This window comes from Streptomyces sp. NPDC051452 (assembly GCF_044454765.1).
Taxonomy (GTDB): Bacteria; Actinomycetota; Actinomycetes; order Streptomycetales; family Streptomycetaceae; genus Streptomyces.
On sequence record NZ_JBITEB010000002.1, the window covers coordinates 451232 to 506642 of the forward strand.

Sequence of the window (55411 nt, forward strand, 5' to 3'; positions counted from 1 at the left end):
GCCCCGGTGACCCGCCGGCCCGAGTCTGTCGTCGCCTGCCCCGCCCGGGACATGTCCCGGGCGGTACGGGCCGTGGGCCTCGGCTCCACACGCGATGCCACCGGTCCGGACTAGGGCACGTCGTCGGGTTCCAGCCTGCTGAAGCGGTCCCTCAGCTCGCGTTTGAGAATCTTGCCGCTGGCGTTGCGCGGCAGCTCGTCCACGAACAGGACCCGCTTCGGCGCCTTGAAGGGCGCGATTTTCTCCTTCACATGGGCGATCAGCTGTGCCGGTGTCACCTCTCCGCGCGGGACGACGACCGCCGTGACCGCCTCGATCCACCGTTCGTCCGGCAGGCCGATCACGGCGGCCTCCGCGACGGCCTCGTGGGTGTAGAGGGCGTCCTCGACCTGGCGCGAGGCGACCAGCACGCCCCCGGAGTTGATGACGTCCTTCACCCGGTCGACGATCGTGAAGTAGCCGTCGGCGTCGCGCACCGCGAGGTCGCCGGAGTGGAACCAGCCGTCCCGGAAGGCCTCCGCGGTCTCCTCGGGCTTGTCCCAGTAGCCCTCGCACAGCTGCGGTGATCGGTAGACGATCTCGCCGGGCGTGCCGTCGGGGACGTCCTCGCCGGTGTCGTCGACGACCCGGGCGTCCACGAAGAGCACGGTCCGACCGCAGGACTGGAGTCTGCCCTCGTGTTCGCCGGGGCCGAGCACGGTGGCGAGCGGACCGATCTCGCTCTGCCCGAAGCAGTTGAAGAGGGCGAGTCGCGGCAGGCGCTCGCGCAGCCGCTCCAGCACGGGGACGGGCATGACGGAGGCTCCGTAGTACGCCTTGCGCAGGCCGCCGAGGTCGCGGGTGGCGAAGTCGGGCCGGTTGGTGAGGCCGATCCACACCGTGGGCGGCGCGAACAGACTGTCCACGCGGCCCGCCTCGACGAGGTCGAGGAGCCGGTCGCCGTCCGGCGCGTCCAGGATGACGTTGGTGGCGCCGACGGCGAGATGGGGCAGCAGGAACACGTGCAGCTGCGCGGAGTGGTAGAGCGGCAGCGCGTGCGCGGGGCGGTCGCCGGCGCTCAGATCGAGGGCGGTGATGGCGCTCAGGTACGCGTGCACCAGGGCCCGATGGGTCATCATGGCGCCCTTGGGCAGCGCGGTCGTGCCGGAGGTGTACAGCAGCTGCACCAGGTCCTCGGTGCGCGGCTCGGGGCCGTCGTACGGCGGTGTGTCGGGGAGCCGGGCGAGCAGTGAGTCCTCGGTGTCCCGCAGCGGCAGGATCCGCACCCCGTGCGGGAGCCGGCCGGCGAGTCCCGGGTCCGCGAGCACCAACGTGCTGCCCGACTGGCCGACGAGGTAGGCGAGGTCGTCCCCGGTGAGGTTGTGGTTGACCGGCACATGGATTAGGCCCGCGCGGGCGCAGGCGAGGAAGCCGATCAGATAGGCGTCGGAGTTGTGGCCGTAGGCGCCGACCCGGTCGCCGGGCAGGAGGCCGCGCGCGAGCAGGAGCGCGGCCGCGCGGGAGACGGCGTCGTCGAGTTCGCGGTACGTCCAGCTGCGCTCGCCGTACTCCACCGCGACCCGTTCCGGGGTGCGCCGGGCGCTGCGTCGCAGGACCCCGTCGACCGTGCTGCCGTTTCCCTGCGTCATGACAGCCGATCCTGGGGGCCGCCGCACGTGCCGGTCAAGCGTCCGGGACCGGTGTCACACCTGCCGGTCGCGCCCTTCCCAGTAGGGGGCGCGCAACCGCCTCTTGTAGAGCTTGCCGTTGGGATCGCGGGGCATCTCGGCGATGAAGTCGACGCTCCCGGGCCGTTTGTAGCTCGCGAGCCGTTCGGCGCAGTGGTCGAGGAGGGCGGCCGCGAGGTTTGGACCGGGTGCGTGCCCGGGGGCCGGTTCGACGACGGCCTTGACCTGCTCGCCCCAGTCGTCGTGCGGGATGCCGAAGGCGGCGGCGTCGGCGACGGCCGGGTGGGAGAGGAGCACGGACTCGATCTCGGCCGGGTAGATGTTGACCCCGCCGGAGATGATCATGTCGATCTTGCGGTCGCGGAGGAAGAGGTAGCCGTCCTCGTCGAGGTAGCCGAGGTCTCCGACGGTGAAGAAGTCGCCTATGCGGTTGGTGCGGGTCTTGGTCTCGTCCTTGTGGTACGAGAAGCCGCCGGTGCTCATCTTCAGATAGACGGTGCCCAGCCGGCCGGGCGGGAGCCGCTCGCCGTCGTCGTCGAAGACCGCGAGTTCGCTGATGGGCCAGGCCTTGCCGACCGTGCCGGGCTTCTTCAGCCAGTCCTCGGCGGTGGCGAAGGCGCCGCCGCCCTCGCTGGCCGCGTAGTACTCCTCCACACAGCTCCCCCACCAGTCGATCATGGCCCGCTTCACATGGTCGGGGCAGGGCGCGGCGCCGTGGATGGCGTGCCGCATGGACGAGACGTCGTAGCGCGCCCTCACCTCGGCCGGCAGGGCCAGCAGGCGGTGGAACTGGGTGGGAACCATATGGGTGTGCGTGCATCGGTGTGTGTCGATGACACGAAGCATCTCCTCCGGTGTCCACTTGTCCATGAGCACCAGGCGGTGACCGATGTGCAGGGACGCGCCCGCGAACTGCAGGACGGCCGTGTGGTAGAGCGGTGAGCAGACCAGATGGACGTCGTCGCCGAACGGCCTGATGCCGAAGATGGCGAGGAAGCCACCGAGGTAGGCCTCCTCGGGGGCCTTGCCGGTCAGCGGCCGGCGGATGCCGCGCGGGCGTCCGGTCGTACCGGAGGTGTAGTTCATGACCCAGCCGAGTTCGCGGTCGGCGGGCGCCGACTCCGGTTGCCCGGCGAGGAGTCGGGCGTAGGGCCGGAACCCCTCGACCGGTCCGACCGCGTAGCGGTGCGTGGCCGGGAGGCCCGCCTCGTCGGCCGCGGCGCGGGCGGCGCGGCCGAAGCGTTCGTGCGCGATCAGCACCTTGGCGCCGGAGTCGGCGACGATCCAGGCTATCTCCGGGCCGACGAGGTGGTGGTTGACCGGGACGAGGTAGAGGCCCGCCTGGCCGGCGGCGAGGTAGGCCGTGAGGAACTCGACGCCGTTGGGCAGGACGACCGCGAACGCGTCGCCGCGCCGCAGCCCGGCGGCGCGCAGCCCGTGCACGAGCTGGTTGGCCGCGGCGTGCAGACGGCCGGCGGTCCACTGCTCGCCGTCGGAAGCGATCAGGACGGTGCGGTTCGGGTCATGGGCGGCCTGCGCCCAGAATCCGGCGGGGGGTGTGCTCACGACTGGCCACTCCTTCCGGCGATGCGGTTGACGCGGTCCACGGCCCGTTCGAAGCCGCGGGTGAGGTCGTCGAAGACGGCCTGGACGCTGCGTTGGGCGGTCAGCCGGCCGACGATCTGGCCGACGGGCGTGCCGAGCAGCGGCTCCACCTCGTACTTCTGGATGCGGGAGACGGCCTCGGCGACCAGCAGGCCCTGCAGGGGCATGGGCAGGGTGCCGGGCCCGGCCGGGTCGTCCCAGGCGTCGGTCCACTCGGTGCGGAGCTGGCGCGCGGGCTTGCCGGTCAGGGCGCGGGAGCGCACGGTGTCCCCGGAGCCGGCGGCGAGCAGTTTGCGGGTGAGGGCGGGCGCGTGCAGATCGGCTTCCGTGGTGGTCAGCCATATGGAGCCCAGCCACACACCCTGGGCGCCGAGGCTGAGGGCGGCCGCCACCTGACGGCCGCTGCCGATACCGCCCGCCGCCAGTACGGGCAGTGGGTCGACGGTGTCCACCACCTCGGGAGTGAGCACCATGGTGGCGATCTCACCGGTGTGGCCGCCGGCCTCGTACCCCTGGGCGACGACGATGTCGAGGCCCGCCTCCTGGTGTTTTCGGGCGTGCCGGGCGCTGCCGGCGAGCGCGGCCACCAGTACGCCCCGGTCGTGGGCGCGGGCGACGACGTCGGCGGGCGGGGAGCCCAGGGCGTTGGCCAGCAGCCGGATCGGGTAGTCGAAGGCGACGTCGAGCTGGGTGCGGGCGACCTGTTCCATCCAGCCGGTGATGCGCCACCCGGACGCCTCGCCCTCGGCCAGCTCCGGAACTCCGTACCGGGCGAGGGTGTCGCGGACGAACCGGCGGTGCCCCTCGGGGATCATCGCCTCGACGTCCGCCTCGCCGACGCCCTCGACCTTCTTGGCGGGCATCACCACGTCCAGCCCGTAGGGCCGGCCCGCGGTGTGGGCGTCGAGCCAGTCGAGGTCGCGCTTGAGGTCGTCGGGCGCGGTGTAGCGGACCGCGCCGAGCACGCCGAAACCGCCGGCCCGGCTGATGGCCGCGGTGACGGCGGGGAACGGTGTGAAGCCGAAGACGGCGTGCTCGATTCCCAGGCGCTTGCTCAGCTCCGTCTGCATGGGCGCAGGATGCCGCAGTCCTCCGTACGACGGAAGAGTTTTTCTGACGCTCTGTCAGATTTACCGACGGACATCTCGCGCCCCGTTGACACGCCCCCACCGTGACAGGAAAGTTTCACCGTGCGGGGCGAGCCCCGAAAGATTCTTTCAGGCGGGAGGCCGCGCGATGACGGACAATCACACAGGCGGACAGGCATACGGGCTGACGCGCCGTCGGCTGGTGGCGGGCTCCCTGGCGTCGGGCGGAGCGCTGGCCCTCGCCGCGCTGCCCGCGGGTCCGGCGGCCGCGGCATCCGGCCCGGCGCGGCCCACTCTGCGCCGCGGCACAGCCGAACAGGCCGGGCTGCTCCCCGCGCATCTGCGGCGGCTCGTCACGGACGCCGAGGCCTTCCTCGGCCCGTCGCCGGCCCACCCCTGGTACGCGGGCGCGGTCCTGCTCGCGGGACGCGGCGGCACCGTGGCCCTGCACGAGCCGATCGGGATGGCGGTGCGCTACTCCGGCTACGACGAGAAGAGCGACACCGGCGTCGAGCTGCCGACCGAGCGGCAGCTGCCGATGACCCGGGACACCGTCTTCGACCTGGCCTCCGTCTCCAAACTGTTCACCTCGCTGCTCGCGGTGCAGCAGATCGAGCGGGGCGCGCTGCGGCTGGAGGGGAAGGTCGCCGCGTACGTCCCGGAGTTCGGCGCCGCCGGCAAACAGGATGTCACGATCCGTCAACTGCTCACCCACACGTCGGGTTTCCGTCCCTGGATCCCGCTGTACACCGCCTCGACGCACGAGGCGAAACTCCGGCTCGTCTACGACGAGGCACCGCTCAACCCGCCGGGCACCGTCTACCTCTACTCGGACCTGAACCTGATCTCGCTCCAACTCGTACTGGAACGGGTCACCGGCCGCACCCTGGACGTGCTGCTGCACGACGACGTCACCGGTCCGCTGGGACTGCGGCGCACCCGCTACAACCCGCCCGCCTCCTGGAAGCCGGCGATCGCGGCCACCGAGGACGCACGCCGGCCCTGGTCGGGGCTGGACCGCGGGATGGTGTGGGGCGAGGTGCACGACGAGAACGCGTTCACCCTCGGGGGCGTGGCCGGGCACGCCGGGGTGTTCTCCTGCGCGTGGGACCTCGCGGTCCTCGGCCGCACCCTGCTCAACGGCGGCTCCTACGGCCGCGACCGGATTCTGCGGCGGGAGTCGGTGGACCTGATGTTCACCGACTTCAACACCGCCTTCCCCGGCGACGCCCACGGCCTCGGCTTCGAGCTCTACCAGCACTGGTACATGGGTGCGATGGCCACCCCGCGCACGGCCGGGCACACCGGCTTCACCGGCACCTCGCTCGTCCTCGACCCCACGACCGACTCCTTCCTCGTCGTCCTCGGCAACTCCGTGCATCCGGTGCGCACCTGGCGTACCGGCTCCGCGCCGCGGGTCGCCGCCGGGAACAACCTGGCCCGCGCGGTGCCGGTGCGCCCCGCGCGGGGCCGTACGGCCTGGTTCTCGGGCCTGGCGAGCGCCACGTCCGCCACGCTCGCGCTCCCGGCCCTGGACACCTCCGCCGGTGCGGCGAGTCTGCGCTGCGCCCTGTGGTGGGACACCGAGCCCGGGCCGGACGTCCTGGTCCTGGAGTCCGCCACGGACGGCGGTACGGTCTGGCAGCCGGTCCCGTTCACCACCTCACGGCCCGGCGAGGACCCCCAGGACCACCCGTCGGGCACGCTCACGGGCTGGTCGGGCCGCGTCTGGCACCGGGTGACCGCGCACCTCCCCACCCACCACCGGCTGTCCCTGCGCTGGCGGTACACCACCGACGGGCGGTACGTCGGCCGGGGCGTGTACGTCGACGACCTGCGGGTGCGGGCGGCCGGGGAGGTGCTGTTCGACGGCACACGCCCAGGGGACGCCGCACGCGTCACCGCGGCGGGATGGGAGCGGTCGGGCGACTAGGAGGGCGGATGCGGGACGCACCTCAGGAGGCGGCTGTGGATCCGTGCGGTGCGGGGCGCGCCTGCGGGCCGAGTCTCGCCATGGCGCGCAGGATGTGCCGGGGTGGGAGCTGCCAGCGCACCCGTGCGGGGACGCGGCGCAGCAGGGACCCGGTGGTGCGCAGTCTGCGGGTGACCACGGCGGGGGGCGGAGCGGGTCTGCCGTACAACTCGTGGGCGTACGGGGGCAGGGCGGCGTACGCCAGGTGCGCCACGCGTCGCCACAGCAGCTCGCGCGCGGGTGTGAGGAGGGGGTGTACGGGCGGGCGGAGCAGGAAGTCGTCCACTTCGAGGGCGTCGGGCCCCGCGGTCAGTCCGGGCCGCACCCGCTCGAAGTACGCGGCCAGTTCCGCCCGGTCGGCTGGTACCGTCCCGGGTTCGAGTCCCACCAGGCGGGCGCTGACGCGGTGTTCGGCGACGTAGCGGTCGGCCTGGGCGTCGGTCAGCGGGAAGCCGGAGCGGCGCAGCACGTGCAGATACGAGTCGATCTCCGCGCAGTGCACCCACAGCAGCAGCTCCGGCTCGCCTATGCCGTACCGCTCGCCGGTGTCGGGGTCGGTCGCCGTCAGCATGCCGTGGATCTTCCGTACCCGGGCCCCGGCCCGTTCGGCCGCCTCGGTGGTGCCGTAGGTCGTGGTCCCGACGAAGTCGGCGGTGCGCAGCAGCCGGCCCCACGCGTCGCGGCGGAAGTCGGAGTTCTGCAGGACGCCGCGGACCGCGCGCGGATGCAGCGCCTGGAGATAGAGCGCGCGGATCCCGGCGATCCACATCATGGGGTCGCCGTGCATCTGCCAGGTCACGGAGGCGGGCGTGAACAGCCCGGGGTCGCCCCTGTCGGAAGGTGTGACCACAGCCATCGGTTGTCACCTCTTGTCGTCGCCCACCCGCGCTTCGTGCGTCCCGACTCCAGATCGTAATCATCGGCGGTCATATGTCCATGGGCGCCTCACCACGGCAGCGGCCCACAAGCACTGTCGGCCGGTCCGTCAGAGCCGGCGGGTGAGCACTGCGCGCAGCCCGTACGCGGCGGCACCGGCCGCCATCACGGCGACGCCGGTCAGGACGGAGGTGAGGGGCAGGGCGAAGGCCAGCGCCAGACAGCCGGCCATACCGGTGATCGGAACGACGCGGGCCGGGCGGCCTTCGGCGGTGGTCAGGGTCCAGGCGGAGGCGTTGGCGATGGCGTAGTAGGCCAGCACGCCGAAGGAGGAGAAGCCGATCGCGTCGCGCACGTCCGCGACGGTGACCAGGACGGCGACGACCGCGCCGACGGCGAGTTCGGCACGGTGGGGCACCTGGAAGCGGGGGTGGATTGCGGCCAGCGCGTGTGGCAGATGCCGGTCGCGGGCCATCGCCAGCGTGGTGCGGGAGACCCCCAGGATCAGGGCCAGCAGCGAGCCGAGCGCCGCGACGGCCGCGCCCACCCGTACCACGGGGGCCAGTCCCGGCACGCCGGCGGCACGGACCGCCTCGACCAGGGGGGCGCCTGCGTGGGCGAGCCTGTCCGGCCCGAGTACCAGCAGGACACCGGCGGCGACCGCCGCGTAGACGGCCAGGGTGATGCCGAGTGCGACGGGGATCGCGCGGGGGATGACCCTCCCCGGGTCACGGACCTCCTCGCCGAGGGTGGCGATGCGCGCGTAGCCGGCGAACGCGAAGAACAGCAGGCCCGCCGACCGGAGCACTCCGCCGGGTGAGGCGTCCGCGCCGATGTCCAGGCGAGCCGCCGCCGTGACGTGCGACGTGAGGCAGGCGGTGACGACCGCGGCGAGGACCGCCAGGACCAGGGCGACGATCGCGCGGGTGAGCACCGCGGACGTGCGCACCCCGGCGTAGTCCACCGCGGTCAGCGCGACCACCGCCGCCACGGCGATCGCGTGTTCCCGCCCGGGCCACACATAGGAGCCCACGGTGAGGGCCATCGCCGCGCACGAGGCCGTCTTGCCGGCCACGAAGCCCCAGCCGGCCAGCCAGCCCCAGAACTCGCCAAGCCGTTCACGGCCGTACACATAGGTCCCACCGGACTTCGGGTACCGGGCGGCCAGGCGTGCGGAGGAGGTCGCGTTGCAGTAGGCGACCACCGCCGCGAGCGCCAGCCCGAGGAGGAGGCCGGACCCGGCCGCGGCGGCGGCCGGGGCGAGAGCGGCGAAGACACCCGCCCCGATCATCGAGCCGAGCCCGATGGCCACGGCGTCGGACATCCCCAGGCGCCGCTTCAGGCTCTCGCCGCCCCGCCCCGCCGCCGTCGTGTCCATGCTTCCACTCCCCGCGCCGACCGCCCTTGGCCGGCAAGAGCCGTATCCCGATCCCGGCGCACGGTATCCGACCGGGGTGAACGGCACGGGCGGCCAGACGGGGGCGGCCTCGGCCCTCACAGGGCCGCCGAGTCCAGCGCGGACTGGAGCGACCGCCGGTAGCCGTCGCTGGTGTACGTGGCGCCCGACACCATGTCGATGTCCGCGCTCTGCGCGGCCAGTGCCTCGCGCCGCAGTTGAGGCAGGGCGTAGCTGTTGATCTCCTGGTCGCGCGGGTTGCCCTGGGGGTAGTCCACGGCGTTGACATCGGTGAACTTGCCGCCCTGGAGCGTCACCCGTACCCGTACGGGCCCCCAGCGGGTCTGCACGGTGTCGCCGGTGACCGTCCCGGAGCGGGTCGGCGCGGGCGCGGTCGAGCCGCTCGACACCGTCGATGACGTGGCGCTCGTCGGCTCCGGCGCGGGGGTGGTGTGCGGCTTCAGCGACAGCAGCAGCACCATGGTGGAGACCGTGGCCGCGCCGGCCAGCACGATCCGACGCAGCGGGCGGTTCTTCCTCAAGGGATGCATGGTGCGGCCTCACAGCTCGAACGACTCGTGGTGGATACGGCGGTCCGGGACCCCGGCCGCCCGCAGTGCCTCGTACACGTCCCGCGCGAATCCGTGCGGGCCGCAGACGTAGACGTCGTGGCCCGGCAGGCCCGGGAACGTCGTGCGCAGCCACTCCGCCGTGAGGTGCGGACGCTCCCCGCCCGGACCGTTCAGCGCGTACAGCACCCGCGCGCCGCGCCGGCGGGCGATCTCCTCCAGTTCGCCGCCCAGCGCCAGATCCTCGGCGCAGTGCGCTCGATAGAGGAGGGCGACCTCGCCGGGCAGTGTCTCGAACAGTGTCCGCAGCGGCGTGACACCGGATCCGGCCGCGATGAGCAGGGAACGGTGGCTGGTGGCCCGGTCGGCGGTCAGCGAGCCGTACGGGCCCTCCGCCCACACGCGGGTGCCGGGCCTGAGCAGGGCGACGGCCGCGCTGTGGTCGCCGATCGCCTTGACGGTGATCCGCAGCAGGTCCGGGCGCGGTGGCGCGGACAGGGAGTACGGCGTCGACGCCCAGCGCATGCCGTCGCAGAGGAACCGCCAGCGGAAGAACTGCCCGGGCCGCGCCCCGAGCTCGTCCAGGCGCCGTCCGCGCACCACGACCGAGTACACGCCCCGAGCCTCTTCGTGCACCGAATCCACGCGCAGCCGGTGGCGCCGGTTGAGCCGGACCGGGACGAGGACGCGGAACCACAGCACGAGGGAGGCGACGCCCAGGTACAGGGCGTACCAGAAGGCGGTGGCGACCGGCTTGCCGTTGAACTCCTCGCCGAGGGTCACCTGGTGGAAGAAGGCGAGGAAGACGGCCGCGTAGGTCAGCAGGTGGACGTAGTACCAGAACTCGTGGCTGGTGCGGCGGCGCGCGGCCCGGACCGAGGTGACGCCGACCGCGAGGAGGATCACCGTGCCGGCGGTCGCCTTGAGCATGTCGGGGTAGTTCAGGACGACGTTGATGGTCTCGCGCCAAAGGGAGGCCCGGTCCTGGGCGGCGTACCCGGCGAGGATCAGTGCGACGTGCGCGACGAGCAGGCAGATCGTGTAGCGGCCGGCCATGGCGTGCCAGCGGGCCACCCGGTCGGAGCCGATCCGTCTCTCCAGCGGCGGCACCCGTGCCATCAGGCCGACCAGGACCGCGCAGGCGTAGCCGCACAGCAACCCGGCGATCCGTCCGGCGCCGGTCAGCCTGCCGGCCGTGCCGACCACGGACGCGGTGTCGGCCCACCACAGCGCGAGCACGGCCACCGCGCCGCCCCACAGCACGGCCGGCACCAGGCCGGCGAGGGAGCGCCGCGCGATCACGGGTGCGGGCGGGGCCGCCCGCCGGACCTTCACGGTGGTCATCGATCGCCGTCCCTTCGTACGTCGTGCCCGGTCGCCACGACTTGCCTGGCCACTGTGGGGGCCGAAGCTCTGAAAGACCTTTGAGTAAGAGCCGGGCGGGCCCACTCAAAGGAAACTCAGAGGAACGGGGTGCGCCGGGCGCGCCGCGGACGAGCGATGCTGGTATACGCCATGAACAGCACCCGCCCCGGTCATCCGGTCCTCACCCGCCCCGACGGCACTCCGCCGCGTGTCCTCGTCGTCGACGACGACCCCGATCTGGCCGAGGTGCTCACCGGAGTCCTCGGCTACGAGGGCTGGGAGGTGCGGGCGGCCGGCGACGGTGCCGCCGCGCTCACGGTGGCGCGGGAGCTGCTGCCCGACGCCGTCGTCCTGGACGTCATGCTCCCGGACACCGACGGCTTCGCGGTGCTGCGCCGCCTGCACCAGATCAAGCCCGACGTGTGCGTGCTCTTCCTGACGGCCCGGGACGCGGTCGAGGACCGGATCGCCGGAATCACCGCGGGCGGCGACGACTACGTCACCAAGCCCTTCAGCCTCGAGGAGGTGGTGGCCCGGCTGCGCGGTCTGCTGCGCCGCGCGGGCATGGCACGCACACAGGACGAGGGTCCGCGGCTGATCGTGGGCGACCTGGTGATGGACGAGGACGCCCACGAGGTGACCCGAGGCGGCGCGCTGATCGAGCTCTCGCCGACCGAGTTCGAACTGCTGCGCTTCCTCATGCGCAACCCGCGCCGCGTCCTCAGCAAGGCGCAGATCCTCGACCGCGTGTGGTCGTACGACTTCGGCGGCCGGGCCCATGTGGTCGAGCTCTACATCTCCTACTTGCGCAAGAAGGTCGACGCGGGCCGCGAACCCATGATCCACACGGTGCGGGGCGCCGGTTACGTACTGAAGCCGGTGTCCCGGTGACGCGCCGATCCGGCGCGCGTCGCCCGCGCCCGCTGCCCCGGCCTCGCACCCTGCGCGCCCGCCTCACGGTCGGCCTGGTGGTGCTGCTGGCGGTGAGCTGCGCGGCCGTCGGCCTCGCCGCGGTCGTCGAGCTGAACGGCTTCCTCACCCGGCGCCTGGACGAACAGCTCGTCCAGGTCGGCACCCGGTTCCCGCAGAGCCTGGAGCACAACGGCAAGCTGCCGAGCGATCACGACGGTGACGAGTACGGCGACACCCGCCGACAGGCGACCGGCACCTTCGGGGCCCGTCTGGTGGACGGCAGGGTCACCAACAAGGGGCTCATCCGGTCGGGCGACCCGGCGGCGGACCTGCGCATCGGCCTGACCGCGCGGGACGCTGCCCGGCTGGCCCGGGTGCCGACCGACGGCAGGCCCCGCACCGTCGACCTGTCCGCGCTGAACGACTACCGGGTCGTCGCCTCCCCCGGCCGCGACGGGGACGTCCTGATCGTCGGTCTGCCGCTGGAACCGGTCCAGGCCACGGTGCACCGGCTGGAGGTGGTGTCCGGCGTCGTCTTCGGTTTCGCCCTCCTGGTGACCGGCGTCGCCGGCGCCTTCTGGGTGCGCTGGTCGCTGCGGCCGCTCGGCCGGGTCACGGCCACCGCCACGCGTGTCAGCGACCTTCCGCTCGCCAGCGGGCAGGTGACGTTGCCGGCGCGCGCACCGGACACCGACCCGGGCAGTGAGGTCGGGCGTCTCGCCGCGGCCTTCGACCGCATGCTCGGCCATGTCGAGGACGCGCTGACCAAGCGGCACGCCAGTCAGGAGCGGCTGCGCCGCTTCGCCGCCGACGCCAGCCACGAGCTGCGTACGCCGGTCGCCTCGGTCCGCGGTCACGCCGAGCTGGCGCTCCTGCACCCGGCAGCGGTGCCGCCCGAGATCACCCGGGCCCTGCGGCGCATCTCGGCGGAGTCCGCCCGCATGGGCGAGATGGTCGACGACCTGCTCCTGCTCGCCCGTCTCGACGCCGGCCGCCCCCTGGAGCGCCTTCCCGTCGACCTGACCCGCCTGGTCCTGGACGCGGTCACCGACGCCCGTGCGGCCGGCCCCGGCCACCGCTGGATCCTGGACCTGCCCGAGGACCCGGTGACCGTCCCGGGCGACGCCCACCGTCTCCACCAGGTGCTGGCCAACCTGCTGGCCAACGCCCGTCTGCACACACCCGTCGGCACGAAGGTCACGGTGACGCTGGAGACGGATGGCGACTCGGCTCTCCTCTGCGTCCACGACGACGGTCCCGGCGTTCCCGAGGACGTGCGCCCGGACGTCTTCGAGCGCTTCACCCGGGCCGAACACCGCCGTCATCCGGACGCCTCGGGCGGCGGAGCGGGTCTGGGCCTCTCGATCGTCGCGGCGGTGGCGCAGGCGCACGACGGGAGCGTGGGCCTGGAGAGTGCTCCGGGCTCCACGACCTTCACGGTCCGCTTGCCACGGTGAGGGGTGACCGAGCCGGGGACCGCATAGGGCGGCTCGACCGGCTGCTCGGTCGGTTGAGAGCCAACGGAGAGGTTCCTGTGCCAGTGTGGCGCGCCCACACCCCCCATCAGGAGCCCTCGATGACTCTGATCAACGGTCTGCCCGCACATGTGCTGCTCGTCCATGTGGTGGTGGTGCTGATACCCCTGACCGCGCTGGCCCTGGTGGCGGCCGCGCTGTGGCCGCGTGCCGCCCGGCGCCTGGGCGTGCTGCTCCCGGTGCTCGCTCTCGTCGGCCTGATCAGCGTGCCGTTGACCACGCAGGCCGGCGAATGGCTGGAGCGGCACGTGGCCGACGACGCCATGGTGCGCCGGCACACCGAGCTCGGTGACGGACTGCTGCCGTGGGCCCTGGGTCTGTTCGCGCTGGCGCTCGTCGTGTGGTGGGCGGGGCGGCAGGGGCCGGCGGAGCCCGGGAGGCAGGGCGGCGGCGCACGCTGGTCCGCACTGCCGGTAAGGATCGTCGTCGGCGTGCTCTCGCTGGCCGTCGCGGTGGGGGCGGTCGTGGACGTCTACCGGATCGGCGACTCCGGGGCCAAGGCCGCCTGGCACGACGCGTACTCGAAGACGGCGACGGGGGCGGAGCACGGCTCCTGAGACGGCCCCTGCCGGCTCCGGGCGGCTCGTTTGCCGGGGCTATCGCCGCACCCTCGGCATCCCCAGGCCGATCCAGGAGATGATCTCGCGCTGGATCTCGTTGTTGCCGCCGCCGAAGGTGAAGATCACCGCCGAGCGGTAGCCGCGCTCCAGTTCGCCGTGCAGGACGGCGGCCGCCGAGCCCTCCTTGAGGGTGCCGGCCGCGGCGAGGATCTCCATGAGCCAGGCGTAGGCGTCCCGGCGGCCCTCGGAGCCGTAGACCTTGACGGCGGAGGCGTCGTGCGGGGTGAGCGTGCCGTCCTGGACGGCCGAGACCATCTGCCAGTTGAGGAGCTTCATCGCCTCGAGCCGGGTGTGGGTACGGGCCAGCAGCCGGCGCACCCAGGGCAGATCGGCCACCCGGCGGCCGTCGGCGAGCTTGGTCTCCCGTGTCCAGCGCTGCACGTCGTGCAGGGCGCGGATGGCCATGGTGCCGTGGGCGGCGAGCGTGACGCGCTCGTGGTTGAGCTGGTTGGTGATCAGCCGCCAGCCCTGGTTCTCCTCGCCGACGCGGTGGGAGACGGGGACGCGGACGTTCTCGTAGTAGCTCGCGGTGGTGTCGTGGGAGGCGAGGGTGTTGATGACCGTGCAGGAGTAGCCGGGGTCGGAGGTCGGTACGAGGAGCATGGTGATGCCCTTGTGCGGCGGCGCCTCGGGGTCGGTGCGCACGGCCAGCCACACCCAGTCCGCGGTGTCGCCGTTGGTGGTCCAGATCTTCTGCCCGTCGACGACGTAGTGGTCGCCGTCGCGTACGGCCCGGGTCCGCAGGGCGGCGAGGTCGGTGCCGGCTGCGGGCTCGCTGTAGCCGATCGCGAAGTCGATCTCGCCGGAGAGGACGCGGGGCAGGAAGTAGGCCTTCTGCTCCGGTGATCCGAACCGCATGAGCGTCGGGCCGACGGTGTTCAGGGCCATCAGGGGCAGGGGTACACCGGCCTGCGCGGCCTCGTCGAAGAAGATGAACTGCTCCATCGCCGTCATGCCGCGGCCGCCGTACTCCTCGGGCCAGCCGACGCCTAGCCAGCCGTCCGCGCCCAGCTTGCGGATGGTGTCCCGGTAGAACCGTTTCCGCGCCGCCGGGTCGGCGTACCGGGCGTAGGCGTTGTCCGGGACCAGCCGGGCGAAGTAGGCGCGCAGCTCGGCGCGCAGTCCCTGCTGCTCGGGCGTGTGATCGAGGTGCACGGCGCCTCCAGGCTGCCAAGGGCGGTCCTGACGGCGCACACCGTAGAACGTGTTCCAGAAATTGGGAATGGCGGGCCCGGCGCGATTTGTCACCGCCACAGCCGCCGCCGGAAGGCTGCCGACGGTGCGGCGGCCACCGTGACAGTCAACAGGCCTTCGTCGGGGCGGCCGGGGCGGTCACCCGAGGGTCTCCAGGAAGTGCGAGCACGCCTCGGCGCAGGCCCTGCACGTCGCCGCCGAGGACTCGGCGCCCGGGTAGGCCTCGAAGGCGTGGGCGCAGTCCAGGCAGACCGAGCGGCACCACTCCAGCCGGACCCGGATGGCGTCCTCGTCCTGCCGGGTGTCCTCGCTCAGCACACGGCAGGTGGCGTCGCACACCTCGGCGCACATGATGCCCATGCGGCGTACGCGCTCCTGGCACTCGCTGCCGTCCGGTTCGACCAGGCTCGCCCGGATCGCACAGGTCCGGGCGCACTCGGTGCACGCCTGGGCACAGGTGAAGCGGTCCTCCAGGAACCGGTACAGCTGCTGTTGCGAAATCGACGGTGTCACGCTGTGCGGGTAGCCGGGGCGCGGGGTGGCAAACCACTGCCGGGGGCCGTCGGCCGGGGTCGCCGACCGTCGACGATCGGACACCCAAAGTGTCCTGGTTCGTACCGTTGTGGGAGGGGTATTTCTCTCGCATGACTACCGCATCGACGCAGTTGGCCGCAGCGAGCGGCTTGGTGAGCCTGGTGATGTTCGTCGTGGCCATGGGCGTCCTCGCACTGCTCGCCGGCGGCTTCTGGATGAACTCCCGGATCAAGTACCGCGAGTCCGCTCGGCCCCGGCCCGAGGAACAGCCCCGGCTGCCGGCCGAGGGAGCGGTGCACGAAGTGCGGGAGAACCGCGAGGGCTCGGAGATCCCGCAGATACCGAAGGGTGGCCGCCCGCTGACCCCGTACGAGCTGAGCAACATGCACTCCAGGCCGAGCGAGTCCAAGGACCGGCCGCGCTGGAGCAGCGGTTCCAGCGGCTCGTTCGGCGGCGGCGGCCTCGGCGCCCACTGAGGTCCGTTTGAACCTGGTGGATCAGGCGTCCGGCGTGTGTCGGGATCCCGTGCGGCCGGCGGTGTCCAGGCGGCCGACGTGCGCCACGTTCCGCACGTCCTCCGGGTCGTCGCTCGGCTCGGCGGCGAACCAGGCGTCGAGGATCTCCCCCAGCAGCGCTTGTGAGGTCAGACGCAGGCCGAGCGCCAGGACATTGGCGTCGTTCCAGCGCCGGGCGCCCTGCGCGGTGGCGGCGTCCGTGCACAGGGCGGCGCGTACGCCCGGCACCTTGTTGGCGGCGATGGAGGCGCCGGTGCCGGTCCAGCAGCACACCACCGCCTGCTCGGCCGCCCCCTCGGCGACATCGCGGGCGGCCGCCGCCGAGCAGACGGCCCACCGGGCGTCGGCCCCGGGCCGCAGCGCACCGTGCGTACGCACCTCGTGCCCACGGCGGCTCAGCTCGGCCACGAGAAGGCGGGCCACGGGTTCGTCCATGTCGGAGGAGACGGAGATCCGCATGGGGGGAGCCTAGCGCGGGCATCCCGCGGCCGTCCGCCTGCGGGAGCGGGTCAGGCGGCGGGGCGCGTCAGCGTCCGGTGGAGGTGCTCGAGCGCGTCGAGCAGTACCGAGCGGTGGTACCAGCTCAGCCATGCCGCCGTGTCGCGGGCCAGCGCGCCGAGGGCCTCGTCCCGCGCGGCGGTGGGACGGTCGCCGGCGCCGGACCGGAGCAGGGTGATCACACCGGTGCAGGAGCCCGCCGAGGACAGCACGGGCACGCTCTGCAGGGCACGGGTGCCGGTGGTCAGCAGGGCACGCCGGTTCTCGTCGCAGAGCAGGGGATCGGTGGCCACGTCGGCCACGGTCACCGGGCGCCCTCGCGTCCGGGCGGCCGCGTCGGCCGTGCCGTCGCCCCGGCCGCGCACCACGTGGTCGAGGTAGGCCTCGGCGCAGCCGTGGTGGGTCTCCAGTGTGAGCGCGTTGACGGCAGGGTCCACGAACTGCACGTACCCGGCGGGCGCCCGCCCGATGGCCAGCGCCTCGCGCAGCACCGCGTCGACCATCTGCCGCCGGTAGCGCGGATCCCGGCCACCCCGGCCCAGCAGCCGCAGCGGGGGCACGGGCAGGGGCCGACGGCCCGGGAACCACACCTCGCCCTCCGGGGGCCGGGCCACCACGACGGCGGAGACGAGGACACGCAGCGGTACGTTGAACCGCTGCGAGGCCTCCCGCAGCGCCCGGAAGGCGCTGCCCGAGTCCGGCAGGCCGTAGCGGGCCATCAGCGTGCCCTGCGCCATGCCGATCACCGGGGCGGTGCGCACCCGGGCGCGCAGGGCGCGGACCTCCTGGTGAAGGTCCTCGTAGGAGGGGCGCAGCGGGTCCGCCATCTCCGAGCGCCAGGCGGGCGGTTCCTCCACCCGGGCGGCGCCGCGGGCCAGCTCGCGCAGTGCCTCGTCGAGGGTGGCGTACAGCCGTACGCCGTCCAGACACGCGAGGTGCACCGCCTCGCGCACTCCGGGGCGGGCCCTGACGATGATCAGGTCGGGGCGTCCGGTGCGGGCCCGGGCCGTCTCACTGAGCGTGCGGAGCACGGCCGAGCCGGTCAGCTGCGCGTGGGCCATGTCGAGGACGGGGCGCAGTCCGGCGCGGTCGGCCTGTTCCAGATGGCCCCTCAGCTCCGCCGACCAGGACCGGGCTCCGTGCGCGTCGAGACTGCCGGACATGCGCAGGAGCAGGGCGCCCTCGGCGGGGAGTCCCTCGACGACGGAGGACTCGATCACCAGCGCGGCGGCCGGTACGCCGAGACGGTCGGGAGGAGCTTTCATGGCATCACCCAGACAGGAACGTCGCACGGTACTCGGTCGGCCTCTTTCCTGACCTTGAACCACCTTGCACGGTGGGCAGGAGGGGCTCAACCGCTGCGGTGGTGCGGGCGCCACGCGGCGCGCCGCCCGGGTGAGGCCACGGCCTCCCGCTTCCGGTGGCGGTGCGGCGGCGCGGGGCGGGTCGGGGTACATCGTGCGGCTCGGCGTATGTACCGCCGAGTGGGTGACGTTCCGGGCGCCGCCGCGCTCGGCCCCGCGCCGGCTCCGGCGCGCCCGCGCCCGGGTCGCCGCCCGGTTGACGCCCGGTCGCGGAACCGGTGGGTGCGGCTGGGGGCCGGTGGGCGCGGCCGAGGGGCCGAAGGTGCGGCTCGGGGGCCGTTCAGTGGAGGACTCGCGCCGTCTCCGGTCGGTGGCGCGGGGGCCGGTCGCGGGCGGGCCGGAGCAGCATCAGGCAGGCCGCGGCGACCTCGCCGGTGCTCAGCCGCATCAGACGGGCGTCCGGGGTGCGACCGTGCGGGTCGCCGGGCGGTCCGGGCCGCCACAGGGCCAGATGGTCCGGGCTGCGGGGCGGCCCCCACAGACGCGGGGAGACGGGGCCGAACAGGGTGACGGAGCGGGTGCCGTGGGCGACCGCGAGATGTGCCAGGCCGGTGTCGCCGCTGAGCACCAGGGACGCCTCGGCGACCAGTGCCGACAGCTCGCGCCAGGGCAGACCGCCGGTGAGTACGTCGCCCGCCCGCTGCCCGCCGCGCTCGGCGACCGCGCGCACCAGGGCGTCCTCGTCCGGGCCGCCGGTGAGGACCACTCGGTGTCCTGCGGCGCGCAGGCAGCGTACGACGGCGGCGAACCGCTCCCCCGGCCAGCGGCGCGAGCCGGAGGCGGCTCCCGGGTGCACGACCACCGCGCCCGGCGCCGGCGAGGGTGTGTCGGGGCGGGGCAGCCGCAGGTCCAGGGGGTCGGCCGCGATGCCGTAGCCGCGCAGGAAGGCGCACCAGCGGCTCCGCTCGTGGGCGTGGCCCTGCCAGGGCGGCCCGTCCGGGCAGGCGTGGGCGAGCAGACGGCGTGGGCGCAGGGCGGCGAGCGCGTCGCGGCTCTCGGGGCCGTTCCCGTGCAGGTCGATCGCGACGTCGGGCGGCGCTCCGGTCCAGCGCCCGAGGGACGGCACCGCCCGGCCCGGCGCCTCGGCGGCCAGCACGGCGTCGATCGCGCCGGTGGCCAGGGCGGGTTCGGCCAGCCCCGCCGGCTGGGCGAGGAGGATCCGGTGCCTCGGGAAGGCTCGCCGGATGCCGCGCAGCGCGGGCACACCGGCCAGGAGATCACCCAGTCCGAGCGCGCGCAGTACCAGGACGGTCGGGGGGTGCGCCGTGGCCGGGAGGCCGGCGGCCGGTGCGCACGCGGGGCTCACCCCGTCGGTCCTTGCGTCCGTGCCGGGGTCAGGGCCGCGCGGCGCGCCAGGCCCGTGGTGGACCGGCCGTCGAGGTAGGGCAGCAGCAGGACCTGGCCGCCCCAGCTCTCCACCAGGGGCTGTTCGGGCAGCCGGGTGCGCGCGTAGTCGCCGCCCTTGGCCCAGATGTGCGGGCGGAGTTCGCCGAGGATGCGTTCGGGCGTGTCCTCGTCGAAGACCGCTACGGCGTCCACGCACTCCAGGGCGCGCAGCACCCGGACGCGGTCGGCGACCGGGACGAGCGGGCGGCCGTCACCCTTGCGACGACGCACCGAGCCGTCGGAGTTGACGCAGACGACCAGGCAGTCACCGGCCCGGCGGGCGGCCTGGAGCAGCGCGACGTGCCCGGCGTGCAGCAGGTCGAAGCAGCCGCCCGCGGCGACGACGGTTCCGCCCGCCGCCCGGATCCGGGCGGCCGTACGCACCGCGTCCGAGGTCGTGTCCGCGCCGGACGCGCCCTCGGCCCGCGCACGCGGCTCCTCGGGCGTGGCGATCGCGCGGGCACCGCCTTCGGCCACGTAGCGGCTGGCGGCGTGCACGGCCGCCTGCACGGCGGCCTCGGTGAGCGTGCCGTCGGCGAGCAGTCCGGCGGCGGTCGCGGCGAACCGGTCCCCGGCTCCACAGGGGTCCCGGTCCGCGGCGGCCGGCGTCGGCACGAGCAGCGGCGTCTCACCGTGGGAGAGCAGCGCGCCACGCTCGCCCAGGGTCACGGCGACGGCGCCGACCCGCCAGGCGCCGACGAGCGTGCGGGCGTCGCGGGCGGCCGTGCGCAGGCCCGCCTCGTCGGTGCGGTCGTCCGCGTCGTCGGCCAGTTCCCGGGCGAAGGCGCGGGCCTCCTGTGCCGAGGGGGTGGCCAGCCGGACGCCGGGAACCGGGGCCCGGCCCCGTACATGGGGGTCCCAGACGACGGGTGCCCCGCCGGCCGCGGCGCTCAGGGCCGCCCGCAGGACATCGGCGGTGCCCCGGCCGTAGTCCGCGACCAGGACGCCCCCGGCACCGGTGACGGCGGCCTCGGCGGCCTCGGTGGCCGTGCGGGCGCGGCCCTCTCCGTCGTCCAGGCGCAGCAGTGGCCGGTCCCCGGCGAGGATCCGGGTCTTGCTGCTGAGGGTGCCGTCGAGCGGCACCTCCACCAGGTCGACGCGGTCGGCCAGCAGTTCGCGCAGGGTGTCGCTGGCCGCGTCGTCGCCGAGCGCGGTGACGAGGGTGACCGGGCGGCCGTCGCCGGCGGCGAGGCAGGCGGCGAGGGCCGCGCCGCCCGGACGCGAGCTTCGCCGGGTGCCGTGCACCACCGGCACCGGTGCGTCGGGGGCCAGCCGTTCGGCGCGGCCGCACAGATCGTGGTCGAGCAGGGCGTCTCCCACGACGACCAGGGGTGTGCGAGAGGTGCTCATGCCTGTCCCTTCCCGGGGGCCGCGGGTCCGTCGGGCGTGGCCCGGCCGACGGCCGGGTCCGCGCGTCCGGTGCGTCGGCCGCCGGCCCCCGGCCTGCCGTGGGTCTGCCGCGCGGAGTCCGTCCCCGGCCCGGCGTCCGCGACCTGCTCCTCGCGCGCGCCCGCCTCCCCCCGCTCGACCGCGTCGTCGAACGCCTCGCAGAGCATGTGCACGGCGACCAGGTGCACTTCCTGCACGGTGGCGGAGAGCGGGGCGTCGACGCACACCGCCTCGTCGGCGTCGAGCTGGAGGGGGTTGGGCGGGCGCCCCGTCAGCGCCCACACCGTCATGCCGAGGTCGCGGGCGCGCTCGGCGGCGGCCAGCAGGTTGGCGCTCGCGCCGCTGGTGGACAGCAGCATGAGCACGTCTCCGGGGCGGCCGTGGGCGGCGGTCTGCCGGGCGAACACCTCCTGCACGCCGTAGTCGTTGGCGATCGCGGTCGTGGAGGAGGTGTCGGCGTGCAGTGCGAGCGCGGAGAACGGCGGCCGGTCCTCGCGGTAACGTCCGACCAGTTCGGCCGTCAGATGCTGTGCCTGCGCGGCGCTGCCGCCGTTGCCCGCGACGAGCAGCCGGGCGCCGCCGCCGAGACGCCGGGCGAGTGCGGTGCCCCAGCGTTCGATGAGCGGGCCCTGGTCGCGGAAGGTCTCCAGCGCCTTGACCAGGTCGTCGCAGTGGGTGACGTCCGGGAGTGCCTTCGCGGCAGAGAGCGCCTCGGATCCGCTCTGCGCGCCGGTGACCGGCTTCGTGCTGGTGACGGGCCTCATCGGACGACTCCGGAGAGCGAGTGGGCCGAGCAGGCGGCGCCGTAGGCTCCGGCCACGCCGTCGGCCACGCGGTCCCAGGTGTAGTGGGCGAGGACCCGTTCGCGGCCGGCGGCGCCGTAGCGGGCGAGCCGGTCGGGGTCGGCGAGCAGGGAGCGGACGACCGCGCCGAGGTCGTAGTCGTGGTCGGCCGGGACGAGGACGCCCGTGGTGCCGTCCACGACGGTGTCGAGCTGGCCGCCCACCGCGGTGGCCACCACGGGGGTGGCGCAGGCCATGGCCTCCAGCGGGACGATGCCGAAGGGCTCGTACAGGGGCAGCGACAGCACCAGGTCGGCCTGGGACATCAGCCGGGGCATCCGGGCCCTGCCGACCCCGCCGAGGAGGGTCACCCGGTCGGACACCCCGTACTCGCCGGCGATGCGGTGGAGGCGCGCGGCCTCGGGCTCGGAGCCGAGTAGGTGGGCCTCGGGGCCGCCGGCGATGAGGAGTTCGGCGTCGGGGACGCCGGCCAGGGCGCGGATGGCGTGGTCGAAGCCCTTGCGGGGCACCAGCCGGCCGACGGTCAGCAGCCGCCGCCGCACACCGGGCGGCCGGGGCGGCGCGACGGGCGCGAAGGCGTCGGGGTCCACTCCGCAGGGCACGACGCTGATCCGGTCCTCCGGCAGGCCCATGGCCTTCAGTTCGGCGACCTCGTCGCTGCATGTGGCGATGATCCGGGCGCACTCGTGGCCGATGGCCTCCTCGATCGCGAGGCGTGCGGCCGGGCTGGTGTCGGCGGCGCCCTGGTAGCGCTTCTTCACGGTGCCGAGCGCGTGGTAGGTCTGGACGACGGGGACGCCGAGTCCCCGGGTGCCGGTCAGGGCGGCGAGGCCGGACATCCAGAAGTGGGCGTGCACCACGTCGGGTGGGCTCGTCGCCCACTGCCGGGCCAGGAAGTCGCCGAACTCGGGCATGTACGGCAGGAGTTCGTCCTTGGGGACGGGTGTGGGCGGGCCGGCCGGCACATGCACGAGCTGCACGCCGTCGATCAGGGTCACCCGGTCGGGCAGACTCGTCGAGTCCCGCCGGGTGTACACCGTGACCAGGTGTCCCCTTCTGGCGAGTTGCCGGGCGAGCTGGGCCACGTACACGTTCTGGCCACCCGCGTCCGGTCCGCCGAGCGCGGCCAGGGGGCTGGCGTGCTCGGAGACCATGGCGACGCGCCCGGCCGTGTGCGGGATGCGGGTCATCGGGTGACCTCCTTGATCAGGCGCTCCCAGTCGTCCAGGAAGCGCCGCTCTCCGTAGCGGGCCTGTGCCGCGGCGCGGGCTGTCTCGCCCGTGCGGCGCGCGTGCTCCGGTTCGGCGAGGAACGCGCGGACGGCGTCCTCCAGTACGTCGAGGCGGTTGGAGACCACCCCGGCGCCGTCGGGTACGGCCTCGCGGACCTCGGTGGTGTCCAGGGCGACCACGGGCATGCCCAGGAACATGGCCTCCAGCAGGGACAGTCCGAGCGAGGTCCAGCGCACGGGGTGCAGATAGACCCGGCACCTGGCCATCTCGCGGTGCAGCCGGTGCTGGGGCAGGTCGCGGGTGCGGCAGCGCTCGGGTGGCAGGCCCAGGTACGCGGCGAGTTTGTCGGCGCGCATCCCGAAGACGTCCAGCGGAGCGGCCCGGGCGAAGCGGGGCAGCAGGTCCGTTCCGGTCGTACGGCCCCTGCGCACGGGTTCGTTGACCACGACCGCCGCGCGCCGTTCGGTGCCGGTCCACAGCGGGCCGGGGTCGATGACGCCGTGCTCCACGACCTCGGTCGGGGCGCGGCCGTTGTCCCACATCAGCCGGTTGAAGTGGGTGACGTGGACGATGGGGATCCTGGACTGCCCGGCCAGCGCGTGGAGTTGGCGCTCGGGTGAGGCGTCGGGGCTGTTGTGCTCGACGTACACGGCGGGCACGTCCACGCCGGGGCGCCGGCCGGTCCAGCGCGGGGCCAGGTCGAGTTCGTGCGGCCGTTGCAGCACCATCAGGTCGATGTCGTCGTGCCGTAGTTGGTCCGGGGTCCGTTCCCGTACGGACGCCGGCCAGTCCCAGGTCACGGCCCTGCCCAGCCCGTCGGGTCCCCGGTCGTCGGTGACCGGGACCAGGTAGGTGTGGGGGCCCTGCACGAAGGGGGTGAGCCATGAACCGTGCACGTGCCATACGAGGATGTTCATGAGTGCCGCTCCTGGATGAGCTTGTGCACCGCGCGCACCACGTCCTGCCCGGTGACCTCGTCCAGGCAGGGGTGGCCGGGCACCGGGCAGGTGAGGGCCCTGGTGTCCGCGCATGGCGCCGACTGGTCGCCGAGCAGGATGACGGGGACGCCGTACGGCGCCCAGCGCGCGGCGGGTACCACCGGCGCGAACAGGCTGACCACGGGTGTGCCGACGGCGGCGGCGAGGTGGGCGGGGCCGGTGTTGGCGCTGACGACGACGTCGGCGAGGCGCAGTACCCCGGCCAGGGTGCGTGGTCCGGTCCGGCCGCCGAGGTCCACGGCCAGGCCGCCGGCGACGTGCCGGGTGAGATCCTCCTCGCCGGGGCCGCCGGTGACGACCACGCGGTGCCCGGCGTCGGCGAGCAGCGACACGGCCTCGGCGCACCGGTGGGGGCTCCAGGCGCGTGCGGGTGCGCTGGCGCCGGGGTGGAGGACGACGTATGGGCCGTTGCCGGTCAGGCCGCCGGTGTCGGGGGGAGGCAGCACGCGCAGCCGGCCGTCGTCCCCGGGCGGCGGTTGGAATCCCATGGCGGCGGCGGTGTCGAGGGCCGCCTCGGCCTCGTGCCGGCCCTCCCGCCTGCGGTGGCGTACGTCGAGCAGCCGCCCGGCGTGGTCCACGCTCTCGGCGCCGATCCGGCCGACGCCCGCGAGCCGCAGCAGCAGCGCGGTGGGCAGCGGGCTCTGGTGGTACGAGGTGAGGACCAGGGCGGCGTCGTAGGCTCCGGCCCGCAGCCGCCCGATCAGCGCGTCCACGTCCGCCGGGACGACCGGGGGCGGGTCGAAGCCCTCCCAGGGCGCCTCCCACACCAGCACCTCGTCGACGCCGGGCAGCAGCCGGGCGGCGTCCGCCCCGCGCGGGCCGCAGAGCAGCGTGACGTGCCCGGCGTGGGCGGCGACGGCGCGTACGGCGGGGCCGGCGAGCAGCACGTCACCGAAGCTGTCGAGCCGGACGACGAGGGCCCTCATCGCGACCGCCTCCCGGCCGGAGCGTCGGCACACTCCACGGGGTCGGGTCGTCCCGGATCCTCCACGTCCTCCAGAGCGCCGCGTACCGCGCTCGGCAGGTCGGGGGCGCTCACCGGGGCGAAACGTTCCACCTCGTCCGTCGCGGTGGCCGCGTTCGGCACCAGCACGCCACGCGCGCCCGCCGCCCGGGCGGCCAGGACGTCGGCCGCGATGTCGCCGACCACCAGGCACGCGGCGGGCGGGACGCCCAGGCGGGCGGCGGCCGCCAGGATCAGACCGGGGCGCGGCTTGCGGCAGCCGCAGCCGGTGTCCGGGGCGTGCGGACAGAACAGCCACACGTCCAGCCCGCCGAGCAGCGCGTCGGCGCGCGCGTTGACGCGGCGCACCTGTCCGGCGGTGAGCAGTCCGCGCCCGATGCCGGACTGGTTGCTGACCACACCGGTGGCCAGGCCGTGGGCCCGCGCCAGCGCCACGGCCCGCGCGGCGCCCGGCAGCAGCCGGACCCGGTCGGGGTCGCCGTTGTACGGCACGTCCGCCACGAGGGTGCCGTCGCGGTCGAACAGGACGGCGGACACGGTACTCACCCGGCACCTCCGAGGGGCCTGGCATGCCGGTGGCGGACGATTCCGCGCAGCCAGTGCCGGACGGCGAGGGGCGGGATGAGCACGCTGGTGCCGAGCATCCCGGCGACCTCGCGGGTGGTGCGCGGTCCGGGAAGGATGCGGGCGAGGGCGAACTCGGCGGTGCCCAGCGTCCACAGCGCCGCGCACACGCTCGCGGCCCGGCGGCGGCCGGTGAGCGCGCAGGACGTGGCGGCGAGCGCGGCGCCGGTGACCGCGAGGTGGCGGCGCAGCCGGCCCCGGGGCGCCTGGGCGCGGTCCCACCAGTCGCGCCCGTGCAGCCGGTTCATCAGCGCGTCGTCGGCGTTGCCGCGCTGGGCGGGCAGGGAGGCCCACCAGTGCGCAGGGCGGACCGGGTGGCGGGTGACCCGTGTGCCGCGCTCCAGCGTCCAGCCGGCCCGCTCCACCCGCAGGGCGAGGTCGGCGTCCTCCCGGAAGGCGCGCGGGAAACGTTCGTCGAAGCCGCCGACCCGGGTGAGGGCCCGGGTGCGGTAGGCCATGTCCGCCGTCGCCCAGGCGGCGTTCTCCAGGCCCTTGGTGTTGCGTTCCCAGTCGGTGGGCCGGCGGTCCGCGGGCAGCGGGACCCGCAGTCGCCCCTGGATGCCGCCGACCTCCTCCCCGGCCTGCCGCAGATCCTCGGCGAGCAGCCGGGACCAGTCGGGGAGCACCTGGACGTCGTCGTCGAGGAAGACCGTCCAGGGTGTACGGACGGAACGCCAGCCGGCGTTGCGGGCGGCGGCCGGCCCCTTGCCGCAGGTGCGCAGGGTGCGCACCCGGTCCAGGAGTTGTCCGGCCGACTGGAGCGGCAGGTCGCCGTCCGGCTCGGGCCGGTCGTCCACGACGATCACCTCGTGCGGGGCGTGCCCGGCCGCCTCGGCGAGGGCGCGCAGGCACTCGGCGAGGCACGGGCGGCCGATCGTCGGGACGACGACGGTGTAGGCGGGCGTGTCACTCATGCGAACGCCTTCCCTCGACGGATCGCGAACGGTCCCAGCACCAGCAGGTCGACGGGGGCCGAGCCGAAGCACTCCAGCGCGTCCCGGGGGTCGTCGACCATGGGCCGGACGGCGGTGTTCAGGCTGGTGTTGACCACGACCGGCAGGCCGGTACGGCGTTCGAAGCCGTCGATCATCCGGGCCACGAGGGGTTCCTGGGCGCGGTCCACGGTCTGGATGCGCGCGGTGCCGTCGACGTGGACGACGGCCGGGATGCGGGCCCTCCAGTCCGCGGCGACGTCGTGCACGAACAGCATGTGGGGGCTGGGCAGCGGTCCGTCGAACAGGTCGGCCGCCCGCTCGGCGAGCACCATCGGGGCCACCGGGCGGAACTCCTCGCGTCCCTTGACCGCGTTGAGCCGCTCCAGGTTGGCGGCCTTGCCCGGGTGGGCGAGCAGCGAGCGGTGGCCGAGCGCGCGCGGACCGTACTCGCTACGGCCCTGGAACCAGGCGACGATCCCGTCGGCGGCCAGCGCCTCGGCGGCCGTCTCCGCGATGTCGGCGGGCTCCTCGTAGGGTACGGCCGCCCGCTCCAGCCACTCGCGCAGTTCGGCGTCGCTCCAGCCACGGCCGAGGGCGGCGGTCGGCATCGGCTCCAGGGTGTCCTTCTGGCCGGCGATGTAGGCGGCGGCGCCCAGGGCGGTCCCGGCGTCGCCGGCGGCGGGCTGCACCCATACGTGCCGGAAGCCGCTCTCCCGCCACAGCCGGGTGTTGGCGACGCAGTTCAGCGCGACGCCGCCGGCCAGGGTGAGCGCGTCCTCGCCGGTGCGCTCGCGCAGCCCGCGGGCGAGCGCCAGCATGGTCTCCTCCAGGCACAGCTGGGCGCTGGCCGCGAGGTCGGCGTGGTCCTGGTTCCAGGAGCCGTCGGCCGGTCGGGCCGGGACGAGTTCGGTCCAGGGCACCGGGCGGGCCCGGAAGCCGCCCCGGTCGTCGGCGTGGACGTAGGCGCGCAGCCGGTCGGCGAAGCGCGGGGTGCCGTAGGAGGCGAGGGCCATGACCTTGAACTCGTCGCTGCTGCGCAGGAAGCCGAGGTGCTCGGTGAGGTCCTCGTAGAACAGGCCGAGGGAGTCGGGCAGTTCCTGGGTGCCGAGGACGGTCAGCTCGCGGTTGGTGCAGCGGCCGGCCAGGTGGGAGCCGCACTCGCCGCGGCCGTCCAGGACGAGGACGGCGCAGTCGGGGTACGGCGAGACGGATCCGGCGGAGGCGGCGTGCGCCACGTGGTGGGCGACGAAGCGGACCTTGGCGGGGTCGAGTCCGGGCAGGGCCTCGGCGAGGAACTCCGGCGCCCGGCGGGCGTACTCCTGGCGCAGCGCGTCCCAGGGGTCGTGCAGTCCCAGCCGGGCGGCGGGGCGGGCGAGCGCGGGGTCGTAGGAGTAGGCGACGGCGTCCAGGTCGGACGGTTCGAGGCCGGCCTGCCGCAGGCACCAGCGGGCCGACTGCTCGGGAAGCTCCCAGGCGGAGAAGGGCAGGGGTCGCTTGCCGTGCTTGCGGCGGGAGAACCGCTCCTCCTCCGCCGCCGCCATGACCTTGCCGTCTGTGATCAGGGCCGCGGCGGGGTCGTGGAAGAGTGCGTTGATTCCGAGGACATGCATGCGCTGTCTCCAGGGCGGCTGGCGGGCAGGGGCAGGGGCGGGACCGCCGGAGTCCGGGTCCGTCTCGGCCGGGGCTCGTGGGCGGGGCGGGAGGCACGCCCGCGCGGTGCTGCCGGGCGGCCCCCGGGACCTCATGTGGGCCGGGTCGCGAAGTAGGCGATGGTCTTCTTCAGGCCCTCCTCCCAGGCGACCTGCGGTGACCAGCCGAGCAGTTCGCGGGCGAGGGTGGTGTCGGGGCGTCTGCGGCAGGGGTCGTCCACGGGCCGGTCGACGAACGCGATCGGCGAGCGGGAGCCGGTGAGGTCGACCACCCGGCGGGCCAGTTCGGCGACGGTGATCTCGTCGCTGCCGCCGATGTTCACGGGCCGTACGGACTTGCTGGCGGCCACCCGCAGGACACCGTCGACGGTGTCGTCCACGTAGCACAGGGAGCGGGTCTGGCTGCCGTCACCGGTGACGGTGAGCGGCTCGCCCGAAAGGGCCTGGCAGACGAAGGTGGGCACGGCGCGACCGTCGTGGGCGCGCATGCGGGGACCGTAGGTGTTGAACAGCCGCACGATGCCGGCGTCCGTCCCCCGGGTGCCGGCGTAGGCGGTGACGAGTGCCTCGGCGAACCGCTTGGACTCGTCGTACACGCTGCGCGGCCCAATGGGGTTCACGTTGCCCCAGTAACCCTCGTGCTGGGGGTGCACCAGGGGGTCGCCGTACACCTCGGAGGTGGAGGCGAGCAGCAGGCGCGCGCCGTCGCGTTCGGCGATCGCCAGGGCGTTGCGGGTGCCGAGGCTGCCGACGTCCAGGGTCTCCAGGGGCATGCGCAGATAGTCGGCCGGCGAGGCCGGACAGGCGAAGTGCAGGACCAGGTCGTACCGGCCCGGCAGGTGCGCGGGACAGTCGGGAGCGCAGACGTCGCATTCCACGAACCGGAAGCCGGGGCGGTCCTCCAGCTGTGCGACGTTCTCGCGGCGACCGCAGGCGAGGTTGTCGGCGCAGTCGACTTCGACGCCTGAATCCAGCAGCCGCTCACACAGATGGGAGCCGAGGAAGCCCGCGCCGCCGGTCACGAGGGCGCGCCGCCAGGAAAACGGTGTCTCACCAGTCATGGTGGCTCTTCCTTCGTCCACGTCGTCCTCGTCGTCCGCGCCCGCGGAAACGCGCCTCCATGGGGCGTTCGGCGCGTGCCGCGTCGGCGGACCGCTGTCTTCGGCCCGTCGGGGGGACCGTCGAGGGAGGAAAGGACAGGGGCCGGTTTCCCGCTGCTCCGCAGGACCGCCCTGGTCGGCCGCCGCTGTCTGGACGGCACTGGCAGCCGAGTTCCCCTGCCAGTTGAATTCATACGTTGCACGCTCATTGTCCGGAATGAGCGGCGTCGGCGCGACTTCAGCGGCCCCTTATCACGGCACGGAGGACTCCGCGCGCCGACGACGCCCCCGGCCCCGGCGGTTTCAGGGCCAGGACGGCCGGGCTGGGGAGGCTCAGAGCCAGGGGGTGACGGCCCCCGGGCCCGGCCTGGAGCGGTCGGTACGGTCGCGGGTCACCCGGCACAGCAGCCGGAACGCCTGGAAGAGGGTCAGCGGCCACAGCAGGGTGAAGCACCACGGCAGCGCGGGATCCGAGGTGTGCGCACCCATGACGGCGACGAACACCGAGGCGGCCACCAGCAACAGCACCGCCGTCGGCAGCCACACCCCGTGCCGGGCCTCGCCCATGCGGCGGGCGAACCGGCGGTCCTGCCGCAGACCCGCCTCGATCCGCAGCAGCGCCAGCCGTTCCGCCGGCGACAGCGGTACCTCGTCGCGCCTCCGCCCCATGTCCCAGTCGTCCACGGCCGTGGCACCTCCTCCGCCGGTCGGCGGCCCTCGTTTCCCCCGCGGCCGAGTTCCCCCGGCGGGCCGGCCGATGCGCTGCCGCACGCGCGCGAGGGGCGACGGCGACGAGCGATCGCCCTCATATCTGCCAGGCGCACGCCCGGGACCTCATCACCGCGTGTCACGCAACCGCGCGCCTCCGGTCCGCCTTCCCGAGTGGTTTGCCGACCGGTCCGGGCCGCGCGGCGATAGCGACGCGGCGAGCAGGGCATCAACCCCCCGAGCCCCGTGGAAGATCGCATTCCACTCAGCGGGCGAGCGACGTCCGGTCGGACCGGACTCGGCTTCGCCGCCGGGCCGTGCCTGTGGCGGGTCGCCTGATACGGCCGGCTGCCACCCCGGAAAGGAGCACCCATGCGCACCCGTTCGGCGCCACGACTGCGCGGCACGATGGTCGCCGCCGCCGTCCTCGGCCTGGGTGCAGCCTCCCTGGCGGCCGCGGAGACCTACGATCCCGTTTCGCCGGCACCCGCGGTCCGGGCCGCCGAGGCCGCCGACATCCCGGGTCAGGAGATCATCAACCGGTCCGACGGCTCCCGGCTGGGGATCTGGGACGACGGCACCTTGAACGGCAACTGGAGTGCCACGCACCGGAGCGCGGGCTACGAGCGGCGCAAGACCCTCACATGGCGATTCCTGGACCGGGGAGACGGCACTTGGCGGATCCGCAACGAGACCGCCGGCCAACTCTGCCTGGCGACCGAGAGCGCTCCGGCCGTCGGGGTACGGGTGATCCTCGGGAAGTGCGACGCCGACGACCCCGCGCAGTCGTGGCGGACGGTCCCCGAGCAGACCGACCTCCCCCGCGACGACCCGGGCGGCGCCGCGACCGGCTGGTGGAGCCTGCGGCCGGCCGACTCCACCGAGCTCGCCGCCGCGGTCGAGAGGATCGGTGCCGACTTCAGCGGCGTCTTCCTGTACCGGGCCACCAACAGCGTCGACCGCCTCTGGCATCAGACACGCCCCTGGCGCAGCTGGTAGGGCGGGGTGGGCCGGGTCCCCCACGCTGCCTCGCGCGGCCGCGTACTCGTGACGCTACGCACCGTGACGTCGTAGCGTCGCAGGTGACCTTCGCCGCCGCAAGGTCGATACTTCGAGTAGACGGGACGGGCGACCACTCCCCAGGGAGGGCCGTCTGCGCGTGACGGCCCGTCAGCGAAGTCGGCGGCCAATCGGCGACAGACCCCGAGTCCAGTGCGAGCCTCACAAGGAGACCCCCATGAGGATGCTGATCAACGTGCCGGAGACGGTCGTGGCGGACGCGCTGCGCGGCATGGCGGCCGCCTATCCCGATCTGACCGTGGACGTGGAGAACCGGGTGATCGTCCGCCGGGACGCGCCCGTGGCCGGGCAGGTCGGCCTGGTGTCGGGCGGCGGATCGGGGCACGAGCCGCTGCACGGCGGGTTCGTCGGACCCGGCATGCTGTCCGCGGCCTGTCCCGGGGAGGTGTTCACCTCGCCGGTACCGGACCAGATGGCGCGTGCCGCGGCCGCGGTGGACAGCGGTGCGGGGGTGCTGTTCGTCGTGAAGAACTACACCGGCGACGTACTGAACTTCGACATGGCGGCCGAGCTGGCCGAGGACGAGGGCATCCGGATCGGCAAGGTGCTCGTGAACGACGACGTCGCGGTCACCGACAGTCTCTTCACGGCCGGGCGGCGCGGCACCGGGGCGACGCTGTTCGTGGAGAAGATCGCGGGCGCCGCGGCGGCGGAGGGGCAGCCGCTGGAGCGGGTGGAGTCCGTGGGCCGCCAGGTGAACGACAGCTCGCGCAGCTTCGGTGTCGCGCTCAGCGCCTGTACGACACCGGCGAAGGGCAGCCCCACCTTCGATCTGCCGGACGGCGAGCTGGAGTTGGGCATCGGCATCCACGGGGAACCGGGCCGGGAGCGGCGCGCGATGATGACCTCCGGGGAGATCGCCGACTTCGCGGTGAACGCGATCCTGGAGGACATGCCCCCGCACGCTCCCGTGCTGGTGCTGGTCAACGGCATGGGCGCCACCCCGTTGCTGGAGCTGTTCGGCTTCAACGCCGAGGTGCAGCGGGTGCTCGGCGAACGCGGGGTGCCCGTGGCCCGCACCCTCGTCGGCAACTACGTCACCTCCCTGGACATGGCGGGCGCCTCGGTGACGCTGTGTCAGGTAGACGAGGAGCTGCTCCGGCTGTGGGACGCGCCGGTGAAGACCCCGGCGCTGCGCTGGGGCATGTGAGAGCGCGGGGCGGGCGACGCGACCGCCCTCCCCTTCACTACCCGTCAACAGCCGTACCACGCAAGGAGACGCAGTGCTCGACGCCGACTTCTTCCGCCGTTGGATGACGGTGGCCGCCGCGTCCATCGACCGCGAGGCGGACCGACTCACCGCCTTGGACGCGGCCATCGGGGACGCGGACCACGGCAGCAACCTCCAGCGCGGGTTCCGGGCCGTGGCGGCCGCCGTGGACAAGGACGCGCCGGATACCCCGGGCGGCGTCCTGACCCTGGCCGGACGGCAGTTGATCTCGACGGTCGGCGGCGCCTCCGGGCCGTTGTACGGCACCCTGCTGCGCCGGACCGGCAAGGCGCTCGGTGATGCCGCCGAGGTCGATCTGGAGCAGCTGGCCGAGGGGCTGCGGGCGGGTGTGGACGGGCTGATGACCCTCGGTGGGGCGGCGCCCGGTGACAAGACCATGCTGGACGCGCTGGTGCCGGCCGTGGAGGCACTGGGCAACGGTTTCGCCGCCGCTCGGGCCGCCGCCGAGGAGGGCGCGGTGGCCACCGTGCCGTTGCAGGCGCGCAAGGGACGGGCGAGCTATCTCGGCGAGCGCAGCATCGGCCACCAGGACCCCGGGGCGACCTCGTCGGCACTGCTGATCGCCGCGCTCGAGGAAGCGGCCGGGACGGCGGAGGGCTGACCGTGAGCGCACAGCGGGTGGTCGGGATCGTGCTGGTGTCGCACAGCGCCGAGGTCGCCGCCTCGGTGGCGGAGCTGGCGAAGGGGCTGGCGGGCGGGGCCGCGGCGGTGCCGGTCGCCGCCGCGGGCGGTACGGAGGGCGGCGGGCTCGGCACCAGCGCCGAGCTGATCTCCGCCGCGGCGGCCTCGGTCGACCGGGGCGCCGGGGTGGCGTTGCTGACGGACCTCGGCAGCGCCGTGCTGACCGTGAAGGCGCTGCTCGCCGAGGGCGACGAACTGCCGGACGCCTCGCGGCTGGTGGACGCCCCGTTCGTCGAGGGCGCGGTGGCGGCGGTCGTCACCGCGGCCGCGGGCGGTGACCTGGACGCGGTGGAGGCCGCGGCCGTGGAGGCCTACGGCTACCGGAAGGTGTGACGGCCTACTTGGCCGTCAGGAACCGCCTGGCCAGCCGCTCCCCCTGCGCGATCGCCGCGGCGTGGTCCTCGATGGACCGCGTCCGGGAGTTCCTGAACACGATGTAGGTGACCCCGGAGGCCGCCCCGCCGTAGCGCGGATCGGTCCGGATGCCGAGCCCCCGGGCAGTGGCGTAGGACGCCTCGCCGATGATGTCGCGCGGGCCGGTGTCGCCGACGACGGCGTACCGCACCCGTCCCCGGTAGACGATCGCGGCGACCGAGCCGCCCCGCACCCCGGACACCCAGGGCTTCCAGATGCGGCTGGGGCCGGGGACGACGATGTAGGGCAGGGTCTCGGCGTTCAGATGGCTGCCGTCGGACTGCTGGAAGGCGGTGGCGGCGGAGAACAGCGGGTCGGTGCGGCGGTTGCAGCGGGCGGTGGGGCGGCCGTCGCAGTCGATGTCGAGGTCGGCCTTCCAGTAGACGGCGTCCCGGGTGCCGCAGACGGGCACGCTCGCGGAGCCGTCCGCGTCGGTGCGATACCGGCCGCGGGAGATCTGGTGGCACCTGCCCAGCCGGGCCAGCAGGTCGGCGGCGGCGACACTGCCCTCGCCGCCGGCCGTGGGCCCCTGGACGGGCGGGACGACGGCGGCGGCCGGGGTGGGCACCGACCCCGGGGTGAGCAGGGCGACGCCGGCCACGGCCAGGGTCAGCGACGGGACACGCACACGCACGATGGGGGGACCCTCTCTTCGGGGACGCGGGGACACCCGGCCCACTGTGAAGCGGACCGGGGCACCAGACCACCGGGGCCGCACCGAAGGGGCCGGATGGAGCACGCTTCTGACACCCCATGAGGGGACGGGCGCGCGGCCCGGCGAGGTCGGGTGCCCGCCGGCGGCGGGGGACCCGGGGCGATGACCGTCCCCGATCCCCCGGCCGCCCAGGCCGGCGCGGTTCCGGCGACGACAGCGTGTCCGCGCCACCGGCCTGAACTCCCGTGTGGGTGCGGGAAGTTCGGCCATCGGGAGACACAGCATACGTACCGCCCCCGGACCGTCGCCGACACCCCCTGGATTCCGGGCACGGGGAGTCGCGCACGCCGCCCTCTTGATGCGTACCCGCCGTTCGGGTCATATTGGTCCGGACCTTTGCAGTGGTGCCGATGGAGTTCGGGGAGGCCGAGCCGTGCGACGTGTTCCCCTTCCGCTCGTGCCGCTGTGCGGCGCGCTGCTGCTCGTCGCATCCTGCGGCTGGAGCGGGGCCGCCGAAGGTGACGAGGGCCGGGCGCCCGGCGCCCCCACCGGCATCACCGCGACGGCGGGCAGCGCCACCAGCGTCCACGTGATGTGGAACGCGGTCACGGACGGTCCCGGCGTCCGCACCTACGAGGTATATCGGGGCACCACCAAGGTGAAGGAAGTACCGGGTTCGGAACACATGGTGGACGTCACCAGGCTCAGGCCGTCCACCATGTACGCCTTCACCGTGCGGGCCCGGGACGAGGACGGCCGTCTCGGCCCGCCGAGCCGGGCGATCCGGGCGCGGACGCCGGCCGCGGTGGCGGCGGACCGCTCGGCGCCGACCCGGCCGACGCGACCCGCCGGGCGCCCCGTCGGCGGTCGCGCCGTCCAGTTGAACTGGAGCGCCTCGCGGGACGACCGGGGCGTGGTGTCGTACGACGTCTACCAGGGTGGCGCGAAGATCCACAGCGTCGGCGGGAACCAGACGGCGACCGTGATCACCGGTCTGCGCCCCGGTACCGCCTACGTCTTCACGGTGCGGGCCCGGGACGCCGCCGACAACCTCTCCCCCGCGAGCGGCCCGGTCCGTCTGACCACGCCGGGCACCGACGACGGCCGGGGCACCGCGCCCACCTCCTTCACGGCCACGACCCACCGGTCCGGCGGCGCCTACTACATCGACCTGTCCTGGATGCCGCCGCGCACGGACGGGGTGGTGACCGAGTACCAGATCCGGCTCGACGGCACCGCGGCCACCTCGCTGGTGTGGGGCGGCACCCCGCCGGCCGGCCGGGCGCACTACGGCTTCTACACGGGCCGGGTCGCCGGCGAGGAGCACCGGGTGCGGCTGCGGGCCCGGCTGCCGGACGGGACGTGGGGCGGCTACTCGGTGGCACGGACCGTCACCACGGGCGACTGACGATCACGAGAGGTCGGCGTGTCGCCCTGCGCCGGACGGTGGATCGCGTCACCTGGCCGGGTGCCTCCTGCGTGCGGGACCGCCCGGGACCGCGTTTGCTGCGATGGAGGGCAGCACGGGCGTTTCCGACCCTCGGCGGCGCATGGGACGTACCGCCAACCGTGCCGCCGGAGGCCAGCCCATGCAGACATCGCGACCCATCATCCGAGCCGGCCTGACCCTGGCGGCCGCCGCTGCGCTGCCGGCCGTGCTCGCCGGGCCGACCGCCGCGGCCCCCGGCATCTCCGTCAGTACCACCGGCTCCTCGGTCTCGGTGGTCACCAGCGCCTGTACCCTGATCAACGGCAGCTGGGGCACCGCGGCCCTGCTCACCAGCGCTCAGGCGAACTTCTCCCAGGGCCGGCAGGTCGCCCTGACCGGAACGTCCGTCAGCCAGTCCGCGGCGTGGTCCGGGGTGAACCCGGGGACCTACACCGTCGCCGTCGTCTGCTCCAGCGGCAACACGGCGGGCAGCCAGTCGGTGATCGTCTCCGCCGTCTCCGCCACCACCCGCCCGACGATCTCGGCGACACACACGGCGGCGCCCTCCCGGGGCGTCAAGGGCGGCCTGGGCGGTGCCGTGCGCGACTACGGCCCGGTCACCCTGGGCGTCGGCGCGGCGCTGGTGGGCGCCGGTGTCGTCGCCACGGGCTGGGCCCTGCGCCGCCGCGCGAAGCCGTACCGGTTCTGAGGGCCGTAGGGGGCTCAGGTGCCTCAGAGGCTCCAGGGGCTTCAGGGGCTTCAGGGGCCACCCTCGCCGCGCCCCGCGTCACCATCGCCGCGCTCCCCGTCCGCGTCGCCGCCGCCTCGCCCCTCGGGCAGTTCGGCGAACTCCGTCAGAGCATGGGTGAGCCACTGGGTCCAGAAGGTCTCCAGGTCGATGCCCGCCCGCAGGACCAGATGGCGCAGCCGGTCCTGCGGGGTGTCCCGGTGCGCCGGGAAGTCACGCTTCTCGATCTCCTGGTACTCGGCCAACTGCCGCTCGTGCAGCTCCAGATGGCGCCGCAGGTCGGCCTCCAGGCCGGCGGTGCCGACCACGGCCGCCGCGCGCAGCCGCAGCAGCAGGACGTCCCGCTGCGGTTTGGGCTCCTGCGCGGCGGCGGTCCAGCGGGCCAGTTCGGCGCGGCCCGCCGGCAGGACCTCGTACCGCTTCTTCTGCCCGCGGGCCGGCTGCTCGGACGGCAGCGTGCGGATGGAGCCCTCGGCCTCCAGCCTGCCCAGCTCGCGGTAGATCTGCTGGTGTGTGGCGGACCAGAAGTAGCCGATCGACTTGTCGAACCGGCGCGTCAGCTCCAGCCCCGACGACGGCTTTTCCAGCAGGGCGGTGAGGATCGCGTGCGGGAGTGACATGGGCTCATCCTAGGGAGACGCGCCGCGGCCCCTACAGGACCGCCGCCAGCTCGGTGCCCTGCTTGATCGCCCGCTTGGCGTCCAGCTCGGCCGCGACGTCGGCGCCGCCGATCAGGTGTGCGCTGCGCCCGGCGGCGACCAGCTCCTCGTACAGGTCGCGGCGGGGCTCCTGGCCGGTGCAGAGCACCACGGTGTCGACCTCCAGGACGGTGCTCTCCTCGCCGACGGTGATGTGCAGGCCGGCGTCGTCGATGCGGTCGTAGCGCACGCCGGGGACCATGGTGACGCCGCGGTGTTTCAGCTCGGCGCGGTGGATCCAGCCGGTGGTCTTGCCGAGCCCGGCACCGACCTTGGTGGTCTTGCGCTGGAGCAGGTGGACGGTGCGCGGCGGGGCAGGCCGGTGCGGGGCGGCGAGGCCGCCCGGCGCCTGGTAGTCCATGTCGACGCCCCAGTGCCGGAAGTAGGTCCGCGGGTCCTCACTCGCCTTGTCGCCGCCGTCGGTGAGGTACTCGGCGACGTCGAAGCCGATGCCGCCGGCGCCGAGGACGGCGACGCGGTCGCCCACGGGGGCGCCGTCGCGCAGGACGTCGAGGTAGCCGAGGACGCTCGGGTGGTCGATCCCGGGGATGTCGGGGGTGCGGGGGGCGACGCCGGTGGCGACGACGACCTCGTCGTACTCCGTCAGGTCGCCGGAGTCCACCCGGGTGTCCAGGCGGACGTCGACACCGTGCCGGTCGAGCTGGTGGCGGAAGTAGCGCAGGGTCTCGTCGAACTCCTGCTTGCCGGGGACCTTGCGGGCGACGTTGAGCTGGCCGCCGATCTCGCTCGCGGCGTCGAACAGGGTGACGGCGTGGCCGCGCTCGGCGGCGGAGACCGCGCAGGCCAGCCCGGCCGGACCGGCGCCCACGACGGCGACGCTCTTGCGCAGCCGGGTCGGGGCGAGCACCAGTTCCGTCTCGTGGCAGGCGCGCGGGTTGACCAGGCAGGAGGTGATCTGTCCGCTGAAGGTGTGGTCGAGGCAGGCCTGGTTGCAGCCGATGCAGGTGTTGATGGCCTCCGGTGTGCCGGCGGCGGCCTTGGCGACGAAGTCGGGGTCGGCGAGCATCGGGCGGGCCATGGACACCATGTCCGCGTGCCCTTCGGCCAGCAACTCCTCCGCCAGCTCGGGGGTGTTGATGCGGTTGGTGGTGACCAGCGGGACGGACACCTCGCCCATGATCTTCTTGGTGACCCAGGTGTAGGCGCCGCGCGGCACGGAGGTGGCGATGGTGGGGATGCGGGCCTCGTGCCAGCCGATACCGGTGTTGATGATCGTCGCCCCGGCGGCCTCCACGGCCTTGGCGAGGGTGACGACCTGCGCGAGCGAGGAGCCGCCGGGCACCAGGTCCAGCATGGACAGCCGGTAGATGATGATGAAGTCCTCGCCCACGGCCTCGCGTACGCGCCGGACGATCTCCACGGGCAGGCGCATCCGGTTCTCGTACGAGCCGCCCCAGCGGTCCGTGCGCCGGTTGGTCTGGGCGGCGATGAACTCGTTGACGAGGTAGCCCTCGGAGCCCATGATCTCGACGCCGTCGTAGCCGGCCCGGCGCGCGAGGCGGGCCGCGCGGGCGTAGTCCCCGATGGTCCGCTCGATGTCCGCGTCCGTCATCTCCCGGGGCGGGAAGGGGCTGATGGGGGCCTGCAGCGGGCTCGGCGCCACCAGGTCCTTGTGGTAGGCGTACCGCCCGAAGTGCAGGAGCTGCATGGCGATCCGGCCGCCCTCGCGGTGCACGGCCTCCGTGATCGTCCGGTGGTCCTCGGCCTCCGCCTCCGTGGTGAGCTTGGCGCCGCCCTCGTAGGGCCGGCCCTCGTCGTTGGGCGCGATACCGCCGGTGACGATGAGTCCGACGCCGCCGCGCGCGCGGGCCGCGTAGAACGCCGCCATCCGCTCGAAGCCGCGCTCGGCCTCTTCCAGGCCGACGTGCATCGAGCCCATGAGGACGCGGTTGGGCAGCGTGGTGAACCCCAGGTCGAGCGGGGTCATCAGGTGGGGGTAGCGGCTCATCGGGCCCTCCGTGCGCGGTGTCGTCGCTTCATGTTCTAGAGGAAGCCCGACGCTTTATGCAACTTGTTGCACAAACCTGCGGGGTGACTCCGGCCACTGTGTACCTACTGGTATGTACAATTTGGATGCGCGCGCACCCCCATCGCCTTCCCGGAAGCAGAGGACGCCCCATGCCCTTCGTTCGCATCGACACGCTCGGCACCGACCCGGCGCGCCTCGACGCGCTCGGCCAGGCCGTCCAGGACGCCCTGGTGGAGACCCTGGGAGTGCCGCCCGAGGACCGGTTCCAGGTGCTGACCGGCCACGACGGTGTCACCAGCACCTTGCGCTACGGCGACTATCCCGGTGTGCGCCGGGACGACTCGCTCGTCTTCGTCGCGGTCACCATGCGTGCCGGACGCGACGCGGACGTGAAGCGGGCGATGTACCGGCGGATCGCCGAGACGGTGTACGAGCGCACGGGCACCGAGCCTCGCAACGTCTTCGTCACGATCATCGAGAACACGTCCGCCGACTGGTCGTTCGGCCACGGCCTGGCGCAGTACGCCCCGGCCGGCGGGGGGCCGGCCGGGGCGTCGGGCTGATCCGGCGGTGTGGTGTCAGCGGTGTGGTGTCAGCGGCTCTCCAGGAGCAGGTGCAGGTCCCTCTCCTGGTCACCGGAGGCCGCGCTGGTCTCCCGCACGCTGAACATCGAGTCCAGGGTGGTGCGGAACCGGTCGACGGCCCAGGGGCCGCCCTGGACGTCGGCCTGGACCGAGGCGTCCAGATGGACCGGCGGGCACCCCTCCTCGCGGGCGTCCGCGACGTCGTACGTGCCGAGCCAGACCATGGGACGACTCTCGTCGAGCTGCTGGGGCTCCTCCTCCGCGCCACGGTCGGTGGCGAAGCAGGACCTGAGCGCGTCGAAAACGAGACGGGCGTCCTCCTTCGATCCGCTGAGCTCCACCGTGACGGTCTCCGGATGCGACCGCTCCGTGCGTGCCATTGATCGCTCCTTTCCTGGCCGCGCTGCGGTGGAAAGGGGTACCCCGCCGAGCCGCGTCCATCCTCAGGAAAACATCACGGGCCGACGAGCACACCTCAGCCGCGGGTGAACTTGTACGTCTTGCTGTCGGTCAGCACGCAGAAGCCCGGCGACACCACGATGACCCGCAGGACGCCCGTGCGCCGGTCGTAGTCGACGCCCTCCGCCTCGAAGCTGCCCGAGCAGGAGCTGCGCAGCGGCAGCTGACGCAGGGCCGTGACGTGCCCGGAGACGTCCGCGGTGCCGTTGGGGGGCGCCGAGAGGTCGACCTGGAGCAGCGGCTTGGTGATGCCGAAGAGGCTGCCGTCCGGGTCGTCGGAGGAACACAGCAGGGTCGTGGGACCCGAGAAGTCACAGCCCTGGACGTCGCGGACGGCGTGGTCCAGCTGGACCGTCGAGGCCTGCGGGAGGTTCGCGGAGGGCGACGTGGCCCGATTGACGCCGGGCGTCGGGAAGACCAGCAGACGGGTCATCGTCCCCCACTCCCCCGAGAGCATCCACTGGCCGTCGGGCGTGACGGCGTCCCAGGAGTTGTTGAGGGCCTCGTCCGGGCCGAGTGCGTGGACGTACTCCGACCAGCCGCCGCCCGGCGCCTGCACGCGATACATCTTGGAGCTGCCGGAGTCGCGCTGGTAGGGCTCGATGTAGTAGCCGTCGTAGGAGGTGTCCGGGTCGCCGACGTGGTTCCAGCCGCGCGCGGAGTCGCCCAGCGGGACCGTGCCGATGCCGGTGTAGCGGTTGGGGCTGCCGGCCGGGACCTCCACCGAGGCCAGCCCCTGGCTCTCGGTCAGCGGATCCGCGCGGTCGGAACCCGCCTCGCTCCAGGTGTCGGCCGCCGAGGCGGGCGCGGGTGCGGCGAGGGACACGACTGCGGCGGTGGCGAGGGTGACCAGTCCGGCGAGGACGGTGTGGCAACGTTGCCGGGCGGACGCGGGCATGGCCGACTCCTGGGACGAGGGTGGGGGCACTCGGTCGGCGGACAGTCTGGCGTGGCGTGATGGTCATGTACAGACCAGAACAGCAACATGGGCGTGAACTCTCACGGTCCGCGGGACCGGCCTGTACGGTCTGCGCAGGCGCCCCCGCGGGACGCGCGCCGCCGGCGCGACGGCTTCGGCGGACGTCCGCCGCCGTGGTGAGAGATGGTGGAGGTAGACGGCGAGGGCGTCGGAGTGTCGGTGTGAGCGCGGTAGAACCATCCGAGCGCGGTAGAAGTAGGGAGTCGGCCCGGGGGACGGCGTGCCGGGCGAACGGTCGAAGGCGGTGCGTGGCATGAGTGCAGCCGAGGCTCCCGTGGCCGAGGGCGACGAGCCCGCGCGCGGGCCGGTGCGGCCGGGCGGCCTGCTCGACGTGCTGGGCGTGGCGTCGGTGGTGCTGGACACCCAGGGGCGGATCGTCCTGTGGAGCCCGCAGGCGGAGGAGCTGTTCGGTTACACCGCGCCGGAGGCCCTCGGCCAGTACGCCGCCCGGCTGATGGTGCACGAGCGGCACATCCAGCTGGTGGGCAAGCTCTTCGCCGACGTCATGCGCACCGGGCAGAGCTGGGCCGGCGGTTTCCCGGTCCGGCACAAGGACGGCAGCACCCGCCTGGTGGAGTTCCGCAACATGCGGCTGACGGACGACCGGGGCGATGTGTACGCGCTCGGGCTCGCCGCCGACCAGTCGACCGTACGGCGGCTCGAGCAGGACGTGGCCCTGTCCGAGCGGATGGTCCAGCAGTCCCCGATCGGATACGCCGTCCTGGACACGGAACTGCGGTTCGTCTCGGTCAACCCGGCCCTGGAGGAGATCAACGGCGTCCCGTCGGGCGACCATGTGGGCCGGACGCTGCACGAGGCGCTGCCGCTGGTGGACTCCGACGCGCTGGAGGGAGCCGCGCGGCGGGTGCTGGAGACGGGCGTACCGGTGATCGGCGCCACGTTCGTCGGCCGTACCGCCGCCCGGCCGGACGAGGAGCGGACCTGGTCGGACTCGCTGTACCGGCTCGAGGACGCCATGGGCAACGTGCTCGGGGTCGCGGTCTCGGTGGTCGACATCACCGAGGGGCACCGGGCCTCGATGGAGGCGGAGGCCGCCCGGCGCCGGCTCGCGGTCATCGCCGACGCCTCCGCCCGGATCGGTACGACGCTCGAACTGGAACGCACCGCCTGCGAGCTGGCCGACGTCGCCGTACCGGTACTGGCGGACGTGGCGGCCGTGGACCTGCTGGACGCGGTGGTGGAGGGCCGGCCCAGCACACTGGGCCCGTCGGAGTCCGCGCTCATCCGCGCGCTGGCCCTGCGCCCGGAGGACGGCACGGACGCGGTGCGGGCCGCCGACTCGCCCGGTCACATCGCCCGCTACGCGCCCGACCGCCTGGTCACCGAGTGCGTGCGCACCGGCGAGGCGGTGCTCGTGCGGCAGGTGAAGGACACGGACCTGGCGCGGATCGCCCGCTCGTCCGAGGCGGCCGCGCTGCTGGGCCGGGCGGGACTCCACTCCTATCTGGCGGTGCCGCTGATCGCGCGCGGCGAGGTCCTCGGGGCGCTCGACCTCAAGCGCACCGCCAATCCCGAGCCGTTCGACGAGGACGACGTGCTGCTGGCACGGGAACTCGCCGCCCGCGCGGCCGTGCAGATCGACAACGCCCGCTGGTACCAGAACGCCCGCAACACCGCCCTCACCCTCCAGCGCAGCCTCCTGCCCAGCGATCCCCCGGTCACGACGGGCCTCGAGGTGGCCTCCCGCTACCAGCCGGCCGGCGCCACCAGCGAGGTCGGCGGCGACTGGTTCGACGTGATCCCGCTGGAGGGCGGGAAGACCGCGCTCGTGGTGGGCGATGTGATGGGCAGCGGCATCAGCGCGGCCGCCACGATGGGGCGGCTGCGCACCGCCACCACCACCCTGGCCGCGCTCGACCTCGACCCGGCCCTGCTGCTGGAGCAACTCGACAAGACGACGTCGAGCCTGGACCACTCCATCGCGACCTGTGTCTACGCCGTCCACGACCCGGGTCTGCGGCAGTGCCGGATCGCGAACGCCGGCCACCTGCCACCGGCCCGGGTGCGGGCCGGCCACCCGCCGGAGCTGCTCGACCTGCCCACCGGGGTACCCCTGGGGGTGGGCGGGGTCGCCTTCACCACGGTCACCGTCGACTTCGAGCCCGGCGACGAGCTGGTGTTCTACACCGACGGTCTGGTGGAGACCCGCCGCCATTCGCTGGACGAGCGCCTGGACTTCCTGCTGTCCCTGCTCGACGACCCGGAGCGCCCGCTGGAGGAGACCTGTGACCTGCTCCTGCGGACGCTGCACCACCCCGACAACCATGACGACGTGGCGCTGCTCATCGCCCGGGCGCAGCAACTTCCCTGACGGTCAGGCCCGTTACCCGGGTCGAACGCCGATCACCACATGCGCGTACAGCTCCCCCGACACCGCCAGCCGGGTCGTCAATCCCGCCGCGCGGAACACCTCCACGGCGGTCGCCGCCTGGTGCTCGCCGGTCTCGGTCAGCAGCCGGCCACCGGGCGCGAGCCACTCGGGTGCCCCGGCGGCCACTCTGCGCAGCACGTCGAGGCCGTCCGGCCCGCCGTCCAGCGCGGCCACCGGCTCATGGTCGCGGGCCTCGGCCGGCAACAGGCGCACCTCGCCGGTGGGCACATAGGGCACGTTGGCGGCCAGGACGTCGACGCGGCCGCGCAGCCCGGCGGGCAGCGCCTCGTACAGGTCGCCCTGGTGCGCGAGGCCGCCGTAGGGGGCGAGGTTGCGGCGGGCGCAGCGGACGGCGGCCGGGTCGATGTCGGCCGCGTGCACCTCGGCCTCCCCCAGGGCGGTGGCGAGCGCGGCGCCCAGCGCGCCGGAGCCGCAGCACAGGTCCACGACGACACCGGCCCGCGGCGCCGAGGCGAGCGCCTGGTCGACAAGGAACTCGGTACGGCGGCGGGGGACGAACACCCCGGGTTCCACGGCCACGCGCAGTCCGTGGAACGGCGCCCAGCCGAGGACCTGTTCGAGGGGGAGCCCGGCGACGCGCCGGGCGACCATCGCGGACCGCTCCTCTGCCGACCGGGCGGCCGCGAGAATCAGCTCCGCCTCCTCCTCGGCGAAGACGCACCCGGCGGCACGCAGCGCGGAGACGACAGCGCCGACGGAGGAGGAGGGGGAAGCGGGGGAAGCGGATGAGTCGGAAGGTGTGGCTGACAGAGAGGACATGGAGGCCTGGAGCCTTTCGGAAGCGCGAGATCCGGGAGCGCTCCCGCGGTCACCGCTTCCGGTGTACCGCGCCGTCACAAGGAGAGAGCACCCCAGCCGACACAGCGGTAATGGGTCTCACCTCCTCGCGTCGAATCCGTCGAACCGTCAAAAAACCAAGGGCCGTCGGGCCGTGGACGTCCACGACGGGACGGCCACCATACCGCAGGCACACGACGGGCCTGCGCCGGCGCCGAGTTGGGAAGGCGGCGTGGCGCCGACGACGGGGGGGGGGGGGGGGCCCCCCCCGGGGGGCCCCCCCCCCCCGCTTCGTGAAGCCGTGAAGCCGTGAAGCCGTGAAGCCGTTGAAGCCGTGGAGCCCGGGGCCCCGGGACCGGGTAGCCGTGGGGGCGGACGGTCAGACGCCGACCGTTTCCTCGACCTCTTCCTCGACGTCCGACTCGACGTCCGACTCGACCTCCGGCTCGGGCCGCTCCCAGGCTTCCGGACGGGGAGTCGCCTGGTGGGCACGCCGGGTCCGCTCGTGGTGCGCCGCCACGGCGGTCACGACCAGGCCGACCAGCAGCCAGACCACCAGGGTCCACACGTCGCGGACGAGCCCGTCGCCGCCGAAGTACAGCAGGCCGCGGACGCCCTCGACGAAGCCGGCGCCGTTCCAGAAGGCGTGCAGGGTGCCGAAGAAGCCGTTCTGCAGCTCGGGGCGGAACAGTCCGCCGGAACTCGTGAAGTTCAGCATCACGAACAGCACCATCATGGTCAGCGTGGTCCACCGCTTGAGGAAGGTGTGCAGACCGACCCCGATGAAGAGGATGCCCGCCGAGTACAGCCAGGCCATGCCCCACACTCCGGCGAGGTCGTGGTGCGCGAGGTGGAACACCGGCCCGGCGAGCAGCGCGCCGATGCCGCTGACCACCGCGGAGACGCCGAGCACGAGCAGTGCCCGCACCCGCATCGCGAGCCCGGCGCCCGCCGCGCCGAGGGCGGCGACGGAGGCGTAGGAGCCGATACTGAGGGCGATCAGCAGGAAGAACAGCCCCTGGCCGGTGGGGTCGTCGGCGACCGTCGGGGCCACGTCGGTGATTTTCAGCGGGGTGCCGCGCTCCTCGGCGACCGGTGTGAAGACCTTCTCCACGGCCATCGCGCCCATGTCGGAGGCCGCGCCGGCCACCAGCAGCTCGGGCGCCTTGGCACCGGGCACATAGGCGCCGGTCACATCCCGGGACGTGAGCAGGTGGACGGCGTCGGCGCGGGTGGCGACGGTACGGACGTCGAGCTTGTCCCCCGCCGTGTCCTTGATGGTCTGCGCGAAGACCTTGGCCTTCGGGGTGGTGCCGACGACGGCGACCGGCATGTGGTGCGGCTCGGGGGTGACGAAGGCCCCCATGTACGCGAGCCCCATGCCTATGCACATCAGCAGCGGGGTGATCAGGTGCGTGAGCACATGACGCAGGGCCGGTGACCTCATCGCGGGCGACCTCCAAAGGTTGGCTTATACAACTCTCAGTCCAGTTGTACTATACAACTAAAGCATCGGAGGAGGTATTCCCGTGAGCGCAGCGGAGACGACGCACTCGGCACACTCGGCGGAATCGGCCGTCGAGACGATCCAGCGCGAGATGACGATCTTCGCCCGCCGGGCCCGCGCCTCGGCGGGACGGATGCACCCCGAGCTGTCACTGGTGTCGTACACCCTGCTCGGACATCTGGAGGAGAGCGGCGGCTGCCGGGCCACGGACCTCGCGGCGCACTACGCCCTGGACAAGTCGACGGTGAGCCGCCAGGTGACCGCGCTGGAGCGGACCGGGCTGATCGAGCGCCGGCTGGACCCGGAGGACCACCGGGTCCAGGTGCTGCATCTGACGGGCGCCGGTGAGGAGATCCTCGCCCAGGTCACCCGCAGCCGCCGGGCCGCGTTCCGAGAGCGGCTCGCGGACTGGCCGGAGGGGGACCTGGTGCGCTTCGCGGCCTATCTGGAGCGGTACAACGCGACCCCGCCCGGAGTCGACGCGGACTGACCGGGCTCGGCGCTCGCCGCCGGTGCCGAGGCGCCGTGCCGGTACCGGCCACCGCGACGGGCGGCGGTACCGGCCCCGGTCAGCCCACCGGCACCGCCGCCCGCTCGTCCGGCAGCCGGTCCGGGACCCGGGCCGCCAGGAACACCGTGTGCCGGCGCAGCCGGAAACCCAGGGCCTCGTACAGCCGGATGGCGTTGATGTTCCGGGCGCTGGTGTGCAGGAACGGCGTCTCGTGGCGCTCCCGGATGCCGTGGGCGACCGCGAGGACGAGCCGGGTGGCCAGGCCCTCGCCCCGGAACGCGGGGTCGGTGCAGACCGCGCTGATCTCCGTCCAGCCCGGCGGGTGCAGCCGCTCCCCCGCCATCGCGATCAGGGCGCCGTCCCGGCGGATACCGAGATAGGTGCCGAGTTCGACGGTGCGGGGAAGGAACGGCCCCGGCTGGGTGCGGGCGACGAGGTCGAGCATCTCGGGTACGTCCGCCGGACCGAGACGGACCGCCTCCGGCTCGGGCGCGGCGGCGAGGCCGTCGTCCACGAACTGCACACCCGGCATGCGGAAGGTGACCTCCCAGCCGTCCGGGATCCGCCCGCCGAAACCGGCCAGGGCGACCTCGGCGCCGGGGCCGGCCAGCGCGGCGAGGTCCGCCCAGTCCCGGGCGTCCGGCTCCTCGGGCAGCGCCAGCCAGGGCGAGACGTCGGCCGGGTAGCGCAACACCCGGCCGCGCCCCTCGGCGAACCCGGCGTGCGGGCCGGTCAGGGAGGCGAGGGCCGGATTGTCGAGGACGTGCGGGGCGTCGCCGGCGGTCGGGTCGCAGGCGCCGGAGGTGTCGACGAGACTCACGCGGCCACCCCGATCAGGGTCCTGTCGGTCACAATCCTGAGGACGTACGCCTTGGGCATCCTCTCTCCTCACTTCTCGCGTGCTCGTAACCGGCGCACCGGAGCCGGTACTGAGGGCCAAGGAGGCGCGCCGGGCCGGTATTCCCGCTGCCCGGGAGAGTTCATACGGCCGCAATGTCCAGGCCGGGGGCGACAGCCCTGCCTCCGTTCCACCCCCGTCCCAGCTCGCTCATCCGCCTCGTTCGGGCCGTCGCGACCCGTCGTGGGCGGCACTGTGACCTCCTCGGGTCGCGCCGCGGGGACGGTAGCGCGATCGTGGGGCGCATGGCGCGTTCCGTGCTTCACGGAGGCTTGAACTCGCGGTCCACGGCACGCGCGAGGTGCGCCGTACGGGGTACGAGACGGATGTGGACGCTCGTGTGCGCGAGCCATGAGGGCGGCGGGCCGTGGACCGGCTCGCCCGGCTCTCCGGCTGCGGCGGTGGCGAGGAGGTGGACATGCGTACCCGGGTGCGTGGCTGGCGCTGGCGCCGCAATCCGCTGAGGCGCCGGTCCGATGTCGTCGAGGCCTGGACGGCGCTGGTCGTCGCCGTCCTGCTGTTCGTGGTCGTCCCCCTGGTCGGGGTCGCGGCGGGGCTCAGCGCCCACGGCCGGGCCCAGGCGCTGGCGGAGGTGCAGCGGGCCGAGCGCCATCAGGTGGGGGCCACCGTGATCGGCGATCCACCGCGGCGTCTGTCCTCCACCATGGGCGACCGCGAGCACCCGTTCCGGGCCCAGGTCCGCTGGACCGAGCCCGGCAAGGGGACCAGGACCACATGGGCGCGGGTGCCGACCGGAACCCGGACCGGTGACACGGTCTCCGTGTGGCTCGACTCGCGGGGGCGCGGCGTCGCCCCACCGCCGGACGACGCGGCGGTCTGGCAGCACGCGATCACCCTCGGGCTTGGCGCGGCGGGCGGCGCCGCGGGCGTGGTACTGGTGGGGCGGGCCGTCGAGCGCCGGATCGCGCTGCGGCACCGGCTGACCGAGTGGGAACGCGCGTGGGCGCGGACGGGACCGCGGTGGACCCAGCCCAGGATGTGACGGGCACCGCGGTGACGGCCGCCGTGCCGTGAACCCGGGTGAGCTCCTCTCGCACGGACCCCGACGAGTCCCGGCGGGCGACCGAGGTGCGCCGACCGCCCTCCCACGTACGCCTTGGCCCACCCCCACCCCGTCCGTTCGTCTCACGACGCCCTTCCCTCCAGTCCGACCAGTCGGTACGTTCGGGGACCCCGGACGCGCCGTCGCGCCCGGGTTTTTCCGGCGAGGACGGAGGCCCCATGCCCGCGCACGAGGCACAGCACGAGGCACAGCACGAGACCCAGGCCGAGACACAGACCGAGACACAGACCGAGACACAGGACGCGTCGCTGCACGAGGCACGGCGGGAGTCGTCGCGGCCCCGGATCGACGGCCACTGCGACGCGCGGTTCGCCGCGGTGCGGGAGGCCTTCGAGGAGAACTTCCGCGACCGGGACGAGCTCGGCGCCGCCGTGGCGGTGACCGTCGACGGGAAGACGGTGGTGGATCTGTGGGGCGGCTGGGCCGACCCGGCCCGCACCCGACCCTGGGAGCGGGACACGGTCGCGAACGTGTGGTCGACCACCAAGGGGCCGGTGGCGCTGTGCGCGCACATCCTCGCCGACCGGGGCCTGCTCGACCTCGACGCGCCGGTGGCCGCGTACTGGCCGGAGTTCGCGGCCGCCGGCAAGGAGGGGGTGCTCGTACGGCATCTGCTGTCGCACCGCGCCGGACTGTCCGGCCTGCGCGAGCGGCACTCCCTGGACGACCTGTACGACTGGGAGCTGACCACCGCCCGGCTCGCGGCCACCGAGCCCTGGTGGGAGCCGGGCACCCGATCCGGGTATCACGCGCTGACGTACGGCTTCCTGGTCGGCGAGGTGGTCCGGCGCGTCACGGGGCTGCGTCCGGGCGCCTTCCTGGAACGGGAGGTGACCGGGCCGCTCGGTATCGACTTCACGATCGGTCTGCCGGTGAAGGAGTCCGGCCGGGCGGCCGAGCTGGTGCTCCCGCGGCCCGCGTCGGGGACCGAACAGGCCACGGACGCACGGAGGTTGACCCCCGTCGCCCTCGCCGCGCTCGCCAATCCCCTCGTCGGCCCGGCCGAGGCCAACTCGGCGCGGTGGCGGGCGGCGGAGATCCCCGCGGCTAACGGCCACGGCACCGCCCGGTCCGTCGCGGCGCTGTACGGCGTGTTCGCCGGGGGCGGCTCCGGCACCGGGCGGCGGATCCTCTCGCCGGAGGCGGCGGAACGCGTGCGCGAGAGCCAGGGGAGCTGCCGCGATCTGGTGTTGGGGGCCGGGCTCGAGGGCGAGACCGAGATCGCGCTCGGGCTCTGGCTGAGCGGCGCCCAGGGCTCGTACGGACCGAACCCGCGGGCTTTCGGTCATGACGGGTTCGGGGGTTCGTGCGGTCTCGTGGACCCCGAGGCCGGGGTGTCGCTGGGCTACGTCATGAACCGGATGGGACCGCGCATCGCCGACGATCCCCGAAAGATGGCACTGGTGGACGCCGTCTACCGGGCGCTGTAGCCCGCCGGGGGGCGCTTCGCGGGGCGCGGACGTGTTTCGGCCGAACCACTGGACCACTCTTCCCTTGTGGTTTAGACCAATGCTAATTGTGGTCGCGCAATGAACCCGTACAGCTACGTCTTGTCACCAACAGGAGGGCGCGGCATGGCCCGCACCACCACCCAGCAGCCCCCGCAGAGCGACGACCGCGACGACCGGCCCCGGTACGCGCGCGTCGCGTCGCAACTGCTCCAGGAACTGCGCGACGGCACCATTCCGCCGGGCGAGCGGCTGCCCGGCGAACGCCACCTGGCCGCACACTTCGAGGTCAGCCGGGAAACGGTCCGGCAGGCGCTGGAGGTGTTGCGCCGCGGCGGTCTGGTCGCCACCGACCGCCGGGGCAGCCACGCCACGCTTCCCGGCCGGCCGGTCGAGGCACCGGAGTCGCTCACCTTCCCCGTGGGCGCCCGCTCGGCCGACCCCTGCGCGGTCGACCGGGCCACGGTGACCTGGGAGACACCCCCGGCGGAACACGCGCAGGCGCTGGGGCTGGCCCCGCGCCGGCCGACGCTGGTGCACCGGTTCCGGTCGGTCACGCCGGACGGCCGGTCGCTGCGCACGGCGGTGACCTCGTTCTCGGCGGTCGCGCTGGCCGAGGTGGCGGAGCTGGCCCGCTACCGGGACCGCGCCGACGGGGCCACCCCGGCGCAGCTGCGACGGGCGTACGACTGGATGCGCAAGGCCGGCCTGACCCTGCATCACCGGGACTCCATCACGCAGGTCGGCGACGCGTCCTCGGTCCGGGTGACCCGGCGGGTGCACGACCAGTACGCCCGCCCGCTGGAGATCACCGACCTGGTGGTGAACGCCGAACAGGACGCGCTGGTCTACGAGTTCACCCTCCCGGCGGCGGGGTGACACTGCGGGCGACCACCAGCCGGGCCCGCGGGCTGCCGTCGTCGCGCCATCCGAACGCGGGCAGCGCCGACAGCTCGACCGCGAACCCGGCGCGTTCCAGTTCCCCGAGCACGGCGCCGAGCCGGAAGGCGCGGTAGTACATGACGAACGGCGGCCGCCACAGGGCGTTGCGCACCCGCATCACCGCGTCGAAACCGAGCAGTGCCCAGTAGGCCGGGTGCGTCGGCCGGGGCGGTGCCGGCACCGGGAAGGCGAAGCTGCCCCCGGGGCGCAGGGCGGTGTGGACCTGGCGGAAGAGGCCCGGCAGTTCCCGGGGCAGGAAGTGCCCGAACGCTCCGAAGGAGACGACCAGATCGAAGGCGGCCGTGAACGGCAGGGCCCGGGCGTCGCCGCGCACCCACACGGGCCCGGGTCCTCCGTCCGGCCGGGCGCGCCGCCGGGCGACGTCGAGCATCCCGGCGCTGAAGTCGAGCCCGGTGACGCTGCGGCGGCACAGGCCGGCGAGCGCCCACGTCCCGGCGCCCGTGCCGCAGCACAGGTCGAGTCCGTCCTCGAACGGGCCGATCCCGGCGAGTGCCTCGGCGACGGAGTCCAGTACCCGGTCGGGCGTGCGGAAGGGGGTGTGGTCGAACTTGGGGGCCAGCAGGTCGTAGCCGTGCTCGACGGAGGACAGGGCCTGTGCGGCGAGCTCCCGCAGGGTGGGGCCGTCGGGGCCGAACATCCGCGTCAGCCCCGCGCCACGCGTTGCCGCAGGGTCGCCAGCGCCCGCTCACACCACAGCACGTTCTGTTCCTCGAAGCCGATCCCGGCCAGAAGGGTGAGGTACGGTCCGACGCGATCGGAGGTGCGCAGGTACTCCTCCTCGGTGCGGCCGTCGAGCATGCGGGCGCGCAGCCGGCGGTACCGGTCGAGCTTGCCGCGCGCCCAGCCCATGCGCTCCTCGATCAGCGCCCCGGTGACCGCCGGGTCCGTGCCGTCCATCGCCTGGACCTTGATGAGGAGTTCGTCCCGCACGGCGGTCGGCCGCCTGGGTGGCTCCGCGGCGAACGCGCCCAGCTCGGCCCGCCCGGCCTCGGTGAGCGTGAACATCCGTTTGTCGGGCCGTCGTTCCTGATGGACCGTGCGGCCTTGAACGAGCCCCTCCAGCGCGAGGCGCTCCAGCTCGCGGTAGAGCTGCTGGGGGGTGGCGGGCCAGAAGTTCGCGAGCGAGACGTCGAACGACTTGGACAGTTCGTAGCCCGAGGCCTCGCCCTCCAGCAGAGCGGCCAGGACGGCGTACCGGAGCGACATGTGGACAGGCTAGCAGCGGATGATTATTGTCATCCGCACCTATTAAACAAATTGACTATGCGAGGTGATCCGATGCGCGCGTTCCGCGAGGCGGTCGAGGCCGGGGACATGGACGCCGCCGCGGCCCTGCTGGCCGACGACGTCGTCTTCACCAGCCCGGTCGTCTTCAAGCCGTACCCGGGAAAGGCCATCACGGCGGCGATCCTGCGGGCGGTCGCCCAGGTCTTCGAGGACTTCCGGTACGTGCGGGAGATCGGGGACCCGGCCGGCCCGGACCACGCGCTGGTCTTCACGGCCCGGGTGGGCGACCGTGAGCTGACCGGCTGCGACTTCCTGCACGTGAACGAGGACGGCCTGATCGACGAGTTCACGGTCATGGTCCGTCCGCTGTCGGGCGCCCAGGCCCTGGCCGAGGCCATGGGCGCGCGGTTCGAGCAGATCGTGGCCGATGCCGAGGCGCGGTCCGTCAGCCCTTGAGCTGCCCCAGCGTGGCCTTGGCGTCCGTCCGCAGCCACTGCGACACGTCGGTGAGCGCGGGCGGGTTCTTGTCCTGGTCGTAGGAGCTGAGGTAGACGCTGTAGCTCATCGTGTACGTCACCCAGCCGTCGCGGACGGCGATCGTGGCGTACCGGGAGCCGCTGGAGGAGCCGTTCGTGGTGTCCTGGCTGACCAGGTACGCCTCGTCGCCGATGCCGTTGACCGGGGTCACGTCGTAGTCCTTGTGACTGTCACCGTAGTTCTTCCAGGTGGCGGTGAACTCCGGTCCTGGGTCGGTCTTCCTGTGCAGGTCCAGTTGCATGGAGAGGTAGGCGTCGGCGTAGCTGGATCCGGGTTTCTTCAGGCCGACGCTGCAGGAACTCTCCTCCAGCGCCGTGTCCTTGAGTGATGTCCGGGTCGGCGAGGAGTCGTCCTGGGTGTACTCGTCCTTGAAGGACGAGTAGTCGGCGCTGGAACACATGTTGCCGGGCGCCGCGTAGCCGCGCAGGTCCGCGCCTTCATTCCGGCCGCCGAGCAGGAAGACCCCGGCCGCCCAGGCGGCGGACGCGACGACCGCGCCGACGACGGCCCACAGCACCGCCTTCCCGGCTCCGCCACCGGCCAAAGGGGCGGGGGCGGGGCCGTACTGCGGCTGCGGCGCGTAGTAGCTCCCCGGCTGACCCGGCTGCGGCTGAACCGGCTGACCCTGCTGCGGTTGTATCGGCTGTCCCGGCTGCGGCTGACCGGGCGGCGAGGGCTGGGCCGTGGCCGGGCTCACCAGGGTGGGCTGGGCGTAGAAGTTCCCGTGCGGCGGGGACTGCGGGTCCGGGTAGGGGTAGGCGGTCGGCTGCGGCGGGACGGCCGGCTGCGCCGGAGACTGCCGGGGCGGCTGATCGGCCGGCTGCGGAGGCTGCGGTGGTGTGGACATGGCCTGAACATAGTGGACGGTTGGGGGCCAAGTCCCCCGAGAAAGCCGATCGTTGTGGTCCGGGGACATCTGATGCGGTTCTCTGACACAGCGGTCACACGATGGGGCGGGAGGGACCGCGCCCCGGCCCCGCCCGCGTTCAGGTGCCGGCGGGGGTCGGCCGGACCGGCAGGCTGCGCACGCTGTTGCCGACGAAGCCCGCGTGCGGGGCCGGATCGGTCTCGGGGGTGGCGAGTTCGAGCGTGGGGAAGCGGGTGAACAGTCGCTCCAGTGCCACCGTGGCCTCCAGCCGGGCCAGCGGCGCGCCCAGGCAGTAGTGGGCGCCGTGCCCGAGGGAGAGGTGGCGTACCGCGTCGGGGCGGGCGGGGCGGGTGACGTCGAAGCGGCTCGCGTCCGGGCCGTGCGCGGCCGGGTCGCGCCCGGCGGCGGAGTAGCCGGCGAGCACGGGTGTGCCGGCGGGGATGAGCGTGCCGCCGACGGTGAGGTCCCGCACCGGGTAGCGGAACGGGAAGTAGCTGACGGGGGCATCCCAGCGCAGCGTCTCGTCCACCACGTCGGCCCAGCCCGCCGCGCCGGTGCGCACCAGTGCCAGCTGGTCGGGATGGGTGCACAGGGCGCGGACGGCGTTGGTGATCAGGTTGAGCGTGGTCTCGTGCCCGGCGATGATCATGAGGATGAGGGTGCCGATCAGCTCCTGGTGGCTGAGCCGGTCGCCGCCCTCGTCCCGGGCGGCGATGAGCGCGCTGGTGAGGTCGTCCGCCGGGGCCGCGGCCTTCGCCCTGGCTATCTCGTCGAGGACGGCGACCAGTTCGCGGTTGGCCCTGACGGCTTCGGCGGGTTCGATGTCGGTGGCCACGACCTGGTCACCGAGGTGGTGCAGCCGGTCCCGGAAGCGGGGTTCGACACCGAGGAGTTCGCTGATCACGCCCATCGGCAGGGGCAGCGCGAAGTGCCGTCGAAGATCGGCGACTCCGTCGTCCGCGACGGCGGCCCGCGCCAGGTCGTCGAGCAGCTGGTCGGTCAACTCCACCACGCGAGGCCGGAGTTCCTCGACGCGCCGGGGGGTGAAGGCGCGACCCACCAGGGATCGCAGGCGCCGGTGGTCCTCGCCGTCGGCAGTGGTCATACCCTGGACGGTGGCGAAGGTCAGCAGCGGCCAGCCCGGGGCGATGCGCCCCGCGCGCAGAGCGGCGAAGTGGCGTGCGTCCTTGGCGACATCGGGGTGCTGCAGGAACTCCTTCAGCGCCGTGTGCCCGAGGACGGCCATGCCCTCGATCCCGCCGGGCAGTTCGACCGGGGCCACTGCACCCTGGGCCAGCAGTCGTGCGTTGAGGGCGTGCGGGCAGCCGCCGGCCGGATCCAGGCGGTGCGGTGTGCGGACGGGCGAGGTGTCCACCGGATGCTCCAGACGTCCCCGGGACAAGACCCGTCGATCGTAGGCCCTCCGGGTGACGGTGGCGCGGTGTCGCGAGCCGAACCCGGTGTCGCGCCGCGGACCCGGTGGCGGCGGCGCCGGTGTCCGCCGGTCCCGCGGTCACGCCAGTACCCGGTCACGCCGGTTCCCCGGTCAGCCAGTACCCGGTCACGCCGGTCCCGGCACCCGGGAACACACCGGCGCGGCGACTTGTTGCAAGGGTCAGGGACAGAGTGCCGGATCGAGTGGTACTGTTCCCACAGCACTCGTGCACGCCGACTGCGGCCGCCGGTGCCAGTTCCTCTCTCACGCTGATCCACCCGTCGCTTTCCCGGTTCTCCGGCTCCCGGCGCGTCAGCTTCTCGACACCACCTCCCGACGTGGCCTTCCGTGCCCCGCCCGAGGTGCTTTTCCCGCCGCCCGGAGGCAGCTGTGCCCGCCTCCCGCTCGCGGCCTCTCCCCCCTTCTGCTCGCTGTTCCGTCCGCGAAAGGACACCCCTTGACCACCACACTCGAACCCCTCGCGACGGCCGCGCAGGCCCCCGTCGCCCGGCTCGTCACCGGCGTGCTCGACATCGACGCGCACGGCAAGGGGCATCTGAGGGCCCCGAGCCTGCTGTCCTCCCCCGCCGACCCGCAGGTCCCCGCGGCGCTGATCCGCCGGTACGGACTGCGCAAGGGCGACCTGGTCGAAGGCTTGCGGGGCACCCAGCGCGCCCTCACCGACATCGCCCGGGTCGACGGCCGTACCCCGGCGGACCCGCGCTCGCGCCGGAACTTCCGCGATCTGACCCCGCTCCACCCGCACCGGCGCCTGCGCCTCGAACACCCCGCGTCCGGGCTCGCCGGCCGCGTCACCGATCTCTTCGCCCCCGTCGGCAAGGGTCAGCGCGGCCTGATCGTGGCCCCGCCCAAGAGCGGCAAGACCGTACTGCTCCAGCAGCTGGCCGCCGCCGTGGCCGGCAACCACCCCGAGTGCCGGCTGATGGTCCTCCTGCTGGACGAGCGGCCCGAAGAGGTCACCGAGATGCGCCGCTCGGTGCACGGCGAGGTGTACGCCTCCACCTTCGACCGGTCGGCCAAGGAGCACATCGCCCTCGCCGAACTCGTCGTCGAGCGGGCGAAGCGCCTGGTCGAGGCCGGTGAGGACGTCGTCATCCTGCTGGACTCGCTGACCCGGCTGTGCCGGGCGCACAACAACGCCTCCGCCGCCGGCGGCCGCACCCTGAGCGGCGGGGTCGACGCGGGCGCGCTGCTCGGCCCCAAGCGGTTCTTCGGCGCCGCCCGTCAGGCCGAGGAGGGCGGCTCGCTCACCATCCTCGCCACCGCGCTGGTGGAC

General features: G+C 73.7%; 53 protein-coding genes (1 of these 53 only partly in view). 19 read left to right on the forward strand and 34 right to left on the reverse strand.

Going from position 1 to position 55411, the window contains the following annotated elements:
• Window positions 1-110: 110 nt before the first annotated feature.
• The 3 genes from ACIBA9_RS07270 to ACIBA9_RS07280 are packed head-to-tail and all read right to left on the reverse strand — an operon-like array spanning window position 111 to window position 4342.
• Entirely contained in the window at window positions 111-1628 is a 1518-nt protein-coding gene (locus ACIBA9_RS07270) for an acyl-CoA synthetase (RefSeq protein WP_399360480.1), read from the reverse strand.
• Between the two features lie 54 nt (window positions 1629-1682).
• Window positions 1683-3233: an acyl-CoA synthetase gene (locus ACIBA9_RS07275; protein WP_399360482.1), complete on the reverse strand. Its 1551-nt coding sequence runs from the start codon at window positions 3231-3233 to the stop codon at window positions 1683-1685.
• Window positions 3230-4342 (reverse strand): NAD(P)H-dependent flavin oxidoreductase, encoded by a 1113-nt coding sequence (locus ACIBA9_RS07280; protein ID WP_399360484.1) that lies wholly within the window; start codon window positions 4340-4342, stop codon window positions 3230-3232. Before ACIBA9_RS07280 ends, ACIBA9_RS07275 begins: the two co-directional genes overlap by 4 nt.
• A gap of 166 nt (window positions 4343-4508) precedes the next feature.
• Between ACIBA9_RS07280 and ACIBA9_RS07285 the strand changes: the two genes are divergently transcribed.
• The gene (locus tag ACIBA9_RS07285) at window positions 4509-6293 is read left to right on the forward strand and encodes a serine hydrolase (RefSeq protein WP_399360486.1); all 1785 of its coding nucleotides are present in this window, start codon (window positions 4509-4511) and stop codon (window positions 6291-6293) included.
• Between the two features lie 22 nt (window positions 6294-6315).
• Here ACIBA9_RS07285 and ACIBA9_RS07290 read toward each other — a convergent pair whose 3' ends face one another.
• From ACIBA9_RS07290 to ACIBA9_RS07305, 4 genes are all read right to left on the reverse strand, one after another.
• Window positions 6316-7188, reverse strand: a complete 873-nt coding sequence (locus tag ACIBA9_RS07290; protein ID WP_399360488.1) for an oxygenase MpaB family protein — start codon at window positions 7186-7188, stop codon at window positions 6316-6318.
• Window positions 7189-7317: 129 nt separating this feature from the next.
• The gene (locus ACIBA9_RS07295) at window positions 7318-8586 is read right to left on the reverse strand and encodes an APC family permease (RefSeq protein ID WP_399360490.1); all 1269 of its coding nucleotides are present in this window, start codon (window positions 8584-8586) and stop codon (window positions 7318-7320) included.
• A gap of 116 nt (window positions 8587-8702) precedes the next feature.
• Entirely contained in the window at window positions 8703-9155 is a 453-nt protein-coding gene (locus ACIBA9_RS07300; RefSeq protein WP_399360492.1) for an FMN-binding protein, read from the reverse strand.
• A 9-nt stretch (window positions 9156-9164) separates the two neighbouring features.
• A complete protein-coding gene (locus ACIBA9_RS07305; RefSeq protein WP_399360494.1) occupies window positions 9165-10517 on the reverse strand; it encodes a ferric reductase-like transmembrane domain-containing protein in 1353 nt (450 codons plus the stop codon).
• A gap of 171 nt (window positions 10518-10688) precedes the next feature.
• On the opposite strand from ACIBA9_RS07305, the gene ACIBA9_RS07310 reads away from it, so the two are divergent.
• The 3 genes from ACIBA9_RS07310 to ACIBA9_RS07320 all read left to right on the forward strand — a co-directional run bounded on the left by ACIBA9_RS07310 (window position 10689) and on the right by ACIBA9_RS07320 (window position 13542).
• A complete protein-coding gene (locus ACIBA9_RS07310; protein ID WP_399360496.1) occupies window positions 10689-11429 on the forward strand; it encodes a response regulator transcription factor in 741 nt (246 codons plus the stop codon).
• The gene (locus ACIBA9_RS07315; protein ID WP_399360498.1) at window positions 11426-12907 is read left to right on the forward strand and encodes a sensor histidine kinase; all 1482 of its coding nucleotides are present in this window, start codon (window positions 11426-11428) and stop codon (window positions 12905-12907) included. The genes ACIBA9_RS07310 and ACIBA9_RS07315 overlap by 4 nt, the downstream gene beginning before the upstream one ends.
• A gap of 119 nt (window positions 12908-13026) precedes the next feature.
• On the forward strand, window positions 13027-13542 hold the full coding sequence (locus tag ACIBA9_RS07320) for a DUF2231 domain-containing protein (protein ID WP_399360500.1): 516 nt from the start codon (window positions 13027-13029) through the stop codon (window positions 13540-13542).
• 39 nt (window positions 13543-13581) lie between these two features.
• Here ACIBA9_RS07320 and ACIBA9_RS07325 read toward each other — a convergent pair whose 3' ends face one another.
• Together ACIBA9_RS07325 and ACIBA9_RS07330 are read right to left on the reverse strand one after the other, a co-directional pair.
• The gene (locus ACIBA9_RS07325; protein WP_399360502.1) at window positions 13582-14760 is read right to left on the reverse strand and encodes an acyl-CoA dehydrogenase family protein; all 1179 of its coding nucleotides are present in this window, start codon (window positions 14758-14760) and stop codon (window positions 13582-13584) included.
• Window positions 14761-14937: 177 nt separating this feature from the next.
• Window positions 14938-15312 carry a ferredoxin gene (locus tag ACIBA9_RS07330; protein ID WP_399361246.1) on the reverse strand — a complete coding sequence of 125 codons (375 nt, stop codon included), beginning with the start codon at window positions 15310-15312 and terminating at the stop codon, window positions 14938-14940.
• Window positions 15313-15443: 131 nt separating this feature from the next.
• Here ACIBA9_RS07330 and ACIBA9_RS07335 point away from each other — a divergent pair, with 131 nt between their 5' ends.
• Window positions 15444-15809, forward strand: a complete 366-nt coding sequence (locus ACIBA9_RS07335) for a DUF6479 family protein (RefSeq protein ID WP_399360504.1) — start codon at window positions 15444-15446, stop codon at window positions 15807-15809.
• A 21-nt stretch (window positions 15810-15830) separates the two neighbouring features.
• Here the strand turns inward: ACIBA9_RS07335 and ACIBA9_RS07340 are convergent, their stop codons facing one another.
• From ACIBA9_RS07340 to ACIBA9_RS07400, 13 genes are all read right to left on the reverse strand, one after another.
• The gene (locus ACIBA9_RS07340; protein ID WP_362159149.1) at window positions 15831-16307 is read right to left on the reverse strand and encodes an RpiB/LacA/LacB family sugar-phosphate isomerase; all 477 of its coding nucleotides are present in this window, start codon (window positions 16305-16307) and stop codon (window positions 15831-15833) included.
• 50 nt (window positions 16308-16357) lie between these two features.
• Entirely contained in the window at window positions 16358-17611 is a 1254-nt protein-coding gene (locus tag ACIBA9_RS07345; RefSeq protein ID WP_399360506.1) for an ANTAR domain-containing protein, read from the reverse strand.
• Between the two features lie 379 nt (window positions 17612-17990).
• Entirely contained in the window at window positions 17991-19016 is a 1026-nt protein-coding gene (locus ACIBA9_RS07350; RefSeq protein ID WP_399360508.1) for a glycosyltransferase family 9 protein, read from the reverse strand.
• Window positions 19013-20446 (reverse strand): PfkB family carbohydrate kinase, encoded by a 1434-nt coding sequence (locus ACIBA9_RS07355; protein WP_399360510.1) that lies wholly within the window; start codon window positions 20444-20446, stop codon window positions 19013-19015. The genes ACIBA9_RS07350 and ACIBA9_RS07355 overlap by 4 nt, the downstream gene beginning before the upstream one ends.
• Window positions 20443-21249: an SIS domain-containing protein gene (locus ACIBA9_RS07360; RefSeq protein WP_399360512.1), complete on the reverse strand. Its 807-nt coding sequence runs from the start codon at window positions 21247-21249 to the stop codon at window positions 20443-20445. Before ACIBA9_RS07360 ends, ACIBA9_RS07355 begins: the two co-directional genes overlap by 4 nt.
• On the reverse strand, window positions 21246-22478 hold the full coding sequence (locus tag ACIBA9_RS07365) for a glycosyltransferase (RefSeq protein WP_399360514.1): 1233 nt from the start codon (window positions 22476-22478) through the stop codon (window positions 21246-21248). Before ACIBA9_RS07365 ends, ACIBA9_RS07360 begins: the two co-directional genes overlap by 4 nt.
• A complete protein-coding gene (locus tag ACIBA9_RS07370; protein WP_399360516.1) occupies window positions 22475-23437 on the reverse strand; it encodes a glycosyltransferase in 963 nt (320 codons plus the stop codon). The genes ACIBA9_RS07365 and ACIBA9_RS07370 overlap by 4 nt, the downstream gene beginning before the upstream one ends.
• A complete protein-coding gene (locus tag ACIBA9_RS07375) occupies window positions 23434-24444 on the reverse strand; it encodes a glycosyltransferase family 9 protein (RefSeq protein WP_399360518.1) in 1011 nt (336 codons plus the stop codon). The genes ACIBA9_RS07370 and ACIBA9_RS07375 overlap by 4 nt, the downstream gene beginning before the upstream one ends.
• Window positions 24441-25028 carry an HAD-IIIA family hydrolase gene (locus ACIBA9_RS07380; protein ID WP_399360520.1) on the reverse strand — a complete coding sequence of 196 codons (588 nt, stop codon included), beginning with the start codon at window positions 25026-25028 and terminating at the stop codon, window positions 24441-24443. Before ACIBA9_RS07380 ends, ACIBA9_RS07375 begins: the two co-directional genes overlap by 4 nt.
• Window positions 25025-26020, reverse strand: coding sequence for a glycosyltransferase family 2 protein (locus ACIBA9_RS07385; protein ID WP_399360522.1), 996 nt, complete (start codon window positions 26018-26020; stop codon window positions 25025-25027). Before ACIBA9_RS07385 ends, ACIBA9_RS07380 begins: the two co-directional genes overlap by 4 nt.
• Window positions 26017-27651, reverse strand: coding sequence for a carbamoyltransferase (locus ACIBA9_RS07390; protein WP_399360524.1), 1635 nt, complete (start codon window positions 27649-27651; stop codon window positions 26017-26019). The genes ACIBA9_RS07385 and ACIBA9_RS07390 overlap by 4 nt, the downstream gene beginning before the upstream one ends.
• A gap of 131 nt (window positions 27652-27782) precedes the next feature.
• A complete protein-coding gene (locus tag ACIBA9_RS07395) occupies window positions 27783-28751 on the reverse strand; it encodes a UDP-glucuronic acid decarboxylase family protein (RefSeq protein WP_399360526.1) in 969 nt (322 codons plus the stop codon).
• A 372-nt stretch (window positions 28752-29123) separates the two neighbouring features.
• Window positions 29124-29474, reverse strand: coding sequence for a DUF3040 domain-containing protein (locus ACIBA9_RS07400; RefSeq protein WP_399360528.1), 351 nt, complete (start codon window positions 29472-29474; stop codon window positions 29124-29126).
• Window positions 29475-29870: 396 nt separating this feature from the next.
• Between ACIBA9_RS07400 and ACIBA9_RS07405 the strand changes: the two genes are divergently transcribed.
• The 4 genes from ACIBA9_RS07405 (at window position 29871) to ACIBA9_RS07420 (ending at window position 32823) form a co-directional block, all read left to right on the forward strand.
• Window positions 29871-30497, forward strand: a complete 627-nt coding sequence (locus ACIBA9_RS07405; protein ID WP_399360530.1) for a hypothetical protein — start codon at window positions 29871-29873, stop codon at window positions 30495-30497.
• Between the two features lie 238 nt (window positions 30498-30735).
• On the forward strand, window positions 30736-31728 hold the full coding sequence (gene dhaK, locus ACIBA9_RS07410; protein ID WP_399360532.1) for a dihydroxyacetone kinase subunit DhaK: 993 nt from the start codon (window positions 30736-30738) through the stop codon (window positions 31726-31728).
• Window positions 31729-31801: 73 nt separating this feature from the next.
• Window positions 31802-32410 (forward strand): dihydroxyacetone kinase subunit DhaL, encoded by a 609-nt coding sequence (gene dhaL, locus ACIBA9_RS07415; protein WP_399360534.1) that lies wholly within the window; start codon window positions 31802-31804, stop codon window positions 32408-32410.
• A gap of 2 nt (window positions 32411-32412) precedes the next feature.
• Window positions 32413-32823, forward strand: coding sequence for a PTS fructose transporter subunit IIA (locus ACIBA9_RS07420; RefSeq protein ID WP_362159185.1), 411 nt, complete (start codon window positions 32413-32415; stop codon window positions 32821-32823).
• A gap of 4 nt (window positions 32824-32827) precedes the next feature.
• Here the strand turns inward: ACIBA9_RS07420 and ACIBA9_RS07425 are convergent, their stop codons facing one another.
• The gene (locus ACIBA9_RS07425) at window positions 32828-33532 is read right to left on the reverse strand and encodes a glycoside hydrolase family 75 protein (protein WP_399361248.1); all 705 of its coding nucleotides are present in this window, start codon (window positions 33530-33532) and stop codon (window positions 32828-32830) included.
• 460 nt (window positions 33533-33992) lie between these two features.
• Between ACIBA9_RS07425 and ACIBA9_RS07430 the strand changes: the two genes are divergently transcribed.
• Window positions 33993-34967 carry a fibronectin type III domain-containing protein gene (locus ACIBA9_RS07430; protein WP_399360536.1) on the forward strand — a complete coding sequence of 325 codons (975 nt, stop codon included), beginning with the start codon at window positions 33993-33995 and terminating at the stop codon, window positions 34965-34967.
• A 181-nt stretch (window positions 34968-35148) separates the two neighbouring features.
• Window positions 35149-35697, forward strand: a complete 549-nt coding sequence (locus tag ACIBA9_RS07435; protein ID WP_399360538.1) for a hypothetical protein — start codon at window positions 35149-35151, stop codon at window positions 35695-35697.
• Window positions 35698-35747: 50 nt separating this feature from the next.
• Here ACIBA9_RS07435 and ACIBA9_RS07440 read toward each other — a convergent pair whose 3' ends face one another.
• Window positions 35748-36356, reverse strand: a complete 609-nt coding sequence (locus ACIBA9_RS07440) for a PadR family transcriptional regulator (RefSeq protein ID WP_399360540.1) — start codon at window positions 36354-36356, stop codon at window positions 35748-35750.
• A 31-nt stretch (window positions 36357-36387) separates the two neighbouring features.
• Window positions 36388-38403, reverse strand: a complete 2016-nt coding sequence (locus ACIBA9_RS07445) for an FAD-dependent oxidoreductase (protein WP_399360542.1) — start codon at window positions 38401-38403, stop codon at window positions 36388-36390.
• A gap of 170 nt (window positions 38404-38573) precedes the next feature.
• Between ACIBA9_RS07445 and ACIBA9_RS07450 the strand changes: the two genes are divergently transcribed.
• Window positions 38574-38987, forward strand: a complete 414-nt coding sequence (locus ACIBA9_RS07450; protein ID WP_399360544.1) for a tautomerase family protein — start codon at window positions 38574-38576, stop codon at window positions 38985-38987.
• A gap of 29 nt (window positions 38988-39016) precedes the next feature.
• On the opposite strand, the gene ACIBA9_RS07455 is transcribed toward ACIBA9_RS07450, so the two are convergent.
• Both ACIBA9_RS07455 and ACIBA9_RS07460 read right to left on the reverse strand, forming a co-directional pair.
• Complete coding sequence (locus ACIBA9_RS07455) at window positions 39017-39388, reverse strand: hypothetical protein (RefSeq protein WP_399360546.1); 372 nt, start codon at window positions 39386-39388, stop codon at window positions 39017-39019.
• Between the two features lie 95 nt (window positions 39389-39483).
• Window positions 39484-40365 (reverse strand): hypothetical protein, encoded by an 882-nt coding sequence (locus ACIBA9_RS07460; protein ID WP_399360548.1) that lies wholly within the window; start codon window positions 40363-40365, stop codon window positions 39484-39486.
• A 334-nt stretch (window positions 40366-40699) separates the two neighbouring features.
• Between ACIBA9_RS07460 and ACIBA9_RS07465 the strand changes: the two genes are divergently transcribed.
• Window positions 40700-42778: a SpoIIE family protein phosphatase gene (locus ACIBA9_RS07465; RefSeq protein ID WP_399360550.1), complete on the forward strand. Its 2079-nt coding sequence runs from the start codon at window positions 40700-40702 to the stop codon at window positions 42776-42778.
• Between the two features lie 12 nt (window positions 42779-42790).
• Here the strand turns inward: ACIBA9_RS07465 and ACIBA9_RS07470 are convergent, their stop codons facing one another.
• Both ACIBA9_RS07470 and ACIBA9_RS07475 read right to left on the reverse strand, forming a co-directional pair.
• Window positions 42791-43618 (reverse strand): putative protein N(5)-glutamine methyltransferase, encoded by an 828-nt coding sequence (locus ACIBA9_RS07470; RefSeq protein WP_399360552.1) that lies wholly within the window; start codon window positions 43616-43618, stop codon window positions 42791-42793.
• Between the two features lie 397 nt (window positions 43619-44015).
• Window positions 44016-45083 carry a hypothetical protein gene (locus tag ACIBA9_RS07475; protein ID WP_399360554.1) on the reverse strand — a complete coding sequence of 356 codons (1068 nt, stop codon included), beginning with the start codon at window positions 45081-45083 and terminating at the stop codon, window positions 44016-44018.
• Between the two features lie 151 nt (window positions 45084-45234).
• Between ACIBA9_RS07475 and ACIBA9_RS07480 the strand changes: the two genes are divergently transcribed.
• Window positions 45235-45633 (forward strand): MarR family winged helix-turn-helix transcriptional regulator, encoded by a 399-nt coding sequence (locus ACIBA9_RS07480; protein ID WP_399361251.1) that lies wholly within the window; start codon window positions 45235-45237, stop codon window positions 45631-45633.
• A 79-nt stretch (window positions 45634-45712) separates the two neighbouring features.
• Here the strand turns inward: ACIBA9_RS07480 and ACIBA9_RS07485 are convergent, their stop codons facing one another.
• Window positions 45713-46474: a GNAT family N-acetyltransferase gene (locus ACIBA9_RS07485; RefSeq protein ID WP_399360556.1), complete on the reverse strand. Its 762-nt coding sequence runs from the start codon at window positions 46472-46474 to the stop codon at window positions 45713-45715.
• A gap of 445 nt (window positions 46475-46919) precedes the next feature.
• Between ACIBA9_RS07485 and ACIBA9_RS07490 the strand changes: the two genes are divergently transcribed.
• The 3 genes from ACIBA9_RS07490 (at window position 46920) to ACIBA9_RS07500 (ending at window position 49963) form a co-directional block, all read left to right on the forward strand.
• A complete protein-coding gene (locus tag ACIBA9_RS07490) occupies window positions 46920-47555 on the forward strand; it encodes a hypothetical protein (protein WP_399360558.1) in 636 nt (211 codons plus the stop codon).
• 239 nt (window positions 47556-47794) lie between these two features.
• Window positions 47795-49066, forward strand: coding sequence for a serine hydrolase domain-containing protein (locus ACIBA9_RS07495; RefSeq protein ID WP_399360560.1), 1272 nt, complete (start codon window positions 47795-47797; stop codon window positions 49064-49066).
• Window positions 49067-49210: 144 nt separating this feature from the next.
• On the forward strand, window positions 49211-49963 hold the full coding sequence (locus tag ACIBA9_RS07500; protein WP_399360562.1) for a GntR family transcriptional regulator: 753 nt from the start codon (window positions 49211-49213) through the stop codon (window positions 49961-49963).
• Here the strand turns inward: ACIBA9_RS07500 and ACIBA9_RS07505 are convergent.
• Entirely contained in the window at window positions 49941-50684 is a 744-nt protein-coding gene (locus tag ACIBA9_RS07505) for a class I SAM-dependent methyltransferase (protein ID WP_399360564.1), read from the reverse strand. The genes ACIBA9_RS07500 and ACIBA9_RS07505 overlap by 23 nt on opposite strands.
• Window positions 50685-50689: 5 nt before the next feature.
• Entirely contained in the window at window positions 50690-51253 is a 564-nt protein-coding gene (locus tag ACIBA9_RS07510; RefSeq protein WP_362159225.1) for a PadR family transcriptional regulator, read from the reverse strand.
• A 72-nt stretch (window positions 51254-51325) separates the two neighbouring features.
• On the opposite strand from ACIBA9_RS07510, the gene ACIBA9_RS07515 reads away from it, so the two are divergent.
• The gene (locus ACIBA9_RS07515) at window positions 51326-51730 is read left to right on the forward strand and encodes a nuclear transport factor 2 family protein (protein WP_362159228.1); all 405 of its coding nucleotides are present in this window, start codon (window positions 51326-51328) and stop codon (window positions 51728-51730) included.
• Here the strand turns inward: ACIBA9_RS07515 and ACIBA9_RS07520 are convergent.
• On the reverse strand, window positions 51720-52658 hold the full coding sequence (locus ACIBA9_RS07520; protein ID WP_399360567.1) for a hypothetical protein: 939 nt from the start codon (window positions 52656-52658) through the stop codon (window positions 51720-51722). The two genes, ACIBA9_RS07515 and ACIBA9_RS07520, sit on opposite strands and share 11 nt — an antisense overlap.
• Window positions 52659-52797: 139 nt before the next feature.
• Entirely contained in the window at window positions 52798-54054 is a 1257-nt protein-coding gene (locus ACIBA9_RS07525; protein WP_399360569.1) for a cytochrome P450, read from the reverse strand.
• A 484-nt stretch (window positions 54055-54538) separates the two neighbouring features.
• Between ACIBA9_RS07525 and rho the strand changes: the two genes are divergently transcribed.
• On the forward strand, window positions 54539-55411 hold the 5' portion of the coding sequence (rho, locus tag ACIBA9_RS07530) for a transcription termination factor Rho (protein ID WP_399361253.1). It continues 309 nt past the right edge of the window; 873 of the gene's 1182 nt are visible here — the first part of the coding sequence; it begins with the start codon at window positions 54539-54541; the stop codon falls past the right edge of the window.

Bases quoted from the DNA above. Each gene is read 5' to 3' on its own strand.
- ACIBA9_RS07305 (WP_399360494.1), bottom strand. From the start codon at position 10,517: ATGACCACCGTGAAGGTCCGGCGGGCGGCCCCGCCCGCACCCGTGATC.
- ACIBA9_RS07465 (WP_399360550.1), top strand. From the start codon at position 40,700: ATGAGTGCAGCCGAGGCTCCCGTGGCCGAGGGCGACGAGCCCGCGCGC.
- ACIBA9_RS07375 (WP_399360518.1), bottom strand. From the start codon at position 24,444: ATGAGGGCCCTCGTCGTCCGGCTCGACAGCTTCGGTGACGTGCTGCTC.
- ACIBA9_RS07515 (WP_362159228.1), top strand. From the start codon at position 51,326: ATGCGCGCGTTCCGCGAGGCGGTCGAGGCCGGGGACATGGACGCCGCC.
- ACIBA9_RS07440 (WP_399360540.1), bottom strand. From the start codon at position 36,356: ATGTCACTCCCGCACGCGATCCTCACCGCCCTGCTGGAAAAGCCGTCG.
- ACIBA9_RS07295 (WP_399360490.1), bottom strand. From the start codon at position 8,586: ATGGACACGACGGCGGCGGGGCGGGGCGGCGAGAGCCTGAAGCGGCGC.
- ACIBA9_RS07270 (WP_399360480.1), bottom strand. From the start codon at position 1,628: ATGACGCAGGGAAACGGCAGCACGGTCGACGGGGTCCTGCGACGCAGC.
- ACIBA9_RS07475 (WP_399360554.1), bottom strand. From the start codon at position 45,083: ATGAGGTCACCGGCCCTGCGTCATGTGCTCACGCACCTGATCACCCCG.
- ACIBA9_RS07360 (WP_399360512.1), bottom strand. From the start codon at position 21,249: ATGAGGCCCGTCACCAGCACGAAGCCGGTCACCGGCGCGCAGAGCGGA.
- ACIBA9_RS07445 (WP_399360542.1), bottom strand. From the start codon at position 38,403: ATGAGCCGCTACCCCCACCTGATGACCCCGCTCGACCTGGGGTTCACC.
- ACIBA9_RS07405 (WP_399360530.1), top strand. From the start codon at position 29,871: ATGCGCACCCGTTCGGCGCCACGACTGCGCGGCACGATGGTCGCCGCC.
- ACIBA9_RS07500 (WP_399360562.1), top strand. From the start codon at position 49,211: ATGGCCCGCACCACCACCCAGCAGCCCCCGCAGAGCGACGACCGCGAC.
- ACIBA9_RS07355 (WP_399360510.1), bottom strand. From the start codon at position 20,446: ATGAGCACCTCTCGCACACCCCTGGTCGTCGTGGGAGACGCCCTGCTC.
- ACIBA9_RS07395 (WP_399360526.1), bottom strand. From the start codon at position 28,751: ATGACTGGTGAGACACCGTTTTCCTGGCGGCGCGCCCTCGTGACCGGC.
- ACIBA9_RS07460 (WP_399360548.1), bottom strand. From the start codon at position 40,365: ATGCCCGCGTCCGCCCGGCAACGTTGCCACACCGTCCTCGCCGGACTG.
- ACIBA9_RS07370 (WP_399360516.1), bottom strand. From the start codon at position 23,437: ATGAACATCCTCGTATGGCACGTGCACGGTTCATGGCTCACCCCCTTC.
- ACIBA9_RS07335 (WP_399360504.1), top strand. From the start codon at position 15,444: ATGACTACCGCATCGACGCAGTTGGCCGCAGCGAGCGGCTTGGTGAGC.
- ACIBA9_RS07280 (WP_399360484.1), bottom strand. From the start codon at position 4,342: ATGCAGACGGAGCTGAGCAAGCGCCTGGGAATCGAGCACGCCGTCTTC.
- ACIBA9_RS07450 (WP_399360544.1), top strand. From the start codon at position 38,574: ATGCCCTTCGTTCGCATCGACACGCTCGGCACCGACCCGGCGCGCCTC.
- ACIBA9_RS07390 (WP_399360524.1), bottom strand. From the start codon at position 27,651: ATGCATGTCCTCGGAATCAACGCACTCTTCCACGACCCCGCCGCGGCC.
- ACIBA9_RS07310 (WP_399360496.1), top strand. From the start codon at position 10,689: ATGAACAGCACCCGCCCCGGTCATCCGGTCCTCACCCGCCCCGACGGC.
- ACIBA9_RS07345 (WP_399360506.1), bottom strand. From the start codon at position 17,611: ATGAAAGCTCCTCCCGACCGTCTCGGCGTACCGGCCGCCGCGCTGGTG.
- ACIBA9_RS07365 (WP_399360514.1), bottom strand. From the start codon at position 22,478: ATGACCCGCATCCCGCACACGGCCGGGCGCGTCGCCATGGTCTCCGAG.
- ACIBA9_RS07300 (WP_399360492.1), bottom strand. From the start codon at position 9,155: ATGCATCCCTTGAGGAAGAACCGCCCGCTGCGTCGGATCGTGCTGGCC.
- ACIBA9_RS07320 (WP_399360500.1), top strand. From the start codon at position 13,027: ATGACTCTGATCAACGGTCTGCCCGCACATGTGCTGCTCGTCCATGTG.
- ACIBA9_RS07505 (WP_399360564.1), bottom strand. From the start codon at position 50,684: ATGTTCGGCCCCGACGGCCCCACCCTGCGGGAGCTCGCCGCACAGGCC.
- ACIBA9_RS07455 (WP_399360546.1), bottom strand. From the start codon at position 39,388: ATGGCACGCACGGAGCGGTCGCATCCGGAGACCGTCACGGTGGAGCTC.
- ACIBA9_RS07385 (WP_399360522.1), bottom strand. From the start codon at position 26,020: ATGAGTGACACGCCCGCCTACACCGTCGTCGTCCCGACGATCGGCCGC.
- ACIBA9_RS07340 (WP_362159149.1), bottom strand. From the start codon at position 16,307: ATGCGGATCTCCGTCTCCTCCGACATGGACGAACCCGTGGCCCGCCTT.
- dhaK (WP_399360532.1), top strand. From the start codon at position 30,736: ATGAGGATGCTGATCAACGTGCCGGAGACGGTCGTGGCGGACGCGCTG.
- ACIBA9_RS07495 (WP_399360560.1), top strand. From the start codon at position 47,795: ATGCCCGCGCACGAGGCACAGCACGAGGCACAGCACGAGACCCAGGCC.
- ACIBA9_RS07480 (WP_399361251.1), top strand. From the start codon at position 45,235: ATGACGATCTTCGCCCGCCGGGCCCGCGCCTCGGCGGGACGGATGCAC.
- ACIBA9_RS07510 (WP_362159225.1), bottom strand. From the start codon at position 51,253: ATGTCGCTCCGGTACGCCGTCCTGGCCGCTCTGCTGGAGGGCGAGGCC.
- ACIBA9_RS07520 (WP_399360567.1), bottom strand. From the start codon at position 52,658: ATGTCCACACCACCGCAGCCTCCGCAGCCGGCCGATCAGCCGCCCCGG.
- ACIBA9_RS07290 (WP_399360488.1), bottom strand. From the start codon at position 7,188: ATGGCTGTGGTCACACCTTCCGACAGGGGCGACCCCGGGCTGTTCACG.
- ACIBA9_RS07285 (WP_399360486.1), top strand. From the start codon at position 4,509: ATGACGGACAATCACACAGGCGGACAGGCATACGGGCTGACGCGCCGT.
- ACIBA9_RS07470 (WP_399360552.1), bottom strand. From the start codon at position 43,618: ATGTCCTCTCTGTCAGCCACACCTTCCGACTCATCCGCTTCCCCCGCT.
- ACIBA9_RS07435 (WP_399360538.1), top strand. From the start codon at position 35,149: ATGCAGACATCGCGACCCATCATCCGAGCCGGCCTGACCCTGGCGGCC.